The 57,671-nt window shown below is 55.7% G+C and carries 53 protein-coding genes and 3 pseudogenes (1 of these 56 running past the window's edge); 24 read left to right on the top strand and 32 right to left on the bottom strand.

What is annotated here, in order from left to right; genetic code table 11:
- The 3 genes and pseudogenes from AC2TAD_RS17720 to AC2TAD_RS17730 all read right to left on the bottom strand — a co-directional run.
- Window positions 1–620 (bottom strand): annotated as a pseudogene (locus AC2TAD_RS17720) (IS6 family transposase); the annotation flags it as partial.
- A gap of 199 nt (window positions 621–819) precedes the next feature.
- Window positions 820–1,626 (bottom strand): phytanoyl-CoA dioxygenase family protein, encoded by an 807-nt coding sequence (locus AC2TAD_RS17725; protein WP_480869218.1) that lies wholly within the window; start codon window positions 1,624–1,626, stop codon window positions 820–822.
- Between the two features lie 4 nt (window positions 1,627–1,630).
- Entirely contained in the window at window positions 1,631–2,689 is a 1,059-nt protein-coding gene (locus tag AC2TAD_RS17730; RefSeq protein WP_480869220.1) for an L-idonate 5-dehydrogenase, read from the bottom strand.
- Between the two features lie 69 nt (window positions 2,690–2,758).
- Here AC2TAD_RS17730 and AC2TAD_RS17735 point away from each other — a divergent pair, with 69 nt between their 5' ends.
- Window positions 2,759–3,526: an SDR family oxidoreductase gene (locus AC2TAD_RS17735; RefSeq protein ID WP_170750467.1), complete on the top strand. Its 768-nt coding sequence runs from the start codon at window positions 2,759–2,761 to the stop codon at window positions 3,524–3,526.
- Window positions 3,527–3,573: 47 nt separating this feature from the next.
- Here AC2TAD_RS17735 and AC2TAD_RS17740 read toward each other — a convergent pair whose 3' ends face one another.
- From AC2TAD_RS17740 to AC2TAD_RS17760, 5 genes are read right to left on the bottom strand one after another with little or no spacing between them, the layout of a single operon-like run.
- A complete protein-coding gene (locus tag AC2TAD_RS17740) occupies window positions 3,574–4,164 on the bottom strand; it encodes a LysE family translocator (RefSeq protein ID WP_170558336.1) in 591 nt (196 codons plus the stop codon).
- A gap of 16 nt (window positions 4,165–4,180) precedes the next feature.
- Window positions 4,181–5,104, bottom strand: a complete 924-nt coding sequence (locus tag AC2TAD_RS17745) for a 2-hydroxyacid dehydrogenase (RefSeq protein ID WP_170750465.1) — start codon at window positions 5,102–5,104, stop codon at window positions 4,181–4,183.
- Complete coding sequence (locus AC2TAD_RS17750; protein WP_058277425.1) at window positions 5,097–5,945, bottom strand: fumarylacetoacetate hydrolase family protein; 849 nt, start codon at window positions 5,943–5,945, stop codon at window positions 5,097–5,099. Before AC2TAD_RS17750 ends, AC2TAD_RS17745 begins: the two co-directional genes overlap by 8 nt.
- 11 nt (window positions 5,946–5,956) lie before the next feature.
- Window positions 5,957–7,753, bottom strand: a complete 1,797-nt coding sequence (locus AC2TAD_RS17755) for an IlvD/Edd family dehydratase (RefSeq protein ID WP_480869223.1) — start codon at window positions 7,751–7,753, stop codon at window positions 5,957–5,959.
- Complete coding sequence (locus tag AC2TAD_RS17760; protein ID WP_480869225.1) at window positions 7,750–8,508, bottom strand: SDR family oxidoreductase; 759 nt, start codon at window positions 8,506–8,508, stop codon at window positions 7,750–7,752. Before AC2TAD_RS17760 ends, AC2TAD_RS17755 begins: the two co-directional genes overlap by 4 nt.
- A gap of 190 nt (window positions 8,509–8,698) precedes the next feature.
- On the opposite strand from AC2TAD_RS17760, the gene AC2TAD_RS17765 reads away from it, so the two are divergent.
- Window positions 8,699–9,583: an NAD(P)-dependent oxidoreductase gene (locus tag AC2TAD_RS17765; RefSeq protein ID WP_480869227.1), complete on the top strand. Its 885-nt coding sequence runs from the start codon at window positions 8,699–8,701 to the stop codon at window positions 9,581–9,583.
- Complete coding sequence (gene denD / locus AC2TAD_RS17770; RefSeq protein ID WP_480869229.1) at window positions 9,580–10,548, top strand: D-erythronate dehydrogenase; 969 nt, start codon at window positions 9,580–9,582, stop codon at window positions 10,546–10,548. Before AC2TAD_RS17765 ends, denD begins: the two co-directional genes overlap by 4 nt.
- Here the strand turns inward: denD and AC2TAD_RS17775 are convergent.
- Window positions 10,545–11,195: a GntR family transcriptional regulator gene (locus tag AC2TAD_RS17775; RefSeq protein WP_170558351.1), complete on the bottom strand. Its 651-nt coding sequence runs from the start codon at window positions 11,193–11,195 to the stop codon at window positions 10,545–10,547. The genes denD and AC2TAD_RS17775 overlap by 4 nt on opposite strands.
- Window positions 11,196–11,392: 197 nt before the next feature.
- Here AC2TAD_RS17775 and AC2TAD_RS17780 point away from each other — a divergent pair, with 197 nt between their 5' ends.
- The 10 genes and pseudogenes from AC2TAD_RS17780 (at window position 11,393) to AC2TAD_RS17825 (ending at window position 22,397) form a co-directional block, all read left to right on the top strand.
- Complete coding sequence (locus AC2TAD_RS17780; protein ID WP_170558353.1) at window positions 11,393–12,406, top strand: TRAP transporter substrate-binding protein; 1,014 nt, start codon at window positions 11,393–11,395, stop codon at window positions 12,404–12,406.
- A 79-nt stretch (window positions 12,407–12,485) separates the two neighbouring features.
- On the top strand, window positions 12,486–13,655 hold the full coding sequence (locus AC2TAD_RS17785) for a mandelate racemase/muconate lactonizing enzyme family protein (RefSeq protein ID WP_170558355.1): 1,170 nt from the start codon (window positions 12,486–12,488) through the stop codon (window positions 13,653–13,655).
- Between the two features lie 16 nt (window positions 13,656–13,671).
- Window positions 13,672–14,514 (top strand): TRAP transporter small permease subunit, encoded by an 843-nt coding sequence (locus tag AC2TAD_RS17790; RefSeq protein WP_170558357.1) that lies wholly within the window; start codon window positions 13,672–13,674, stop codon window positions 14,512–14,514.
- Window positions 14,514–16,136, top strand: coding sequence for a TRAP transporter large permease (locus AC2TAD_RS17795; RefSeq protein ID WP_170558359.1), 1,623 nt, complete (start codon window positions 14,514–14,516; stop codon window positions 16,134–16,136). Before AC2TAD_RS17790 ends, AC2TAD_RS17795 begins: the two co-directional genes overlap by 1 nt.
- Window positions 16,137–16,146: 10 nt before the next feature.
- Window positions 16,147–17,097 (top strand): phytanoyl-CoA dioxygenase family protein, encoded by a 951-nt coding sequence (locus tag AC2TAD_RS17800; RefSeq protein ID WP_170750458.1) that lies wholly within the window; start codon window positions 16,147–16,149, stop codon window positions 17,095–17,097.
- Window positions 17,098–17,121: 24 nt separating this feature from the next.
- Entirely contained in the window at window positions 17,122–18,624 is a 1,503-nt protein-coding gene (locus AC2TAD_RS17805) for a UxaA family hydrolase (RefSeq protein ID WP_058277416.1), read from the top strand.
- On the top strand, window positions 18,621–19,625 hold the full coding sequence (locus AC2TAD_RS17810; protein ID WP_480869233.1) for a Gfo/Idh/MocA family protein: 1,005 nt from the start codon (window positions 18,621–18,623) through the stop codon (window positions 19,623–19,625). The genes AC2TAD_RS17805 and AC2TAD_RS17810 overlap by 4 nt, the downstream gene beginning before the upstream one ends.
- A 100-nt stretch (window positions 19,626–19,725) precedes the next feature.
- Window positions 19,726–20,652 (top strand): annotated as a pseudogene (locus AC2TAD_RS17815) (NAD(P)-dependent oxidoreductase); the annotation flags it as partial.
- Window positions 20,653–20,655: 3 nt separating this feature from the next.
- A complete protein-coding gene (locus AC2TAD_RS17820) occupies window positions 20,656–21,537 on the top strand; it encodes a DMT family transporter (protein WP_170750452.1) in 882 nt (293 codons plus the stop codon).
- Entirely contained in the window at window positions 21,534–22,397 is an 864-nt protein-coding gene (locus AC2TAD_RS17825) for a sugar kinase (RefSeq protein WP_170558369.1), read from the top strand. The genes AC2TAD_RS17820 and AC2TAD_RS17825 overlap by 4 nt, the downstream gene beginning before the upstream one ends.
- Here the strand turns inward: AC2TAD_RS17825 and AC2TAD_RS17830 are convergent.
- Both AC2TAD_RS17830 and uxaC read right to left on the bottom strand, forming a co-directional pair.
- The gene (locus AC2TAD_RS17830) at window positions 22,384–23,580 is read right to left on the bottom strand and encodes a mannitol dehydrogenase family protein (protein ID WP_480869235.1); all 1,197 of its coding nucleotides are present in this window, start codon (window positions 23,578–23,580) and stop codon (window positions 22,384–22,386) included. The two genes, AC2TAD_RS17825 and AC2TAD_RS17830, sit on opposite strands and share 14 nt — an antisense overlap.
- A complete protein-coding gene (gene uxaC, locus AC2TAD_RS17835; protein WP_170751354.1) occupies window positions 23,581–24,924 on the bottom strand; it encodes a glucuronate isomerase in 1,344 nt (447 codons plus the stop codon). It abuts the gene before it with no gap.
- 123 nt (window positions 24,925–25,047) lie between these two features.
- Between uxaC and AC2TAD_RS17840 the strand changes: the two genes are divergently transcribed.
- The 7 genes from AC2TAD_RS17840 to AC2TAD_RS17870 all read left to right on the top strand — a co-directional run bounded on the left by AC2TAD_RS17840 (window position 25,048) and on the right by AC2TAD_RS17870 (window position 31,810).
- Window positions 25,048–26,064 (top strand): Gfo/Idh/MocA family protein, encoded by a 1,017-nt coding sequence (locus AC2TAD_RS17840; protein WP_480869237.1) that lies wholly within the window; start codon window positions 25,048–25,050, stop codon window positions 26,062–26,064.
- Window positions 26,061–27,062: a Gfo/Idh/MocA family protein gene (locus AC2TAD_RS17845; RefSeq protein WP_170558375.1), complete on the top strand. Its 1,002-nt coding sequence runs from the start codon at window positions 26,061–26,063 to the stop codon at window positions 27,060–27,062. Before AC2TAD_RS17840 ends, AC2TAD_RS17845 begins: the two co-directional genes overlap by 4 nt.
- A complete protein-coding gene (locus tag AC2TAD_RS17850; protein WP_480869239.1) occupies window positions 27,059–28,111 on the top strand; it encodes a Gfo/Idh/MocA family protein in 1,053 nt (350 codons plus the stop codon). The genes AC2TAD_RS17845 and AC2TAD_RS17850 overlap by 4 nt, the downstream gene beginning before the upstream one ends.
- Window positions 28,108–29,289 (top strand): mannonate dehydratase, encoded by a 1,182-nt coding sequence (uxuA, locus tag AC2TAD_RS17855; protein WP_058277440.1) that lies wholly within the window; start codon window positions 28,108–28,110, stop codon window positions 29,287–29,289. Before AC2TAD_RS17850 ends, uxuA begins: the two co-directional genes overlap by 4 nt.
- A 223-nt stretch (window positions 29,290–29,512) precedes the next feature.
- Window positions 29,513–30,403: an NAD(P)-dependent oxidoreductase gene (locus tag AC2TAD_RS17860; RefSeq protein WP_058277406.1), complete on the top strand. Its 891-nt coding sequence runs from the start codon at window positions 29,513–29,515 to the stop codon at window positions 30,401–30,403.
- A gap of 11 nt (window positions 30,404–30,414) precedes the next feature.
- Window positions 30,415–31,278, top strand: a complete 864-nt coding sequence (locus AC2TAD_RS17865) for a sugar phosphate isomerase/epimerase family protein (protein ID WP_480869241.1) — start codon at window positions 30,415–30,417, stop codon at window positions 31,276–31,278.
- A gap of 112 nt (window positions 31,279–31,390) precedes the next feature.
- The gene (locus AC2TAD_RS17870; protein WP_058277404.1) at window positions 31,391–31,810 is read left to right on the top strand and encodes a secondary thiamine-phosphate synthase enzyme YjbQ; all 420 of its coding nucleotides are present in this window, start codon (window positions 31,391–31,393) and stop codon (window positions 31,808–31,810) included.
- A gap of 30 nt (window positions 31,811–31,840) precedes the next feature.
- Here AC2TAD_RS17870 and AC2TAD_RS17875 read toward each other — a convergent pair whose 3' ends face one another.
- The 8 genes from AC2TAD_RS17875 to AC2TAD_RS17910 form a co-directional block, all read right to left on the bottom strand.
- Complete coding sequence (locus tag AC2TAD_RS17875; RefSeq protein ID WP_058277403.1) at window positions 31,841–32,611, bottom strand: SDR family oxidoreductase; 771 nt, start codon at window positions 32,609–32,611, stop codon at window positions 31,841–31,843.
- Entirely contained in the window at window positions 32,608–33,648 is a 1,041-nt protein-coding gene (locus AC2TAD_RS17880) for a zinc-dependent alcohol dehydrogenase (RefSeq protein WP_480869244.1), read from the bottom strand. The genes AC2TAD_RS17875 and AC2TAD_RS17880 overlap by 4 nt, the downstream gene beginning before the upstream one ends.
- Window positions 33,648–34,745, bottom strand: coding sequence for a mandelate racemase/muconate lactonizing enzyme family protein (locus AC2TAD_RS17885; RefSeq protein WP_170750438.1), 1,098 nt, complete (start codon window positions 34,743–34,745; stop codon window positions 33,648–33,650). Before AC2TAD_RS17885 ends, AC2TAD_RS17880 begins: the two co-directional genes overlap by 1 nt.
- The gene (locus AC2TAD_RS17890; RefSeq protein WP_170403549.1) at window positions 34,745–35,740 is read right to left on the bottom strand and encodes an ABC transporter permease; all 996 of its coding nucleotides are present in this window, start codon (window positions 35,738–35,740) and stop codon (window positions 34,745–34,747) included. Before AC2TAD_RS17890 ends, AC2TAD_RS17885 begins: the two co-directional genes overlap by 1 nt.
- 3 nt (window positions 35,741–35,743) lie before the next feature.
- A complete protein-coding gene (locus tag AC2TAD_RS17895; RefSeq protein WP_170750436.1) occupies window positions 35,744–36,721 on the bottom strand; it encodes an ABC transporter permease in 978 nt (325 codons plus the stop codon).
- Window positions 36,706–38,241 (bottom strand): sugar ABC transporter ATP-binding protein, encoded by a 1,536-nt coding sequence (locus tag AC2TAD_RS17900; protein ID WP_480869247.1) that lies wholly within the window; start codon window positions 38,239–38,241, stop codon window positions 36,706–36,708. Before AC2TAD_RS17900 ends, AC2TAD_RS17895 begins: the two co-directional genes overlap by 16 nt.
- Before the next feature lie 67 nt (window positions 38,242–38,308).
- Window positions 38,309–39,283: an ABC transporter substrate-binding protein gene (locus AC2TAD_RS17905; protein WP_170558391.1), complete on the bottom strand. Its 975-nt coding sequence runs from the start codon at window positions 39,281–39,283 to the stop codon at window positions 38,309–38,311.
- 54 nt (window positions 39,284–39,337) lie between these two features.
- On the bottom strand, window positions 39,338–40,804 hold the full coding sequence (locus AC2TAD_RS17910; protein WP_480869250.1) for an aldehyde dehydrogenase family protein: 1,467 nt from the start codon (window positions 40,802–40,804) through the stop codon (window positions 39,338–39,340).
- A gap of 166 nt (window positions 40,805–40,970) precedes the next feature.
- On the opposite strand from AC2TAD_RS17910, the gene AC2TAD_RS17915 reads away from it, so the two are divergent.
- Together AC2TAD_RS17915 and AC2TAD_RS17920 are read left to right on the top strand one after the other, a co-directional pair.
- Entirely contained in the window at window positions 40,971–42,071 is a 1,101-nt protein-coding gene (locus AC2TAD_RS17915) for a LacI family DNA-binding transcriptional regulator (protein WP_234899403.1), read from the top strand.
- Window positions 42,072–42,081: 10 nt separating this feature from the next.
- On the top strand, window positions 42,082–43,719 hold the full coding sequence (locus tag AC2TAD_RS17920) for a GMC family oxidoreductase (protein WP_170750432.1): 1,638 nt from the start codon (window positions 42,082–42,084) through the stop codon (window positions 43,717–43,719).
- Window positions 43,720–43,862: 143 nt separating this feature from the next.
- Here AC2TAD_RS17920 and AC2TAD_RS17925 read toward each other — a convergent pair.
- The 9 genes and pseudogenes from AC2TAD_RS17925 to AC2TAD_RS17965 form a co-directional block, all read right to left on the bottom strand.
- Window positions 43,863–44,567: pseudogene (locus AC2TAD_RS17925) on the bottom strand (IS6 family transposase).
- Window positions 44,568–44,646: 79 nt separating this feature from the next.
- Window positions 44,647–45,390: a ribonuclease activity regulator RraA gene (locus tag AC2TAD_RS17930; RefSeq protein ID WP_170750430.1), complete on the bottom strand. Its 744-nt coding sequence runs from the start codon at window positions 45,388–45,390 to the stop codon at window positions 44,647–44,649.
- 16 nt (window positions 45,391–45,406) lie between these two features.
- The gene (locus AC2TAD_RS17935) at window positions 45,407–46,330 is read right to left on the bottom strand and encodes a sugar kinase (RefSeq protein WP_480720339.1); all 924 of its coding nucleotides are present in this window, start codon (window positions 46,328–46,330) and stop codon (window positions 45,407–45,409) included.
- Between the two features lie 72 nt (window positions 46,331–46,402).
- Entirely contained in the window at window positions 46,403–47,146 is a 744-nt protein-coding gene (locus AC2TAD_RS17940) for an SDR family NAD(P)-dependent oxidoreductase (protein ID WP_170750426.1), read from the bottom strand.
- A 54-nt stretch (window positions 47,147–47,200) separates the two neighbouring features.
- Window positions 47,201–48,073, bottom strand: a complete 873-nt coding sequence (locus tag AC2TAD_RS17945; RefSeq protein WP_170750424.1) for an NAD(P)-dependent oxidoreductase — start codon at window positions 48,071–48,073, stop codon at window positions 47,201–47,203.
- 10 nt (window positions 48,074–48,083) lie between these two features.
- Entirely contained in the window at window positions 48,084–48,518 is a 435-nt protein-coding gene (locus AC2TAD_RS17950; protein ID WP_480869254.1) for a GlcG/HbpS family heme-binding protein, read from the bottom strand.
- 19 nt (window positions 48,519–48,537) lie between these two features.
- Window positions 48,538–49,824 carry a TRAP transporter large permease gene (locus AC2TAD_RS17955; protein ID WP_170750422.1) on the bottom strand — a complete coding sequence of 429 codons (1,287 nt, stop codon included), beginning with the start codon at window positions 49,822–49,824 and terminating at the stop codon, window positions 48,538–48,540.
- A 2-nt stretch (window positions 49,825–49,826) separates the two neighbouring features.
- Window positions 49,827–50,360 carry a TRAP transporter small permease gene (locus AC2TAD_RS17960; RefSeq protein ID WP_170558405.1) on the bottom strand — a complete coding sequence of 178 codons (534 nt, stop codon included), beginning with the start codon at window positions 50,358–50,360 and terminating at the stop codon, window positions 49,827–49,829.
- Between the two features lie 76 nt (window positions 50,361–50,436).
- Window positions 50,437–51,372, bottom strand: a complete 936-nt coding sequence (locus AC2TAD_RS17965) for a TRAP transporter substrate-binding protein (protein ID WP_331251779.1) — start codon at window positions 51,370–51,372, stop codon at window positions 50,437–50,439.
- Between the two features lie 361 nt (window positions 51,373–51,733).
- Here AC2TAD_RS17965 and AC2TAD_RS17970 point away from each other — a divergent pair, with 361 nt between their 5' ends.
- Window positions 51,734–52,402: a GntR family transcriptional regulator gene (locus tag AC2TAD_RS17970; protein ID WP_480869257.1), complete on the top strand. Its 669-nt coding sequence runs from the start codon at window positions 51,734–51,736 to the stop codon at window positions 52,400–52,402.
- Between the two features lie 24 nt (window positions 52,403–52,426).
- Here AC2TAD_RS17970 and AC2TAD_RS17975 read toward each other — a convergent pair whose 3' ends face one another.
- Entirely contained in the window at window positions 52,427–52,945 is a 519-nt protein-coding gene (locus AC2TAD_RS17975; protein ID WP_480869259.1) for a redoxin domain-containing protein, read from the bottom strand.
- A gap of 804 nt (window positions 52,946–53,749) precedes the next feature.
- Here AC2TAD_RS17975 and AC2TAD_RS17980 point away from each other — a divergent pair.
- A complete protein-coding gene (locus AC2TAD_RS17980; RefSeq protein ID WP_480869261.1) occupies window positions 53,750–55,954 on the top strand; it encodes an adenylate/guanylate cyclase domain-containing protein in 2,205 nt (734 codons plus the stop codon).
- Window positions 55,955–55,973: 19 nt separating this feature from the next.
- Here AC2TAD_RS17980 and AC2TAD_RS17985 read toward each other — a convergent pair whose 3' ends face one another.
- The 3 genes from AC2TAD_RS17985 to terL form a co-directional block, all read right to left on the bottom strand.
- Window positions 55,974–56,453: a YHS domain-containing (seleno)protein gene (locus AC2TAD_RS17985; RefSeq protein WP_170752043.1), complete on the bottom strand. Its 480-nt coding sequence runs from the start codon at window positions 56,451–56,453 to the stop codon at window positions 55,974–55,976.
- A 14-nt stretch (window positions 56,454–56,467) separates the two neighbouring features.
- Window positions 56,468–57,061, bottom strand: a complete 594-nt coding sequence (locus AC2TAD_RS17990; RefSeq protein ID WP_170752041.1) for an ankyrin repeat domain-containing protein — start codon at window positions 57,059–57,061, stop codon at window positions 56,468–56,470.
- Between the two features lie 416 nt (window positions 57,062–57,477).
- Window positions 57,478–57,671, bottom strand: the 3' end of a protein-coding gene (terL, locus tag AC2TAD_RS17995) for a phage terminase large subunit (RefSeq protein ID WP_480869264.1). It continues 1,285 nt past the right edge of the window; the window shows 194 of its 1,479 coding nt (coding positions 1,286–1,479); its start codon lies off the right edge, out of view; its stop codon occupies window positions 57,478–57,480.

Below are 57,671 nucleotides of genomic sequence, written 5' to 3' on the forward strand. Positions count from 1 at the left end.
TTGAAGTGATTGTAGACGGAGGAATGGACGGAGGCGAATTTCTGTAAACTTCGCATGCGCCTGAAACGCTGCATCGCGCGCTCTCTTCGTCGGAAAGGCAGGTGCGAGTTCTCGACGCGGTTGTTGAGCCACCTGCCCGTCCTTTGTTTTTCGGTAGCGCCAAGCTCTCTGAGAGCGGCCCATTACGATGCGAAGCGATCCGTGAAAACGGTTCCCGCTTTACCGTATCGCTTCATCAATTTCTTGAGGAATTTCAGTGCTGCAGCTTTGTTTCGGCGCTTCGTGACAACGGCTTCCAGCACCTCGCCTTCGTGATCAACAGCCCGCCAGAGATAGTGGCGTTTGCCATTTACCTTCACGAAAACCTCGTCAACGTGCCACTTCCATTTTGAAAAGGCTCGGAGTTGCTGAACACGCTTTCGTCTGATCTCGGCAGCAAACATTGGGCCAAACCTGTTCCACCAATATCGGACAGTTTCGTGACTCACGTCGATGCCTCGCTCATGCAGCAGATCTTCGACATTCCGAAGCGAGAGTGGAAACCGAATATACAGCATCACCGCCAGGCGGATGATCTCAGGACTGGTTTTGAAGTACTTGAAGGTGGCAGGTTTGGTCATTCCTAACTGCTATGCACCCGCCCTGCCCCGCTCAAGCAAAGTTAATCTGACAAGACCCCGTAGACTTCCTCTGCAACTTTTCGCCCAGTGGAAGAAAAGCTTAGCGACTATGTTAACTTTTAATTGTCTACTAGTTTTCGCGATTCAGGGCGGTTTCCCGGTCGATATAGCAATGGGTCTGAGCTCGAGAAGGGAGTCATTACACTCCGGCGAAGAGTATTTGTTTCTTGCGATCTGCATCCCTTTGACACAAAACGAAATCGTTCTCATGCAAAAAGCCCTGAGGAGAGGACGCAACTAAAAAATGCCCAAAATCATCTCGCCCTGCGACTAGCGCAACCAAAGTTTTCAATCCGTTTTGCTGTTTCATTGAGGGCTTTATGAAACGCAACGCCACACCAATGCGTCTATCGTCCGTGTTATTGGGCCCTGATGCGTGAAAGAGATGCCCGTGATGCATGGATGCCTGCCCTGCACGCAATTCGGCAGCAACTGCATCTTTTTCGTTCACATCGACTGCGATTTCCTGCCCACGTGACAAAAGATTGTTTTCGCTGAAGGTGTCCACGTGAGGCACGATCCGGCTTTTATGGCTGCCAGGAACAAACCTCATACACCCGCTTTGCTCAGACGCTTCTGAAATCGCAACCCAACAGGTTACCTCTTCAGCATCATCCAAACCCCAATAGGTCAAGTCTTGGTGCCACGAGACTATCTTCGATGATCGCGCTTCTTTTACGAAAAGTGCACCGCTCCAAACCATGAGGTCCGGCCCCAACACTGTTGAAGCAGCCTCAATCAGCTTCGGATGGCGAAGAAGTGCATCGAATGATGGTATCAGCCTGTCTGGATAAGAATATAGAAGCTTGAGTTTCTCTGGGTCGTCTCTGAGAATGAGCTCTGCTTTCTCAAAATCATCGCGCAGCGTTTGGACCTCGGAAGCTGTCAGGATATCCAGCGGAGCTACGAAACCGTCTCTTTCATAAGTCTTTGCAATATCACGCATTCGCCTATCCATCGTCATTTTCCGGAAACGTTAACTGCACTTTCATTGATTGGCTTCGATCAGACGCGACCTCAAAGGCAGTAACAGCCTCGCCAACTTCGAAGGAATGCGTCACCAACTGGTCGACGTTTATTAGTCCGCTTCGCATCATCTCGACCGCGACTGAGAACTCGGAATGGAAACGGAAAGACCCGCGAAGCACTATCTCTTTTGCAGTCAACGCCTGCATTGGCACAGTCATATCTCCACCCAGACCAAGCTGAACCAATGTTCCACCCGGTCGCAAGCATGCGACGCCAGAAGCCAGAGCCGATTGAGCCCCAGAACACTCCAGTTGGACATCAACCTGGCCCTTGTCGTTTTCAAACTGCTCCAGTTTTTGCGGATCGGCGTAGGTGTTGATGACATCGTCTGCCCCGCATTCACGCGCCAGAGCGAGGGTCTGGTCCGAGATATCCGTCGCCACTATTCTGGCCGCTCCAGAACGGCGTACCGCCAAGATCGTGAGGCAGCCAATCGGGCCGCATCCCGTTAAAAGTACCGTTTTGCCTAAGAGGTTCCCGGCTTGTTTAATCGCGTGCAAACAGACAGCCAGAGGTTCGGCCATAGCGGCCTGCGCAGGGCTCAACCCATCTGCCGGAACACATTGACTGGCTTTCGCCACGAGTTTGCTTTGAAAAGCGCCTTGGATATGCGGGAACGGCATCGCGCTGCCATAGAACTTCATATCAAGACAGTGGTTTTGCTGCCCGTTCAGACAATAAATGCAGGCTTGGCAAGGGCGGGATGGAGAAACTGCAACCAGTTGGCCTAAGTGCAGCCCCTGCACACTTGACCCGACTTTCACGATTTCTCCGGCGACTTCATGTCCTAGCACCATCGGCTGACGCAACTTGATCGCACCGAAACCACCGTGGTTATAATAATGCAGGTCAGAGCCGCAAATCCCACCCGCGCGCATGGCAATCAAGACTTCGTCTGGCCCCACGTCGTGTACGTCCCGGTTTTCCAACCTCAGATCTTTTGCGGCATGGATAACAACAGCAACATTGGCCGAAGACATTGCACAGACTCCCTATACATATTGCCAAAAGATACGGATAGTCGGTGCTGACAACCAAGGGGTTTTTGCATGATGCTTGAAATGTTCAACCTAGAGGGAAAACGCGCACTAGTAACAGGCTCTAGCCAAGGCATTGGATTTGCGTTGGCCCGTGGCTTGGCTGCCGCCGGTTCGCAAGTCGTTTTGAACGGGCGCGACACCGCGAAACTAGCGGCAGCGGCATCCGAGTTGAGCGAAACAGGCGCCTCGGTACGTCAACTTTCGTTCGATGCAACCGATCATGAAGGTGTCCGATCTGCCGTGGACAACTTTGAAGACAATGTCGGCCCCATAGACATCCTGATAAACAACGCCGGAATGCAATACAGGACGGAGCTACAGGATTTCCCCGCTGATGCCTTCGAGCACCTACTACAGACAAATGTAGCGTCCGTCTTTCATGTCGGTCAGGCTGTGGCACGGCACATGATTGAAAGAAAATCAGGCAAGATCATTAACATTGCGTCGGTTCAATCCGCATTGGCAAGACCGGGTATTGCGCCTTACACGGCGACAAAAGGTGCCGTGACCAACCTTACAAAGGGAATGGCGACTGATTGGGCTAAGTATGGCCTAAACTGCAATGCCATTGCGCCTGGATATTTCGATACACCTTTGAACGCCGCATTGGTTGCTGACCCTGAGTTTAGTGCATGGCTCGAGAAACGCACCCCGGCCGGTCGCTGGGGCAATGTGGAAGAACTTGTCGGCGCCGCTATATTCCTTGCCTCCCCTGCATCCAGTTTCGTTAATGGACATACTCTCTACGTTGATGGCGGAATAACGGCGTCACTTTGATTTGTGTCTTTCAACCGTCTGCTAGGTACGACTGACGCAGGCTTTGTTTAAAGCGCCGACGCCAAAGCAGTCACCACAACAACCATCAATGAAGCCGCCATCGCAAAGTTGATCCTTTGATGTGATCTCTCACTTAAATCAAGGCTGCCTAGCTTTGCGCCAGCACCCAGCCAGATCATGTGCACTGGCACCCAAACCATATTGAATATTACGATTTTTATGACGACCTCCCAAACGGGCGCATCGGGCAAAAAGGCAAACCCTGAAAACAATGCAGTGCCAACCACGTAAGCCTTGGGATTAATGAACTGAAGTGTCAGCCCGTTCGCAAAACCAAGTGGCGAGACCGCGGGGGAAAACCCGACCTTTGAGCCAGCTCTTGCAATACGCCAGGCAAGAAATCCCAAATACCCAACAGAGGCAAATAGCAGCAAAGTTCTAAGTACCGGTATAGCCAAAGCTACTGCAGCGACTCCAGAGACAACAAACATCATGTTGATGAACCCGCCCAGCATCAAACCGGCCACAAAAGCGAGCCCAGCTCGAAAACCAAATGCTGATCCAATACCCGCAGTTGTCAAAACACCTGGGCCAGGCGTAATCAGCAGAAAGAAAACCGCAACGGCAAACTCAAACACTATTCAGATTGGCCTTCTACAGATCTCTGCATTCCGGCACAGCTGTGATCACCGATCCGTCCTTAAGGTGTTGCAGTAGATTGTCGACAGTTAGTTCACCCATAGCTGCACGTGTCTCAATAGTCGCGCTACCAGCGTGAGGGAGAAGAACGACATTGGACAACTCGCGCAATGCTTTTGGAACGCGCGGTTCGTCTTCAAAAACATCAAGCCCTGCCCACCCGAGCTCACCGTTTTGCAATGCATTGATTAGGGCAGTTTCGTCGACAACCGAACCTCGACTAACGTTTATAAGAGTGCCCCCTGCCCCCAACGCGCGCAACACCTCAGCGTTGACCAGCCTATTGGTCGACGGGCCGCCGGGCGTGATGCATATGAGGACATCCACATGTTCTGCCATTTCAACCAAACTGTCGAAATATCGGTACGGGACATCCTTTTGATTGCGGGTATTATAAGAGATTTCGGGGGCCCACGGCTCCAACTTATCAACGATCGCCTGACCAATGCGACCAAGACCAAGAATGCCTATTCTTTGATTGTCCGCTGATCGTGTCAAAGGGGCATTACCTTCAACTTCCCACCGTCCGGACCGAACGTAATCGTCGTCACGTACGAGCTCTCGATAACATGACAGCAACAGCAAAACGGCGGTGGTTGCGACTTCTTTGTTCAAAACATTCGGTGTGTGCGTCACGACAATCCCGCGCTCAGCCGCGGCATTTGCGTCGACGGCGTCGTAACCGACTCCATAGACGCTGATCATCTTCAAACTGCTGAGTGATGTCATCAGGTCATGCGGAACGCCATCATGCCCATTTGTAACGATATGTGTTATACTATCCGCGCTGAAATCGTCCAATTGATGAATATTGAACACTGTGGCCAGGCGTTCTCGCATCCGTTCAGTGATCCCTCCGATTTGCAATAAGTCAGTCATCTTGGCCGACCTCTTGCCGCTGAACGCCAAGCCCATCGATACGAAGCTCCATGACGTCGCCTTTTTTCAGGTAAACTGGGTCCGGTTTGATCCCCATTCCAACACCGGGCGGTGTTCCAGTTGAAATGACGTCGCCGGGATGCAGTGTGAAAAGTTGGCTTAGATGTTCAATGATCTCGGCAACGGAAAAGATCATCGTAGCAGTATTCCCGGTTTGCATGCGCTGACCGTTTACATCCAGTGACATACCAAGACTTTGAGGATCCGGCACCTCATCCCGGGTCACTAGCCAAGGGCCAGTAGGGCCAAATGTGTCGCAAGACTTGCCTTTGGTCCATTGACCGGTCAGTTGAGTTTGAAAATGCCTTTCCGACACGTCGTTTACGATGCAATAGCCGGCAACGTATTCGAGCGCGTCGGCCTTGGAAACGTATTTGACTGTTTTGCCTATGACTACGCCCAGTTCGCATTCCCAGTCGGTGTGTGTAGATCCCCGCGGCATGACAACTTCGTCATATGCCCCAATGACCGCTGAGTTAGCCTTGAAAAAAAGTATCGGATGCTCGGGAATATCTGCGCCGGTTTCTGCTGCATGGTCCGAGTAGTTCAAACCGATGCAAAGAAATTTACCGATGTCACCGACACACGGTGCGATACGAGGGTCACCCTCTACAATTGGCAGGTTGTTCGGATCCAATGAGCGCAGGTTATCAAGCGTTCCGTCATCCAACATATCACCCGTAATATCAATGATATGAGCGGACAGATCCCGCAATTGGCCCTCAGCGTCGACCAACGCAGGCTTTTCCGAGCCCTCTACTCCGTAACGAACAAGTTTCATTTCTGTTCCTTTTAGTGATTGTCGCGTGGCATGAATCCTCGCGCGATATCGTGGTAGTTTTCTGCCCCCTTGAGCGTCATACCGCGATCCAACCGATCTACTTTTTCGCGGAAAATTTCCTGCCACGGGGATTGGTTGGGCGGCATTAAATACCCACCCTTTGCCTCCAGATCGCGGGCGCGTTCATGCAGTTCTTCGAGCGAAACCAGCATATCTGCTGTGCCTTTGCCAAGATCGATTCGCAGTCGGTCACCATTTCGCACTAAGGCCAACCCACCACCCTCTGCAGCTTCGGGTGAAGCATTCAGGATAGACGGGCTTCCTGATGTTCCGGATTGCCGTCCATCACCGATGCAAGGAAGGGCTTCGATGCCTTGTTTCAACAAATATGCGGGCGGACGCATGTTCACGACCTCTGCGGCACCTGGGTAACCTTTTGGTCCTGCTCCGCGCATAATCAGAATACAGTTTGCGTCGATGTATTCTTCGGGATCATCGATCCGATGGTGAAAATCCTCAGGCCCATCAAACACAACCGCCCTGCCCTCAAATGCATTAGGATCATCCGGGTTCGACAGGTAGGTCTGTCGAAATGACTGTGAGATCACAGATGTCTTCATAATCGCACTCTCGAACAGGTTACCCGAGAGATTGATGAACCCCGCCTGTTGCTTAACCGGGCTATCAACAGTCTTGATTACTTTGCTATTCTGAGACCGGCGCGCCGAGCAATTATTGCCCATCGTCTTGCCGTTCACCGTTATCGCATCGGGATGCGGCAGCAATCCAGCGTCAAGAAGCTCTCCGACAACGGCGGGTACACCTCCGGCCTGTAGGTAATCTTCGCCCAGGTACTCACCCGCAGGCTGCATGTTAACCAACAGTGGAACGTCGTGGCCAAGTTTCTGCCAGTCATCGTTGGTCAACGGAACACCAAGATGTCGGGCGATTGCATTCAGGTGGATCGGCGCGTTCGTCGATCCGCCAATCGCAGAGTTGATAACAATCGCATTCTCAAAAGCCTGACGTGTCATCACATCGCTCGGGCGTAGATCCTCCCAGACCATGTCCACAATGCGTTTACCCGTTTCATAACTGATTTGACCGCGCTCTCTATACGGGGCTGGAATGGCTGCTGATCCGGGCAATTGCATACCCAAGGCCTCAGCAAGCGAATTCATGGTCGTTGCTGTTCCCATCGTATTGCAATAACCCACCGAAGGTGCTGCGGCGGCTGCGATCTCCATGAACTCATCGGTGTCTATTTCGTCAGCCGCAAGGTCTTCGCGCGCTTTCCAAATAACCGTTCCCGATCCGGCGCGCTCACCTTTCAACCAGCCGTTGAGCATGGGACCGACCGACAGGGCAATCGCCGGGATGTTGACGGTCGCAGCGGCCATAAGAAGCGCGGGCGTGGTCTTGTCGCAACCAATGTTCAGAACAACGCCATCAATCGGATACCCGAATAGACTCTCAACCAAGGACAGATAAGCCAGGTTGCGGTCGAGTGACGCCGTTGGCCGTTTACCTGTCTCTTGTATCGGGTGGACCGGTATTTCGATGCACGTTCCCCCGGCGGCGATGATTCCATCGCGAACACGTTTTGACAATTCGATATGATGCCGATTACAGGGGCTCAAATCACTGCCGGTCTGAGCAATGCCAATGATCGGTTTGCCTGATTGCAGTTCCTCACGGGTCAATCCGTAATTCAGGTATCTTTCCAGATACAATGCCGTCATCTCAAGGTTCTCAGAATTCATGAACCACTTGCGAGATCGCAAATCTTTTTTTGATACTTTTGTCATTGGCCTGACCAACCCCCGTCAATTATGTGCGTGTGTCCAGTGGTGAATGCACTTTCATCGCTCGCCAGATAGACGACCAATGCAGCAATCTCTTCTGCTTTCGCTACACGCCCCATAGGCTGTCGCGCCACAAATTGTGCAAGGGCCTCTTCTCTGCTGCCCAGTTGCTCGCCCAACGCATCTACGCGGTCACGCCAACTGGGACTGTCGACTGTTCCCGGACAAATGCAATTGCACCGGATTCCTTTTGTTATGAAGTCCACGGCTACCGATTTCGTCAGCCCAACAACAGCGGCTTTTGTCGTTCCATATACAAAACGATTTGGCGCACCGATTATGGAACCCAGTGCGGAAGACATATTGATTATCGAGCCTCCTCCGCGCTCTAGCATTCCCGGCAATACAGCCTTTGTCGTGCGCACCATTGAGCGCACATTAAGGTCCATGGCGAAATCCCACTCTTCATCGGTTGCATCCAGAATAGTTCCGTGATGCACGAACCCTGCGCAGTTGAACAAAACGTCCGGCTTCGCTCGCGCGACCCCATGATGAATGCTCTCATTATTCGTCACATCCATCTCGAAAATTTCGAGATTTTCGAGATTCTGACCGCGAATCAAATTTAGTTTTTTGGGGCTAATATCCGTCGCATAGACTTTTGCACCCTCTCTTGCCATTGCAATTGCGCTTGCAAGTCCGATCCCCTGTGCGGCGGCTGTGACCAGGACGCTTTTTCCCTTAAGTCTTTCTGACATATAAATATTCCGACCTCAAAAGTGGCGACTGGACAAGTGTTACGTCGTCCCACAGATCAACCGAGAAGCAAAGAAACCTTGGCGGATTTGCAACGACTTCTGGCATGTGGGCACAGAGCCGTTAGCGTATGACAGAGATTTTGGTTTGGCCATAACCATGCGTGGCGCACCTTCGGAAGGACAGTAGATGATGAGCAAGCAGTTCAAAGTGGCTCTGTTGGGAACCGGCCTGATGGGAGCTCCTATGGCGCGGAATATTTTGCGCGCCGAGTTTCCGCTCACTGTATGGAACCGCAGCTTGAAAAAGGCAAACCCGTTGGCAGCAGAAGGCGCGACATTGGTGGAAACTGCCCCGCTGGCGGTTTCGGGTGCAGACGTAATAATAACCATGCTCTCGGATGGATACGCGACCGGCGCGCTACTTGCTAACGAGGCTTTCCGCGAGCAACTCAAACCGGGGATGATCTGGATTGATATGTCGAGCGCCAAACCCGAACACGCAAGAGAGCAATCCGCGCAGCTTTCCTCGATGGGGGTGCTGCATCTGGACGCCCCGGTTTCCGGTGGCATCAAAGGTGCCGAAGCTGGCACCCTTGCGATCATGGTCGGTGGCGGTCAGGACGTTATGGAGCGCGTGCGACCGGTTCTGACAGCAATGGGCCGGCCTGTGCATGTTGGCCCAAGTGGTTCTGGTCAATTGTGCAAATTGGCCAATCAAACAATTGTCGCTGTAACAATATCGGCAGTCGCCGAGGCGACTCTACTGGCTCAGCAAGGCGGTGCGGACCCCACCGCGTTGAGGGCCGCACTAAAGGGGGGCTTTGCGGATAGTATTATCTTGCAACAACATGGCGAACGCATGTCTGATGGAAATTTTACACCCGGGGGTTTGTCTAAGTTTCAACTAAAGGATTTGGACAATACGCTAGAGGAAGCGGGAAGCCTTGGCGTTGAGCTACCTAGCACCCGATCTGTGCGCGACCGTTTCGAATATCTGATAGACGAAATGGATGGGGCCGAACTGGATCATTCGGCTTTGTATCTAGAACTCAAAAAACGGAACGGAATGCTGTGACGCGGATCCTGATTATAGGCGGCGGAGGAATGCTGGGCCAGAAACTGGCCCATCGCGTGTCGATCCAAGAAACCTTTGGAGCCGATGCCCAAGTCTCACTGTTCGATCTCTCGTTCCCGCCCGACAGTGCGGCAGGTAATCAAATTGTGGGGAACTTGACTGCGACAGGCATAGCTAAGTCTTTTGCTATGCAGCGGCCAGACGTCATTTTTCATCTTGCAGCTATCGTTTCAGGCCAAGCTGAAACAGACTTTGCGTTGGGTTGGGATGTAAACCTTATGGCAACGTGGGCACTGCTGAACGCACTTAAGGATGAACACGAAGCTTCAGAAAGCGAGTACACACCTCGCCTGGTTTTTGCCTCGTCCATAGCAGTTTTCGGGTCACCATTCCCCGAAAAGATAAGCGATGAATTCCTCTCGGCACCTTTGACAAGTTACGGAGCGCAGAAAGCGGCGGCTGAATTGATGATCACGGATTTCAGCAGGAAAGGATATATCGACGGTATTTCCTTGCGCTTGCCCACTTTGTGTGTGCGCCCGGGCAAAGCCAACGCTGCCGCTTCGTCCTTCTTTTCAGGTATAATACGAGAGCCATTGAATGGGGATGAGGCTGTCTTGCCAGTTGCCGACACCGTTCGCCACTGGCACGCCAGCCCCCGCGCCGCTGCGACTTTTTTGACCCACGCAGCAACAATGGACACGCAGCTTTTGAATGACAGACGCGCATTGAACATGCCTGGCGTAAGTTGCACCGTCGCCGAACAAATCGAAGCTCTGCGCAAAGTGGCCGGCCAAGAAGCGGTTGGCCTAATCAGGCAAGAACCCGACGAGACAATCGAACGAATAGTCAAGAATTGGCCGCGAGACTTTCAAACAGATCGCGCTCTGTATTTGGGGTTCAAGGCGGAATCAAGCTTCGACGAAATCATTCGCGTGTATTTGGAAGACGATTTTCGGCTTTAGTCGCCCATCGTCTTTCCAGTTAGATGGCGTTCCAGATGGTCGTGAATTTTCTCTCGTGTTAACTGCTCATCCCCTGACAATGCTGCTTCAAGTATATCGGCATGGTGTCTTATGTTCTGAGAAATGAATTCAAAGTTCCGGTCTGCCACCATCAACTGCTGTCTGAATTGCGCGTAAACTCGGCTATGCATTTGTTTTAAAGTTTCCGAGCCACAGGCAGAAATAAGTGTTTCGTGAAATTCCTTTTCCGAGGCAAACCATATCTCGATAAGGCCGCTCGGGTCGTCTGTGGCGTGAATGCGTTTTTCGATATGGCTAAGTTTGTGATGTGCGGCCGTCAATCTTGCTTCCCAATCCACCCCGCCATTACGGATCGACATTGCGGTGCCTTCGGCCTCCAACAGAACACGGACGTGCGTCAATTCGATAAGCTTCTGCGGCGAACGCATTGGCACGCGGAAACCTTTTTGTTCCTGAAAGTCCACCAAACCAACAGCGGCCAAACGAAAGAGGACTTCACGAACGGCGCTCGCAGAACAGCCATACACTTTACGAAGTTCTTCAGCCCGCACCTTGGCTCCATGCTCGAATCCATTAGAGATCAGGCGCATCTTAAGATCTTGATAAATATCTATTTCGTCGTTCATTCCAGTATGCACCTTCAAGTTTTGTCCAAGTAGCGTCCTAACCTTATTTTCGAATTATCGCAAGAATCTCGAATTTTTTTAAAATTTCAATTTTTTCTTGTTGCATTCGATTCGTCGGCTTAACGTTTACCTGCGCGACAGCAAAGGAGGCGGCAAGATCTTCCACACCGCGCACGCTCAACGTCTGGGAGGACAATATGAAAATAGTCAAGACAGCGGCCCTGGCGGCCGTAGCCACGACAATGGCAGCCGGTTTCGCGATGGCTGAAACAACGAAGCTTAGAATTCAAACCCATTTTTCGCCCGAAACTCTGTCAGGCCAGATGGCTGCAAAATTCGTTGAAGACATTCAGGAAATGTCGAACGGCGAAATCGAAGTTGAAATGTTCTATTCCTCTTCGGTGGTCAAATCAGTTGAAACCTTCGATGCCGCAGCTACCGGAATTCTGGATTGCGACATGACGGGCGGCGGCTATCAGACCGGTAAAAACCCGGCCTTCCAGTTTGCGGGCGACCTGCTCGGCGGATATCAGAACCCATATCAGCAAATGGCTTGGCTTCTTCATGGCGGCGGAAGAGAAGCTGTAAATGATTTATACAACGGCTACGACATGGAATTCATCGGATGGTGGATTCCCGGGCCGGAGTCGCTTTCTTCGACCAAGCCGATTGCAAAAGTGGACGACTTCAAAGATTGGAAATTCCGCTCCCCTCCAGGCCTTGCGACCAAAGTGTTCGCGGAACTTGGTGCTTCTCCGATCGTTATGGACTTCAACGAAATCTTCACAGCTTTGGAAACCGGCATCATTGATGGTGCGGATGCTGCGAACCTGACGAACAATGTGGGCCTGGGCCTGTACGAGATCGCAGGTCACACAAACTATCCCGGTTTCCACTCGATGCCCGCGGACCACCTTGCCTGTCGCAAAGACGTTTGGGAAGCAATGCCCGCGCACCATAAGAAGATTATGGAAGTCGCAATGGATAGCCTGGCATTGCACAATGCGACCATCAACGAAGTGCAGAACGCTCAGACTGCAAAAGACCTGAAAGCAAAAGGCGTTCAGTTGTACGAATGGTCGCCTGAAGATCTGGCAGCCTATCGCGCGGCCGTTCAAGTCGGGTGGACTGAGTTCGCAACGACCCCTGAAGCACAGGCGCTGCTGGAAAGCCATATCAACTTCCTGCGTGACCTGGGCGCGATGCAGTAGTCAGGCTGCGACCGACTTACGACACACGGAAAGGCCGCACTAGCGGCCTCTCCGGTTCGGCGCCGGGATCCAGAGCTTCATGAAAATCACCAGAATAATAAGTCACGTACTGCAGTACGACATGCCGGAAGTTCTGGGCTACTCGCAACAGTATTATGACAAGCGAACAACTCATCTGGTCGAGGTTCAGACAGATGAACGGGTAACTGGTTGGGGGGAGTGCTTTGGTCCCGGAAACGTAGCCATTGCCAACAAATCCATCGTGGAAAAGGTCATCCAACCAATGGTTCTTGGCATGGACCCTTTGGACAAAGACGTGATCTGGCACAAGGTGTACAACCTTTTGCGAGACCATGGCCAAAGCGGAATGCCAATACAGGCTTTGTCCGGTGTGGACATCGCACTTTGGGACATCACCGGCAAAATCTCTGGCCTCCCCCTCCATAAGCTTGTCGGCGGCGCACATCGCGCAAGCGTTCCTTGCTACGGCTACGGCATGATGCTCAGGGATGAACCGATTTCCAATCTGGCCAGCCGTTTTGAGGATGAAGCCTCAAAGATCAAGGAGATGGGATTCACCGCCACCAAAATGAAAACGGGCTTTGGCCCGAAGCCTGATGTGAAGCTGTGCGAAGCCGTTCGACGCGGGGTTGGTGACGACTTTCCCTTTATGGTCGATGCAAACCATGCCTATACGACTTCGGACGCATTCTACGTCGGTCGGTCGCTGGAAGAACTGGACGCATATTGGTTCGAAGAACCCGTCGCGCCAGAAGACATTGACGGATACCGCGAATTGCGCACTTCGCTGAAAGTCAACATTTCGGGCGGTGAGACGGTATTCAATCGCTGGGCCTGGCGCAGTCTTCTTGAAAATCGCGGCATCGATATAGCGCAGCCAGAAGTTTGCGCTTTGGGCGGTGTTTCAGAGTATCTCAGGGTACTGGCCCTATGCCACGCACATTTCACTCCGGTCGTAAATCACGTCTGGGGTAGCGCCATCGCTGTCGCAACTAATCTGCAGTTACTGGCGGCCATGCCAGCGATTCCAGGCGGCTTGCATCCGTGGGAGCCGATGCTGGAGTTCGACACAACGGACAACAAGTTTCGGGACGATCTGCTGACCGTACCGCTGGGAATTCAAAATCAGGTCAAGGCCAACAACGGTCGTGTCATGATACCGACTGGGCCCGGACTGGGTGTCGAGCCGGATCGAGACTTTATCGATCACTACAGGATCGAAGGATAGGGACGAGGGTTACGCGATGCACAAGAATTCAGGCGGACCAATTGAATGGCTCATACCGTTGGCCTTCGTAGCGACGGCCAGTTGGCTTGTTTGGCATCTCCCTGCATTCCTATTGGATTGGCTGCCCTACACCTCTGAATCCCTCAAAAGTCAGGTAACAGAAATATATCTGCGCAGCGACATCACGCCCGAATTGTCTGGCGTGTTCGGGGGTTATGTCGACATCATCGACGTCGCCGCGCTCGTCCTTCTACCGTTTCTTGCAGTGATTGGCACCAAGACAGTGCGCCCAGCGACGATGGAGTTCGAAGGCACGACGGTTATGGATCGTTTCGCCCTGTTCATAGGACGAGTTACGATGATGATGATCGCAATCATGACTGTCGTCATGCTCTACGAAGTCTTCATGCGCTATATCCTGGAAAAGCCGACCGAGTGGGCCAACGAAATGACACTTTGGTTCGCCAGCTTTGTGTTTTTGATGTCCGGCTACTACGCCATGCAGCAACGCAGTCACATTCGAATATTCCTGCTCTACGACGCAGTTCCACGTTGGCTTCAACGCGTTTTTGATACGGTTTCGACAATACTGATCGTGCTGTTTGCCTTCTTTTTGGTCTACGGCAGCTACAAACAGGTGTTCGTCAACAAGCTCTATAAATGGGAGCTTTATGGCTCAGCCTTCAATCCTCCGATCCCGGCGACGTTGCAGCCGATGGTGCTGATCGTGATTACGCTCGTCGCAATGCAAGCAATTTTGAACTTGATCGCTGATTGGAACAAAGAACCGGAAATCCACACAGATGAACCGGACGAAGACGAAATTGAAATGATCAAACGAGCGGTGGGACAAGACTGATGGATATTGGAACAATCTCACTCATTCTGATGGTCGCCCTGATCGTGCTTCTGGCGATCGGAATGCCCTTGGGTCTGGCCTCGGCTTCGCTTGCGGTTCTGGTTCTTGTCCTGAAGTTCGAACCGACACTGCTTTTGAACCCGTTTTCATTCGGCGACGGGGTTCTCACCGGTCGGCCAGGGACTGGGCCGCTCTATATCCTGGCACAGAAAATATACGGGCTCTTAACGGACTACGTGCTCATATCAGTGCCATTGTTTATCTTCATGGCGTCGCTGCTAGAGCGGTCCGGGATCGCGCGTGACATGTATTCGTCGCTGAATGTCTGGCTGTCCAGAACACGCGGCGGCATCGCGATCGTGACCTCGATCATGGCGGTGATCATGGCAGCCATGTCCGGCATAATCGGTGGTGAGGTTGTCCTGCTGGGACTTATCGCCCTGCCCCAGATGCTGCGCCTAGGGTACGATCAAAATCTCGCGATCGGCGTCATCTGCGCCTCGGGTTCGCTGGGCACCATGATCCCTCCCTCCATCGTTCTGATCATCTATGGGCTGATCACCGAAACCTCGATCAAGTCGCTGTTCACCGCGTCTTTCATTCCCGGCTTCATGCTGGCCTCGATGATCATCCTGTACATCATCATCCGCACGCAGTTGAATCCTCATCACGCTCCGCTGCCGGAACCGGATCCGAACGACCCCGAACCGGCCGAAAAACGCAAACTGTTTGGGGCCTTCATGAGCATCGTCGTCGCCGGATTTTCCACCGTTCTGTTTATCCGGGCCGCGTTTTTCGAGCTCTCAGGCTCGAACGCTGCCAGCCAGGGCGAGCCCGCGAGGCTGGGAACGGCTGACTACATGCCCTGGTTTGCCGGCATCACGATCGTTGCCCTTCTGCTGATCTTCTTCGTCTTTGGCAGAGAGCGCGCTAAAATCGGGTGGGAAATGGGCAAAGGCCTCGTCGCTCCGCTGGTCGTCATCGGCGTCGTGCTCGGCTCGATCTATGGCGGGATCACAGGCATCACCGAGGCTGCGGGCATGGGCGCCTTCGCCGTTCTGATTATCGCCATCCTGCGGGGCGAAGGATCGTTCGAGCTGGTTTGGGACAGCTTGATGCGAACCCTAAAATCCACAGGCACCATCATCTGGGTTACGATCGGGGCCGCCGCGCTGGCGGGTGCCTACACCATTGCTGGCGGGCCCCAATACGTGGCTGACCTAATCGTCGGCCAGGAGCTGCCAACCATGCTGGTCATTCTGGTGATGATGCTGATCTTGCTGTTCATGGGCGCATTCATGGATTGGGTCGGCATCGTGCTGTTAATTATTCCGGTCTTTCTGCCGATCGTCCTGCGCCTTCCTATCGAAGAAATCGGAGTCTTTGGCCAGTTGGAGCCGAGTCATGTCGCCATCTGGTTCGGCGTCGTGTTCTGTATGAACATGCAGGTCAGCTTCCTCTCGCCCCCATTTGGCCCGGCCGCGTTCTACCTGAAGTCGGTGGCCCCGCCACATATCAGTCTGACGGATATCTTCCGCGGCTTCCTGCCATTCATCGGGATCCAGTTGCTGGCGCTTTCCGTTCTTCTGATTTGGCCGGGCATAATCGCGCTGCTGTTGTGAGGTCGCACCCATGCTGACACAAGATCAGATTGGCAAGTTCCAGACGGACGGATACCTCGTGGTCGAGGATGTTATCCCTGCCGATGTCCTTGATCGTGTACAGACCGAATACTCGGATGTCCTGAGCCGGCTCTATGACGGTTGGTACGAAAAAGGGCTGGTCAAGGACGAACCGTCTGGAATGACCTTCTGGGACAAACTTCTGTCCGCTTATCAGGCCGGTTGCGACTATTTCCAGCCGCTGGACATCTCGTTGCCCGGCGATCGGATCATGGCGGACACACCGTTCCATATCGGGCCTGCAGTGTTCGACTTGCTAACGGCCCGGCCCATGCTTGACATTGTCGAGCAGTTGATCGGGCCAGAGTTGGTGAGCAATCCAATCCAGCACGTTCGGCTGAAGCCCCCCGCTCTCAAGCTGTCCAAGGATGAGGTGCGCGCGCACATCACAGCGACGGACTGGCATCAGGACCGGGCGGTTGCGTTGGAGGATGCAGATCAGACCGACATGGTCACGGTGTGGATTGCCGTCAACGATGCAACGCTCGAAAACGGCTGCCTGCAAGTGCTGCCAAAGGCACAGGACCAATCCATCCTACCGCATTGCGCGCGGACGCAGACTGGTATTGCCGACGGATTCATTGACGAAGGCCGGGCTGTGCCCCTTCCTGTCAAGGCGGGCGGGATCATCCTGTTTCACCCTCTGACGCCACATGCTTCGCTGGTCAATGAAACGGACCGGTTCCGCTGGTCGTTCGACGTTCGCTTCAGTGCGGCAGGCCAGCCCACCGGTCGAGACCATTTCCCCAGCTTCATCGCGAGGTCCAGATCGCACCCCGAAACCGAACTGCGAGATTGGCGTGTCTGCAATTCCAATTGGGAAGCGGCGCGAGCAAGGCTGTCCGGACAACCGCACATAGATATTCACCGATGGACATCGGACTCACCGTTCTGCGCCTAGCTGCTGCCGCCAGGAAAGCTGATTATGACTTTTGTACGTTTAGATCGAACGGATAGCGTGGTTGTTGCAACTCGGTCCCTGGAGGCCGGCAGTATGGTGGAGGATGTCATGACCAATACGCGCATCCCCTCGGGACACAAGGTCGCCACGCGGAATCTTGCACCCGGCGATCCTGTCAGAAAATACGCCCAGATTATCGGTTACGCCACCCAACCGATCGAACCTGGCGACCATGTGCACACCCACAATATCGAGTTCCGCAACACTAGTGTAGACTACGAGTTTGCGACGGATCACAGGCCCATGAAACCCGCCACCTCGGTCGATACGTTCATGGGCTACCACCGGGACAGTGGTCGGGTCGGCACGCGCAATTACATCGCGGTTCTGACAACAGTTAATTGTTCGGCGACTGCGGCCCGTATGATCGCCAACCACTTCACGCCGGACAAGTTGGCCGAGTTTCCGAACGTCGACGGCGTGGTGGCCTTTGTCCACGGAACGGGCTGCGGAATGGCCGATTCCGGCGACGGTTTCGAAGCACTTCAACGGGTCATGTGGGGGTTTGCGAAACATCCCAACCACGCTGCCGTTCTAATGGTCGGTCTGGGCTGCGAGATGAACCAGATCGACTGGCTGCTGGACGCATATGGTCTGAAGCAAAGTCCCACCTTCCAGACGATGAACATCCAGAACGTCGCCGGATTGCGCCGGACCGTGGAAGCGGGCATCGGCAAGATTAACAAGATGCTGCCCATTGCGAATGAGGTGAGGCGCAGCGAAGCCCCGGCGTCTGAATTGATAGTTGCGCTGCAATGCGGTGGATCGGACGCTTGGTCAGGCGTGACCGCAAACCCTGCGCTCGGACACGCCTGCGACCTGTTGGTTGCCCAAGGCGGCACCGGTGTCCTTGCGGAAACGCCCGAAATCTACGGAGCCGAACATCTTTTGACCCGCCGCGCCCTTGGTCGCGTAACTGGGCAAAAACTTATCGGACTGATCGATTGGTGGCAGGACTATACCGCTCGCAATCACGGCTCGATGGACAACAACCCAAGCCCCGGCAACAAGCACGGGGGGCTGACGACCATCCTTGAGAAATCGCTGGGGGCAGCGGCGAAGGGTGGAACCACCCCTTTGACCGGTGTATTCAAATACGCTGAACCCATCACCGCCAAAGGCTTCACCTTCATGGACAGCCCCGGATATGACCCGGCCTCGGTGACCGGGCAGATCGCGGCCGGGTGCAACCTAGTGTGCTTCACCACGGGGCGCGGCTCTGCCTTTGGGTCCAAACCAGCGCCCACGCTGAAAATCGCTACCAACTCTGAGTTGGCAGCGCGCATGCCTGAAGACATGGACGTGGATACGGGTGATATTCTGACCAAAGGTGCCAGCGTCGAAGAAAAAGGACAGGAAATATACCGGCGGCTGCTCCAAGTCGCCTCGGGCGCGCGAACCAAGTCCGAGGCGCAGGGCCTGGGTGACTACGAATTCGTTCCTTGGCAAATCGGAGCGGTGATGTGAAACGGATCCTTGTAGCTGGCGGCGGGTTGATCGGCATCCGCCACGTCCGCGCCGTGGTTGAGCATCCCGACTGCATGTTGGTCGGGTTGGCCGATCCAGATGGTTCGATCCAGATCGACGCGCCGCGTTTTGCCAGTATGGACGAGGTGCAGAGCCCCGTAGATGGCGTCATCATCGCGACGCCCACCCGCCTGCATGCCGAACATGGCATTCTAGCCGCATCCCGCGGTTGGCACATGCTGATCGAAAAGCCGGTTGCCGCATCGGTCGATGATGCCCTGCGCCTGAGAACGGCCGTTCGCCAGGCCGATGTCCGCAGCCTTGTGGGCCACCATCGGCGGTATCATACAACCTTGCAGCACCTGAAAGAGGTGATCGCGCAAGGTACGATCGGACAAGTCATCAACGTCTCGTTGCTGTGGGCCATGCGTAAACCCGAGAGCTATTTTGAACAGAACTGGCGGACTTCTGATGGCAGCCCAGTCATGATCAATCTGGTGCATGATATCGATGTCCTGCGGTTTGTGATCGGAGAAATCTCGGATGTCGTCGCCCTGCCCGGCGCGTCGATCCGCGGATCGGATCGGATAGAAAGTGGGGCTATCGCGACCGCGTTCGAAAACGGCGCGACGGGCACTATCAGCTTTGCCGACACAGCACCCAGCCCTTGGGGGTTTGAGGCTGGAACCGGCGAGAACCCGAACATCGGCACGACCCACCAGGACATGATGTGGATCACGGGAACCAGTGGTGCTGTGAGTTTTCCCTCCATGACTCTGTGGCGTGGAAAGGATTGGGGGACTGCGGCCCAAAAGGACCAGCTTACACGACCGGAACAGCAACGCGCACCATTGGAGGTGCAACTGGATCATTTCCTTGACGTGATCGACGGCGCCCCTCCACTGATCGACGTCGAGGATGCAGCCCGGACGCTCGAGGTCACATCATGGATAGAAGAGGGGCTAAAGGCGCGAACAACTCGAGCGCGGGCGCCGGCCTGATGGACATGCGGCCCGGCAAAATACCGGACCACTCAAAAATCAATGATATTCCACCGGGCAAAATGAGCAATTAAACTGAAAAGCCGCCCGCACCAGACACAAGAATGGAAACCTTACACATTCACGGAAAGGGAGACCTATGAGCAAACCATCAATCGGGTTTATCGGCTTGGGACTAATGGGCGGCGCCATGGTGAGCCGACTGTTGGACCAAGGATACTCGGTCGCTGTACTGGGAAACCGCGACCGCACGCACCTGGACGCCGCGATTGACCGAGGCGCCCGCGAGATGCAAAACGCCCAAGAACTGGCTGAAGCCAGCGACATCGTGATGCTGTGCATGGGCACCTCCGAACAGGTCGAGGGTCGTATGCGGGGTACAGATGGAGTGATTGCGGGATTGAAACCCGGGGCGGTCGTCATCGACTTTGGCACCTCTCTCCCAGGCAGTACACGCGCCTTGGCCGAAGAGGTTGCCGCAGCCGGTGGAAGCTATCTTGATGCGCCGCTTGGCCGGACGCCGGCGCACGCGCACGAAGGCAAGCTCAACATAATGACTTCCGGCAACAAGGTTGCCTTCGACAAAGCCGAGCCGACACTGAAGGATTTGGGCGAAAACGTCTTTTTCCTTGGCCCCGTTGGGTCCGGGCACACGGTAAAGCTGATCAACAACTTCTTCGGAATGACCGTCGCGAACGCGATGGCCGAAGCCTTTGCCATGGCAGATATCACCGGTGTTGACCGCAAGCAGCTGTATGACGTTATGGCCGCAGGGCCGCTGCATTCCGGAATGATGGATTTTGTCAAAGCCTACGGCCTTGAGAGCGACCCAAATCAGCTGGCCTTTGCCATCAAGAATGCGGCAAAAGACCTCGGGTATTATGACCGAATGGCGCGCGAGGCGGGCGTTGCCAGCGTGATGTCGCAGGGCGCGCTTTCGGCGCTGAATGACGCGCGCGACCACGGTCAGGCGGATGATATGGTCAGCCAGATGGTTGACTACTACGTCAAGCGTTTCAACACCTGATCGATGGCTGTCACCGCCAACCCCAATGCGGACCTGCCGCGCCTTGGCATCGTGCTGATGCTGACGGCGTGGCTATTCTTTTCGCTGGTGGACCTTGGGGCCAAGTGGTTGGCATTGGCCGGCGTGCCGGCATTTCAGTTGGCGTTCATGCGCTACGCGGGGCACTTCGTGATCTCTGTGGGCGTGATCGCCAAGGGCGGGATTGAGGCCAGCCGGTTCAAGACCGACCATCCATGGCAGGTCATTAGCCGGGCCTTGCTGCTGATCTCGGCGACCGTTTTCAATTTTTTTGCCCTGCGGTTTTTGCCTCTGACCGTCGTGTCGGCAATCATGTTCTCAAGCCCGGTCATCGTGTGCTTCCTGTCCGTTTTCGTTTTGAAGGAGAGAGTGGGACCATGGCGTTGGGCGGCTATCATCCTGGGTTTTCTGGGGGTGTTGGTTGTCGTGCGGCCCTTTGGTTCGGCCTTTCATCCGACCATGCTGCTGATCGTTTACAACGCCACCGCGTTGGCTTTTTACTCGATCATGACGCGCAGGCTGTCCGGGGTTGTTGCCGTGGACACCATGCAATTCTACCTCGGGCTTACCGGGACGGTGGTCCTGCTGCCCTTCGCCATCTGGTTTTGGGTTCGGCCGGAAAACATGTGGAGCCTGATAGTCCTGATCAGCCTAGGCGTCTTTGGCTGGTGCGGGCATCAACTGCTGACGAACGCGCATCGGTTCGGAACGGCGAACCAGTTGATGCCATTCACCTATTCGTTCCTGATCTACGTTGCGATCTGGGGCTATCTGTTCTTTGACACAGTACCGGACGCATTCACGTTGGCAGGGGCTGCGCTGATCATGGTCGCCGGGCTCATCATCTGGAAAAGAGAAAAGAAATGACGCGAATTGCCTGCATCGGTGAAGCAATGATCGAATTGTCCATGCTGGAGACCGGCGCGAAGGTGGGCGTCGCGGGGGATACGCTGAACACAGCCATCTACATGCACCGCGCGGCTCCTGATCTGCAGGTGGAGTATGTGACATGTCTGGGCGACGACCCGTTCTCAGGGCGCATCGCGGACTTTATCGCCAGCCATGGCATCGGGACATCCGGCATCCGCATCATTCCCAACGCTTCTCCGGGACTATACGCGATCACGACCTCTGCGGACGGTGAACGCAGCTTCACCTATTGGCGCAGCGAGGCGGCCGCCCGCCAGCTTTTTGCCGATCATGACTTCAGCTCGCTGAAAGGTTACGACGTGCTGTACTTGTCAGGGATTTCCGTGGCCATTCTTCCGCATTCAGTAAGGCTTGCGCTTCTGGACTGGCTCGAAGGCTCTTCAGTCCGGTTGGTCTATGACAGCAATTTTCGTCCGCGTCTTTGGGACAGCGCCGAACACGCCCGGCAGATCAACCAACGGCTTTGGCAGCGTGCAGATATTGCCCTACCATCTATCGACGACGAGATGGCACTGTTCGGGGAATGCGCGGATCAAGTGGCGGCACGCTTTACCGATCATCACGGTGTCGGTGCATTGAAACGCGGAGAGGATGGCCCTCTGTCCATTGGTCAGAACATTGACCAAACCTATGAGCCTGCCAAAAACGTGCTGGATACCACAGCGGCGGGCGACAGTTTCAACGGTGGGTACCTCGCAGCCTTGCTGACAGGAAAATCGCAGGCCAAGGCCCTGATGGCCGGACACAATCTGGCGTCCACCGTTGTTCAGTTCCGCGGCGCGATCACTCCCGGATAAGTGACGCGAGATCCTCAGCGCCAACAAGGTCCAAAAGCGGCACTACCGGATCTGGCTGTGTGACAGCCGAGGCGATTTCCAACGCGCAAGGATCGTTCAGCGTCCTGCCCTTGGCGATCTCGGACATGCAAAAGGAGATCCAGGCCCGCATCCCTGCGATCACCGCCTGAGAGCCGGTCTCACGGAGTGTGGGAACAAACCGATACGGCAGCTTCTGGCTGCCATCCATCGCGATTTGGTCCAGACGGTGCGCCAGCTCGAGGTTTTCAAAGCGGCGCAACAAAGCCTCGGCATAGTCCGGAACCTGTACTTGCAGTGCTGCGGGCAGCGTTGCGCCCGCATCCTTCATCAACTCGGTAACCAGCGGGCGCAAAACCGGGTCTTGAACCGCTTCGTGAACGTAGGTCAGGCCTCGCTCCAACCCGGCATAAGCCAAGAGGGAATGAGCACCGTTCAACATGCGTAGCTTTCGCATCTCGTGCGGGGCCACGTCATCGACCAGTTGCACGCCCGGCCAATCCGGATGTGGCCCGACGAAATTGTCCTCGACCACCCACTCCGAGAACGCCTCGGTTGGAACAGCCATAGGATCGCCGCTGATTGCGCGAACGGCGTCCGTGGTAGCCGGGGTGATCCGGTCGACCATCGCGTTGGGAAAGCGAACTGCGTCCCAATTCACGTCCAGACCGGCTGCATTTGCAAAATCGGCAACTGCCGTTTCAAGCGTTTTGCCGTTTTCCATGCGATTGTCGCAGCTTAGCACCGTCACTGGCTTGCGCCGTTCCGCGAGGCCAAAAGCGAGAAACCCGATCAGCGTTGCGGGCCCCTGCCCCGCCAGATCGGCAGCAATCGCTGGGTCCTGAAGGTTCAGATTGCCCGCTGCGTCCAAGTGATAACCTTTTTCGGTGACGGTCGCCGAGATGATCTCGGCATCCGCCATCACATTGAGAATCTCGGCGCGATCCTCGGGCACGACCAGAACGTCCCGCAGAGCTTTTATGCGCCGGACGCCCTGCCCCTGTACGCACAAATCGTACTCGAAACCCTGGCCGGCCAATCCATCCCGAACCGAGGATGAACGCAGGCTAACGCCGACAACGTCCCATCCGCCCGCTTGATCGGTGTAGTCCAGCAAATGCGCCCGGGCGAAGTTTCCAAGACCGAAGTGAAGAATGGTACCCATCTAGCTTTGCAACCCGTAAACCTGTTTCGCCAGATCGACCGCCAGCAATCGCGCCAGATGCTCGGCACTGTCCCGGTCGAAATAGCCGCGCGCAACCTGCTCGGCCAAATGAATAGAAACACCTCGTCGCCACAGGTCGTGACGAGCTGGAATGGACAGAAAAGCCCGCGTGTCGTCATTGAATCCGGCCAGATTGTAGTATCCGGCCGTTTCAACGACCTGATCGAAATACCGCGCAATCCCGGCTGGGCTGTCGTGGAACCACCAAGGCGGCCCGATCCGAAGGCACGGCCAATGCCCCGCCATTGGCGCCAGTTCACGGGCATAGGTGCTTTCGTCCAATGTGAAGAGAATGATCCGCAGTTCCGGCGAGTTTCCGACCCGGTTCAACAGCGCCTCAAGGCCCGTGACCCAATCCATCGCGATTGGAATGTCAGCCCCCTTGTCCCGTCCGAAGTCCCGCATTACAGCGTCGTTCGTGTTGCGCTTGCTGCCCGCATGTATCTGCATGATTAGACCATCATCGACAGACATCTGCGCCATTTCGATCAGCATATGCCCGTAGAAACGGCGAGCATCCTGTTCGGCCCCTTCCCGCCGTCTCAGCCGTTGGTACAGCGCATCCGGGTCTTCCAGCCACTCGGTCTGCACACGTTCGATACCGTGGTCGGTAGCCGTACAGCCCAGCCGGATGAAATAAGCCCGCCGCATTCGCAGCGCATTGAGGTAGCCATCATAGCTGCCCAGATCGCAGCCTGTCAGCTCGGCCAACTTGTTCAGGTTCTGTACGAACTCCGGGTCTGCCCCATCCAAAACCCCGTCTGGGCGGAACGTCGGAATAACTCGCCCGCCCCAACCGCTTGCACGGATATCCCGATGCTCCGCGAGGCCGTCGAGAGCGGAATCCGTGGTGGCCAGAACCTCGATCCCAAACTTGTCGAACAAAGCCCTCGGGCGAAATTCGGGTCGCGCCAGCTTTTCGGCGATCTTATCATAGATCAGGTCTGCTGTGCGTGAAGACAACTCCTCAGACACGCCCAGCGTTTCATGCAGCACGTAGTTCACCCAGATCCGGGATGGCGTTCCCAGAAACAGATGCCAGTGCTCGGCAAAGGTGCGAAACACGTCGCGAGGATCATTCTTTCGCCCCTCTTCCCCAACGCCAAGTTCGGACAAGGGAACACCCTGCGAATAGAGCATTCGGAACACGTAATGGTCGGGAACCACCAGCAGCTCTGCCGGATTGGGAAACGGCGCATCGGTTGCGAACCACCCCGGATCGCAGTGACCATGCGGAGACACGATCGGGAGGTCCTTGATGCCAAGGTACAGGCCTTCTGCCATCCCATTCAAATTACCAGTCAATTCTGCCTCCGATACTGCTGCCCGCAATTGTTAACACAGTTTTTAATGGTTGCATCTTTCCCGTTCGAACCCGCAGACTGACCGGGTGATCCGGGGGAATGAATGAATATTGCGCTGATTGGTTTGGGGATGGTTTCGGGAACGCATGTTGCTGCCATTCAGGCATCGGAGCGAGGTCTCAATCTTGCTGGCGTCCTAGGGCGCAATCCTGAAAAAGCAGCTGAGTTCGCGCAGCGAAACGACACCCGCGCGTTCAGCTCGGTTGAGGAAATCGCAAACGACTCAAACGTCGACTTTGCGATCATCGCAACCCCGCCTGATCAGCGCACAGAGTTGGTGCGGGTTCTTTCGACCGCTTCGAAACCGATCCTAATGGAAAAGCCTATCGAAAGAACGCTGGGCGCCGCGACAGCCATAGTCGAGCAGTGCGAGGTGTCCGGCGTGCTGCTGGGCATCGTTTTTCAGCACCGCGCTCGCACCGCCTCGCAGGCGCTGAAATCAGCCATTGTACAGGGTGAGTTGGGCGCGATCGCCACGGTGGAAATCCGTGTCCCCTGGTGGCGCAATCAGAGCTACTATGACGAGCCAGGTCGCGGCACTTATGCACGCGACGGAGGCGGTGTCATGATTTCGCAGGCAATCCACACGCTTGACCTCGCGATGTGGCTGCTGGGGCCGATCTCGGACATTCAAACCATGATGAGAAAAACTCCGTTGCACGATCTCGAGGCCGAGGATTGGGCAGGTGCAATCTTTGAAATGGATAACGGCGCGGTGGGAACGTTGATGGCAACCACCGCCGTATTTCCCGGGGCCGCTGAATCTATCACGATCCAGGGCACGCACGCTAAAGCGCATCTGGAATCAGGTGTTCTGACCTTGACCACTTTCGACGGTCAGAAATCCACGGTTGGCGAAACGTCCGCCACAGGCGGCGGGGCCGATCCCATGGCGTTCACCCATGAATGGCACCAGGCGGTCATAGAGGATTTTGCCAACGCACTCGCCGGTGGAACGCGACCCATGGCCACCGGACGCAGTGCCCTTTTGACCCACGCCGTCATAGACGCGATGCAGATCGCCAATCGAACCGGCCAGAAAACACGAGTCATCTCATGAGCCTAACCTGCGTCGCCCTTGGCCTGGACCACCGCCATATCTATGGCATGACGGAAAACATGCGCAAAATCGGCGTGGACTGCGTTGGCTATTGGACACAAGGCGAACCCGAAACGCTGGCGGGCTACGTCAAAAGGTTTCCCGATATTCCACGATTGGCCCGACTGGAAGACGCTTTAGCCTGCGGGGCGGATTTGGCGCTGATTTCCGCAATTCCGGCAGATAGGGCCGCGTTGACGATCCGTGCCATGCAGAACGGTATGGATGTCATGAGCGACAAGCCGGGCTGCACGTCGTTCGAGCAACTCGACCAGATCAAACGGGCGGTTGCGGACACCAGTCGAATCTGGTCGGTGGATTTTTCCGAAAGGTTTGAAACGCCGGTCAGCACCCGGGCGACCGAGTTGATCGAGGCCGGTGCCATCGGGCGCGTGATCCAGACGGTCGGACTTGGCCCGCACCGATTGAACCGGGCAACCCGGCCGGAATGGTTTTTTCAGCGTGACCGCTATGGCGGCATTCTGACCGATATAGCCTCGCATCAGATCGATCAGTTCTTGCACTACACAGGTTCGAAAACCGCAGAAATCACAAACGCCTATGTAGCGAACTACGCAAACCCCAATGATCCCGGATTGCAGGATTTCGGAGAGCTCAATCTTCGAAGCGAGAATGGCACCGGGTACATCCGGGTTGACTGGTTCACTCCGGATGCCTTGCCAAACTGGGGGGATGGTCGCCTGACGATCCTAGGCACCGAAGGCTATATCGAGTTGCGGAAATACGTCGATGTGGGTGGTGCCTCGGGAACAGACCATCTGATCCTCGTCAATGGTGAAACCTGCCAAAAGATCGACGCAACCAACGCCGACCTTCCCTACTTTTCGCGCCTCGCCGATGACGTCCGTAACCGGACCGAAACCGCAATGGCGCAGACCCACTGCTTTACGGTCATGGAACTGGCGCTGCGTGCACAGGAAATGGCGGAACGAAGATGATCAACGTTGCGATCCTTGGCGCAGGTATCGGTGCGCAACATCTGAGCGCACTGGAACGGCTTGACCGCACCTTCCGCGTAGCCGCCGTCGTCGACCAGAATACGGACCGGATCGAGCAGATTCGACAAAACTCGGATTTTCAAGCACTGAACAACATTCAAGACGCTCTGGATGATCCGGCGATTGATGTCATCGACATCTGCCTGCCACCCCATCTGCATGTACCGACCACCCTTGCGGCACTGGCCGCAGGAAAACACGTTATATGCGAAAAGCCCCTTGCGACCTCTATGCAGGATGTAGATCGGATCACGGAAACCGCCCGCAGCACGGGCAAGCATGTGTTTCCGGTCTTTCAATACCGGTGGGGCCCGTCACTGGCCCAATTGCGCCAGTTGCAACGTTCAGGCCTCACCGGAGCGGTCCAAACTGCCGCGCTTGAAACTCATTGGTCCCGGGGGGCAGACTATTACGCGGTGCCGTGGCGGGGAACATGGGCCGGTGAACGCGGCGGCGCAGTGCTGGGCCATGCCATCCACAACCATGATCTGCTGACTCATATTGCGGGTGATATCGCCTGGGTGTCCGCAATGGCCACAACGCGAGTTAACCCGATCGAGACGGAAGACTGCGCTGCGATCTGCTTTGGCATGACTTCTGGAGCTTTGTGCACAAGCAACATCACACTAGGCGCCGCTAAGGACGAAACCCGCCTGCGGTTCGTCTTTGAAAAAGTGACCGCCACCTCTGGCACGGAACCCTATGCCCCGGGTCAAATGCCTTGGACATTCGTCGCGCGGGACCCGTTGGATCAAGCCACTATCGACGACGCTCTTGCCGCCTCCGCTATGGAGCCAACAGGTTTCGAAGGGTTCTTTACCCAAGTCGGCAAGGCGCTACGGTCCGAGGCAAATTCAGGCGTTACACTGCAGGACGGTGCTGCGTCCATCGGCCTTGTGACGGCGATTTATCACGCGGCGCGCACCGGGCAGCGTGTTGCCCTTCCCATCGAGCCCGATCACCCTCTGTATGAAGGATGGCTGCCATGAAACAATGCTGGCGTTGGTTCGGACCCGAAGATCCGATCGCCCTGGTCGATCTCCATCAAGTCGGGGTTCAGGGCATTGTCACCGCGCTGCATCACATCCCACCGGGACAGCCCTGGGACGAACAGAGCATCGCCGACCGGCAGGCCGTTCTGACCGCTGACGGGTACAGTTGGGACGTTGTCGAAAGCCTGCCCGTCTCCGAGGCGATCAAGACGCAATCCACAGACATGGCCGAACATCTCCAGGCTTACAAGTCCAGCCTCAGAGCCCTGTCCGCCCGTGGAGTCAAAGTCGTTTGCTACAACTTCATGCCAATCCTGGATTGGACACGCACCGCCCTTCGCGCCCCGCAGCCGCATGGTGGAACGGCCATGCTGTTCGACCTGACCGATTTTGCTGCATTCGACATATATATTCTCGAACGTCCAGGTGCGTCGGAAGACTATTCCAGCGACGTCCAGCAAACGGCCAAGGATCGTTTCTTGCGCATGTCGGATGAATCCAAAGCTCAGTTGCAGCACAATGTCACTGCGGGGCTGCCCGGCGCCAACGATCAGTGGAGCGTGCAGGACGTACGCTCTTTGTTGCGGACATATGCGCACATAGGCCGTGACCAGCTTCGCGCAAACCTCATAGACTTCCTTTCCGAGGTCGCCCCAGAGGCCCAAGAACTAGATCTACGCTTGTGCTGTCATCCGGATGATCCGCCGTTCTCGTTGCTCGGTCTGCCGCGGGTCATGTCCAGCACCGATGACTACGGCGCCGTTCTGAATGCGGTTGATTTGCAGGCGAACGGCGCAACGTTGTGTACCGGCTCGCTGGGAGTGTCCCCCGAATTCGATGGGCCGGACTTCGTGCGTAGACATGGCGGCCGGATTCACTTTGTTCACTTGCGGAACACCAGACGCATCGCGGGGTCATACAGCCAGAAGCCAGACTTCTTTGAGGCCCCGCATCTGGAGGGCGACACCGACATGGTCGGCACCATTCGCGAGTTGATGAACGAACAGCGCCGCCGCAAATCCCAAGGGCGTGGCGACTGGCAAATTCCGATGCGGCCTGACCACGGACAAGAACTGCTGAGCGATCTGGGCGGACACAGTACTCCCGGTTATCCGCTGATCGGACGAATGCGCGGGCTGGCGGAACTGCGCGGCATCATGGCGGCGTTTTCCTAACGCGTCGGATCAGACAGTTTCTTTCCACCCGCAACACTTCTTTGCTTGCCTGCGCGCCGCATTCTTCGTTTACTTACATTACGTATACGGGCAGCGGGGTGTCTTCCGGACTCGCCCGACGTCTGTTCAAGACGCGTGAAACTCCCGCGAAAACCGATGCGATTGGGCATCATTTTTCGAAACGTCTGCCATACGGAAATGGCGGAAAACGGGAGGATTATTTATGAAAACTGCAGGCGTAATCGGTCTTGGCGACATGGGCAGCGGCCTTGCCAAGAACCTGATCAAGAATGGCTTTGAAACATCAGGTTTCGACCTGAGCGAGACGCGCATGAAGGCATTTACCGACATGGGCGGCTTGGCCAAGGACAGCGTGGGACAGGTCGGCCGTCACGCCGCCGCTGTGTTTGTCATGGTGATGAACGGAGATCAGGCCCGCGATGTCATTCTGGGTGAAAATGGCTTGGTTGCGAACATGGCCAAAGGCGGAACTGTCATCCTATCGGCGACCATTACCCCGGCCGAAGCAAGCGCTATCGGGCAAGACATGGAGGGCGCAGGCATCCACCTGATCGACACTCCGGTCTCGGGTGGATTTCCCGGCGCGCAGACCGGCACATTGACGATGATGGCTGCCGGCGCTGCGGATGTGCTGGACCAAAATGCCGAAGTCATGCAGGCAGTGTCGGCAACCATTCATCGGGTTGGAGAAAACGCCGGCGACGGGCAAACCGTGAAAGCCTGCCTGCAATCCCTTATCGGATCGATCTTTTCCGCCACATTCGAGGCTGCGGCCCTGGCGGCCAAAGCCGGTGTCAGCGGTCAGGCATTGCTTGATGTGTTCTCCTCATCCAGCGCGGGGTGCGGCGTCGTGAATACCGCCCTTGAAAACATCATTGATCGCAAGTTCGAAGCCACCGGTAGTCATATCGCAACCATGCATAAGGACCTGACGATCTCTCTAGCACTGGCCGGTGCATTGGGCGTTCCCATGCACACAGCGTCATCCGCAATGCAGATCTTTCACGCCGGAAAAACCAAGTACCCGAATGGCGACAACTGGGTGTGTACTCGCGTCATCGAAGAGATCGTTGGCGCAGAATTGCATCGCTGAGGGGACCGGACATGAAATTAGGTGTAATTTGCGACGGCATTTCCCGCGATCTGCGGCATGCCGTGGACGTAATGGACGAATTCGGTCTGGACTATGCAGAGCTTCAATTCGTTGGCGATTCAGAGGTCGGAGACCATTCCCCGCAGGAAATTGCCGAGATCGACGCGCTTTTGCGCGACCGGGGCAAGCCTGTGTCGTGTCTGTCGCGCCATATCTTTGCGGGGATGACAGCTGCCAACAGGCCCGGCGACGACCTGCACACTCGGCATATGGACGCCTTGAAACGCGTGATCGACATGGCGCATGTTGTTGCGTCTCCGCTGGTTCGGATCATGACGCAACGAAAAGAGCAGATACTCTGGGGAAAAAACGGCGCCGAGAAGTGGAACGTGGCGCATGGGGTATGGGACTCGATGCCGCCGCTGATCGCGCCGGCGGTTGAACTGGCAAGAGCTGAGGGCGTGACGCTTGTCGTGGAAACCGGAAACGGCACGCTGGTCAATTCCAACTATACAGCCCGCAAGCTGATTGACGAGTTAGACGCAAAAGACTCTTTGAAAGTGCTGTGGGACCCCGGAAACAACTGCTGGTGCCATGAACTGGCATACCCAGAGGGTTATGAAGAACTGCGCGGCGGCTACCTGGGTCACATTCACATCAAGGACGTAAAGGTCGACACGCCGCGGGCAACGCTGGAAGTGCGCCGCATGGGGGAAGGTCAGCTTGCGCCTTTGTTCCAACCCATCGCGGACGCGCTCAGATCCGACGGCTATGATGGCGTCATTTCTTTCGAAAGCGTTTATCAACCCGGCAACGGGAACTTCGAAGATGGTTTTCGTCTGTGTGTGGACCAGTTTAAAAGCCTGTTTGCATGAAAATGCAGTCAATATGCGTTCAAAATCAAAAGTTTGACCCCCATTGCTGAATGCCAAGTGAGATGTAGAAAGCTGGGCGCGTTCGCGTGAAATCAAGGAAAGGGCCTGCTGGATGAAACAACAGTTTTTTGACCTGTCCATTGAAACGCCGGGCAAATCCCTCATCGACATCAGCGGGATCGTTCAGCGTGCGGTGTTCGAACACGAATTTGTCTCGGGCTTGCTGACCCTTTGGTGCGCCCACACCGGTGCCGCGCTGTTGGTGCAGGCCAATGCCGATCCCGAAGTGCTCAAGGATATCGAGACGTTCTTCGAGAAACTCGTACCCAAGTCACCAGGCAAGTATCACCACCGCCCGACCGAGGACGACAACGCTCCATCGCATCTGCGGGCGCTGTTGACGCAAACTCAGGTATCGATCCCGGTCGAACAGGGGCAGCTTCCGCTGGGTCGCGTACAAAGCCTGTACCTGTTCGAACATCGGGAAGCACCCAATGCACGCCGATTGAAGGTGCACTACATCGGGACGTGATGCCTTGGATGACATGGAGCGTTGGCAGTGCTAACGCCCCATCCAGCCCCCGTCGACTACAAGGATTTCACCGTTGACGAAGTCCGACGCAGCAGAGGCCAGAAAGACCACCGGTCCGGCAAAATCAACGGGCGTACCCCAACGGCCTTGGGGTGTTCGTTCCAGGATCGACTTCGACCGGACCGGATCATCCCGCAGGGCTTGGGTGTTGTCGGTCGCGATGTAGCCAGGCGCGATCGCATTCACGTTTACGCCCTGCCCGGCCCATTCGTTGGCCAAGGCTTTGGTCAGCTGTCCAATCCCGCCTTTCGAGGCCGCATAGCCCGGAACGGTGATGCCGCCCTGAAATGTCAGCAGCGATGCAGTGAAGATGATCTTCCCCGAGCCGCGCGCCAGCATGTCCTTGCCGATCTCGCGTGACAGAACGAACTGCGAGGACAGGTTCACCTCCATCACTTCGTCCCACCAGTCGTCCGGGTGTTCGGCGGCGGGTTTGCGTTTGATCGTGCCGGCATTGTTGACAAGTATATCAGGGATTTGTCCGTCGGCCCTCAACTGATCAATGAACCCATGCAGCGCGGCGCGATCCGAGAAGTCGCATTGGTAGGCCCGGAAATTGCGTCCCATCGCCGTCACGGCTTTTTCGACATCCGAGCCAGACAGCTCGAGCGAGGCGGACACTCCGATGATATTGGCTCCGGCCGATGCCAATGCTTCAGCCATACCGCGCCCGATACCGCGTTTGCACCCGGTCACAAGGGCCGTCTTTCCCGTCAGGTCGAAACTTTGCAAAACACTCATGAACGCGGTCCTACTTCGATCAGGCTTTTCATCGCGGTTGGGCTGCGATCCAGTGCTTCGAACGCGGCCTGGATGTCTGCCAGTGGGCTGACGTCCGTGATCACAACATCCGCGTCCACTCCGCCTGAGGCGACAACTGCAATGGCTCTCTCGTAATCCTCTGGCTCATAGACCCGAGCACCGATCAGTTGCAGCTCTCGCCAGAAGAACTGGAACAGGTCTATCTGAGGTTTTTGAGCATGAATCGCGACCATTACGATCCGGGCCCGAGTCGCGGCAACGGCGGTCATTGCATCGACACCGGGCTGCGTTCCTGACACCTCGAAAACCACATCTGCCCCTTTGTCGCCCGTGCGCGCATTGATTGTGGACACTAGGTCGGTTTCGGTTGGGTTGATCGTGTCAAAGCCAAGTTTTTCAGCTATCGCAAGACGGTTCGGATTCACTTCGGAAATTACGACATTTCCACCCGCGTCCCGCGCAACCATGGCAACCAGGATGCCAATCGGGCCGCCGCCGATAACGACAACGTCCTCTCCAGGTTGCAGGTCAGACAGCCGCACATCGTGGCAGGCAACGGCAACCGGCTCGATCAGCGCCGCGTGATCCATGCGCAAGTCATCCGGCAGAACGTGCAACGTGTGGGCCGGAACAGTCCAGATCTCTTGCATCGCGCCATCGGTGTCGAGGCCGAGAAACTTGAGATTCTGACAGATATGCTGATGCCCCCGCTTGCAAGCTGGGCATTCTCCGCAGTGATCAAGCGGTCGGACAACGACCTTCTGGCCGGGTTCGACCGTATCGACGCCCTCGCCCACCGCTTCGACGACACCTGACATCTCATGCCCAATCACCCGGTTCAGGCCGACGCGGGCATCCATGTTGCCGTGGTAGACGTGCATATCCGTCCCGCAAATCCCGCAATAGGCAACGCGAACGGCAACCTCGCCTGGGCCCGGAGCAGTCGCTTGGGCTTGCTCTACAGCAAAGCTCTTATCGCCCCTGTAGTATGCCGCAGAGATCGTCTGGGTCGTCATTATTGCATCTCCTTGTGTTCCGCATTCAATTTTTCCCAGTCGAACGCCACTCCGGTTCCCGGGGTATCCGGGGCTACGGCCAGACAGTCTTCCACAACCAGCGGACGGGTCGTGTACTGGTCTATCGGAAATGAGTGTACTTCCAGCCACCCTGCGTTGGGTTGCGCAGAAACAAGGCTGACGTGCAGTTCCTGCATCCCATGACTGCAAACCGGAATGCCGTGTTGTGCGCTTAGCGCGGCCACGCGCAGCCAGCCGGTGATTCCACCGCAGTTTGAGGCATCGGGCTGGATAAAACTCAGTTTCGCGTCATCAAAGGCGTATTCAAATTCGTGCATGGTGTGCAAGTTTTCACCCATGGCAAGGGGAACGCCCGTCGCTTCGACAATTCGGCCATAACCTTTGTAGTCGTCTGGAATTGTCGGTTCCTCGAACCACAGGATATCGCAGTCGGCGAACCCTCTGGCAGCGACGATGGCCTGTTCGACACTCATAGAGTAATTCGCATCGACCATGAAGAACCGGTCCGGCCCTAGCATCTCGCGCACCGCCCGGGCACGTGCAAGATCGTCGGCCAGGTCTGGTTGACCGACCTTGATCTTGACTGCGTTGAACCCACGCGCAAGGTACCCTTCGGTCTGACGCAGCAGTTTCTCCAACGAGAAATTCAGGTCGATCCCGCCGGCATAGGCCTTGCACCTTTTCGACGCTCCACCGGCCATCTGCCACAATGGCGCATTCTGCGTTCTGCCGCGAATATCCCACAGTGCAATATCCACGGCCGAGATGGCAAACGAGGCGATCCCGCCCCGTGCGACGTAGTGCACGTGCCACTGCATGGCATCGTACAGGCTTTCGATCTGTTCGGCGTCTTGTCCAACAAGGAACGGTGACAGGTCATGCTTGATCATCGCCAGAATGGCGTGACCACCCTTGCCCCCGGTATAGGTGTACCCGACCCCCTCGACCCCATCCGAGGTTTGAATGGTGACCGTGATCAATTGAAAAAACGTGTGATCCCCATGTTTGGCGTCGACCAGGACCTCTGCGAGCGGAACGTTGAACAGCCGCGCTGATACACTTTCTATGCGATTCATTAACCCAAGACCTTCTGCTGCCTGGCAATAACCCGAGACTGTAAAAGGATGACCGCAAATAGAAAGCCTCCACGTATGACCATTTGCCAATAGGCACTGAAACTGATGGTGCCCTGACCGTTTTCAAAGTTTAGAACGTTGAAAACCAGCCCCAGCAACAACGCGCCGGCGACCGTCGCAGGGATCGATCCCATCCCACCCGTCAACAAAGTGCCGCCTACAACCACGGAAGCGATAGCTGACAATTCCCATCCGATGCCTTCAAGGGGTTGCCCAGCTCCAAAACCCGAGGCCAGAAAGACTCCGGCCAGCCCCGCACAGCCACCCGACAGCAGGTAGACAAAAGCCTTGGCGCGATTGACCTTCAGGCCCATGAGGTTCGAGGCATCCTCGCTGCCACCGATCGCCAAGACGGTCCGCCCGATGGTGGTTCTTTCCAGCACCAGCCAAAGTGCCAGAGTCAGTCCGGCCACGATGACGATTGCCCATGGAAACAGGCCAAACGCCTGCCCCATGCCAAGCTTGGTGAAGTTCGACCCCCAATCGACCGAAATTGTCTGGGCGCCCGAAATCACCAATGCGCCGCCTTTTGCGGCCAGCATGGTGGCCAGCGTGGCGATGAAGGGCGGGATCCGAAGGATGATTATGCAAAAGGCGTTGATCGCCCCGAAACCAACCCCGGCAAGAACGGCCCCCGGCAACGCAACCTGAATCCCATACGGGCTGAGATAGGCCGCAACAACCGAGGTAAAGGCCGCCACTGATCCGACCGACAGATCAATCCCGCCGGTCATGATCACAAAACACATGCCCAGCGCAATCGCGATGAACATCGCGTTGTAATTCAGGAAAGACGAGAAATTGTAGGCGCTGCCAAAGTTGTCATAGCGCATCAGCCCGAACAGAATCAAAGCCAGCAGTGCGATCCAAACCGTCACCGAGGCCGAATTACGCCGAAGGTATTTTCGCAGGTCAAAAGCCGTTTCATCCAACATCGATTAAGCCCTCCGAAACTGCTGGACCCAAACGGCCAGGATAATGATGACGGCCTTGGCGATCAGTGCAACTTCGTCCTCTACCCCGTTGGCCAACAATGTATATTTGACCAACTGGATGATGACGGCACCCAGTATGGCACCAAAGATCGGCGCTCGCCCGCCTTGCAAAAGAGCCCCGCCAACAACAGCGGCCGCGATGGCATCAAGCTCCATCAGATTGCCGTTGCGCGCGGCGTCCGAGGCCGAGTTGATTGCAACCACGATCAAACCGGCTAGGCCCGCAAGCACCGCGCAGATGACATAGGCCCCGATCTTGACCCGTCGGACGGGACCACCCGACAGATAGGCCGCGCGTTCATTGCCCCCTATGGCCAGCAAGTAACGGCCCCATGTGGTTCTGGTGATCACCCAAAACAGCACACAGGCAATGGCCAGCGCCAGCCAGCCCTGGAACGGCAATCCAAGCACTTTACCAGTTCCAAGATAACTGAATGAAGGGTTTGAAAACGTCTGCAAGTTCCCGTTCGTCAGGACTTGGGCAATACCGCGACCAGAGATGAAGAGAATGAGCGTCGCAACGATGGGCTGCACGTTCAACACGGCAACCATCACGCCGTTGAATACCCCGCATAGCCCCGCAATGAACAGCGGCAGGACAATGGCCAAAGTGACGCCTAGCATCGGATTGGCAGAGCCCAGATCCGACAGAAAGATCAACGGAGCAAGCGCCCCCGCCAGCGCCATGACCGCCCCAACCGACAGATCGATCCCACCCGTGGCGATTACCAGCGTCATCCCCATGGCCACGATGGCGATCGTAGCGACCTGGCTGATATTTACGAACAGGGTTTGCAGTTGCAGGAAATTAGGTGTGAAAAACGCGTTGAACACCAGCAGGGCGACTAACGCGGCGATGCCGCCGTGAAAGCGGAAGGGCATTGATGCGACCCGTTGCGGCAACTTCATTGCGCGTTCCATGAACCAGTTCCTTCTTCATGATGCGCAAGCGCGCGCACCAGTATGTTCTCGGTGACCCCGGGGTTGGTCAGTTCCTTGACCGAGCGTCCCTCGTGCATGACCACGATGCGATCGGCGCCTTCCACCAGTTCTTCGAATTCCGAACTGATGAGAACGACGCCAAACCCCTTCTCGACATAAGACCGAATGAACGATTGGATCTCTCGCTTGGCGCCAACATCCACGCCTCGGGTCGGCTCGTCGAGTATCAGGATGTCGGGCTGCGTCGCCAGCCAACGGGCAAGCAGCACCTTCTGCTGGTTGCCGCCGGACAATTCGCGAATGGGTTGGTCCATATGCGCCGCCTTGATGCCCAGATCGTCGATAAAGGCCTGAACAATCTCGCGCTCGCGGGCAAAGTCGATTTGACCACGACTGGCCAGTTTCGGCAGCAGGGCCAGCGTCATGTTCTCGCGCACGGACATGTCTGGAATGATCCCTTCGGCCTTGCGATCTTCGGTCAGAAAGCCGACGCCGTTTACGATCGCGTCACCCGGTCCGGACGGTTGCCCGACCACGCCATGCAACTCGATTGCGCCGCTGCGTTTCCCGTCCACTCCGAACAAAGCGCGCGCCGCCTCGGTCCGGCCTGAGCCCAGCAATCCGCCCAGCCCAACGATTTCCCCGCGGTGGAGAGTGAGGTCGAAATGCGTCAGCCGCGGGCCTGTTGAAACAGAGTCCGCCCGCAAAACGATATCGCCTTTCTTAGCCTTGGCACCTGCGAAGTCCGTCAAACCGTCTGCCGCGATCTCATCCTTGTTGCGGCCCAGCATGTCCGCGATCATTTCCAGTTTGGTCGTATCCTGGACGTTACGCGTGTTGACGGTGCGCCCATCTCGCATCGTTGTGACTCGATCGCATATTTGGAACAGCTCATCGAGGAAATGCGAAACATAAAGAACAGACACGCCCTGTTTCTTCAACTCGCGCACAACACCGAACAGCACCTCGACTTCGCTGGCATCCAGCGACGACGTGGGTTCGTCCATGATGACAAGTTTCGCATCCAGCGAAACAGCCCGCGCAATCGCAACCAACTGCTGGATCGCTGTCGAGAAATTTCCTAGCGGCTCGGTCACGTCGATATCTATGCCAAAGCGCGTAAGAACCTCGCGTGCGCGCCTGTTGCCCTCGCGCCAGTCGACCAGAAAGCCGAGACGTTTGGGCTCGTACCCCATGATGATGTTTTCAGTCACTGACCGCAGCGGCACCAGGTTGAGCTCTTGATAGATGGTGGCAATTCCGGATTCCTGCGCTTCGCGCGGAGTGGAAATGCGGCTTGGCACACCCGCCAGATGAACGTCGCCGGCATCCCGATCGTAAACTCCGGTCAGAACCTTGATCATCGTCGATTTGCCCGCACCGTTCTGGCCGATCAGCGCATGAACCTCGCCGGGCACGATTTCCAGGTTGGCCTGGCTAAGTGCCGGCACGCCGGCAAAGGACTTTTCAATTCCCGACATCGAGACGAGCGCATTCATGAGATGTCTTCCTCCGATTGCTTGCAGGTGGCGCCGACCACAGGCCAGCACCACCCACCAGGGAGAATCAATAGGCTTCGTCGATGTGATCGGCCGCATTGTCCTTGGTAAAGATGCGATCTTCGACTTTCACCCATTCCGGGATCGCCTCGCCAGCCGCGTATTTATTCATGACTTCACAAGCCAGAGGGCCGAAGAAGGGTGAGCTTTCCACCGTCACCCCCATCTTGCCATCGATAATAGCCTGAAGTGCATCGCGTGTCCCGTCGATCGAAACGATGGTCACGTCCTCGCCAGGCTTGCGGCCGGCCAGTTCCAGAGCCTGGATCGCACCGATTGCCATCTCGTCATTGTGGGCGTAGACCACGTTCACATCGGGGTGCGCCTGCAGCAGGGTTTCCATCACCTGACGACCCAGGTCGCGCGCAAAGTCACCGGTCTGAGAAGCCACGATCTCAAAGCGGTCATCCGTTGCAATCGCGTCGTCGAAACCTTTTTTGCGGTCATTTGCAGGTGAAGAACCAGTCGTGCCTTCCAACTGGACGATGACGCCATTGTCGCCGTCGAAATTCTCCATCAGCCACTGTGCGGCACGGTTGCCCTGATCAATGAAATCCGACCCAAGGAACGCCACAAAATGCTCGCCCGGCTTGGCAACGGCCGGATCAACCGAGCGGTCCACCAAAAAAGTCGGGATTCCCGCGGCACGGGCCTTCATAACGGCTGGGATCAACGGCTTTTCTTCCCGCGGGGGCAGGAACAGAACGTCGATGCCTTGGGCGATCATGCTGTCCACATCCGCAACCTGCTTTGCTGCAGATCCGGCTGCATCCGTCGCGATAAGGTCCCAGCCGCAGGCCTCGGCCGTGTCATGGAACGATTTTGTCTCGGCAATGCGCCACGGATTGTTCGACTCCATCTGCGCAAAGCCGACCTTGTAGCGATCCTTCTGCTCAAGCGGTGGCAGATCCTGCGCTATCGCAGTCGTGCCCAACAGCGCACCCGCGACAACCGTCGAGATCAAAAGAGTTCTGCGTTTCATGGTTATTCCTCCTCCATTGGTGCGGTCGCCTCCGTTTTGACCGCGAGTTTTAGGTCATGCCCAATTCATGTAAGTCGTCTGTTTCCTCAGATAGCCATCGAAGCCATACGCGCCGTCTTCGCCCCCAACCCCGGACAAACCCCAACCGGTGTGAAATCCCTGTACGGCCTCACCATTGGAGCGGTTCAGGTACAATTCGCCGAACTTCAAACGGCTCGGGGCCTCCATCAATCGCCGGTGCGATGCCGTAAAGAGATAGGCGGACAGCCCGAATGACGTGTCATTCGCAAAACTTATCGCCTGATCAAAATCATCGACTCGCATGGCTGTCGCCACGGGTCCAAAGACCTCCTCCTGCATCGCGGCATTGCCGTTGTCGGAGACCTCGAGAACCGTTGGGGACATCCAGTGCCCTTCGCGGTGCGCGCCGTCCGTCAAAGGCCCGCCTTCCAGATGGACCGTGGCACCTTCGGCGATGCTGCGCTGGATGATTTCGGCGACCTTGGTCATTTCGACCTTGCTGACTTTGGGCCCCAGGTCGCAGTCCTCCATCGGATCTCCGATCGACAATGCGCGGGCTGCTGTCACGAATTTTTCCAAGAACTGATCCGCAATACCGCGATGCAGATACATACGCTCGTTGCAGGTGCAAATCTGGCCGCAATTGGCAAACCGGGCGGCAATGGCGGCCGAAACAGCAGCGTCAATATCCGCATCCTCCATCACGATGAACGGCGCCTTGCCGCCAAGCTCGAGCCGGACAACCTTGATCCGGTCGGCCGCGGCGCGAAAAATCTCTTTACCGGCTCGTGTGCTGCCGGTCATTGTGATCAGTGAGGTATCGGGGTGTTCGACCAACCGCTGCCCTACCACCGGCCCCTTGCCTGTCAGAACATTCAGAACACCGGGCGGAAACCCGACCTTTTCGGCAAGCTCGGCGATCGCGAGACCGGACAGCGGCGTGATTTCGTGTCCCAACAGAACAACAGTGTTGCCCGCGACCAGCGCAGGCCCGACTTTCCTGGCGGCCAATGCCAGCGGATAGTTCCAAGCCGTCAACGCAACAACAACGCCATAAGGATGACGCCGGATCTGGATTTCCTCGGACTTGTTGTCCGATGCCACTATGTCACCCGAAATCCTCCGGGCCTCTTCAGCCGCATGGCAAAGAAAGGTAACAGCGGCATCAACTTCACTTCGGGCCTGCGTGATGGGTTTGCCCTGCTCGACCGTGATCAGAGCGGCCAGACGCCCGGCGTCAATCCGGATGGCTTCGGCCAACCGCTGAACCAGTCGCGCCCGCTCGATCGCCGGGCGCGAGGACCACGAGCCAAAAGCACGATGGGCCGCCTCGACGGCCGCATCCGCATGAGCGGCACCGCCATCTGGAACTTGCGCAACGATCTCTTCATTTGCAGGGTTCTCGACACCAACCGTGTCCGCGTCAGAGTCGGCAAAGCGGCCATCGATGAACATCGAATGCCGAACCACCTGACCCGACTCCCCCACTACAGACCGCAATTTCGCCTCCCGCGCTTACTCGGTCAGACCACATTGGCGACCCCACCATCGATCAAAACACTAATAATATTATTTCGTCAACACTAATATTATTTACTATTCACTAATATTAGTTGCGCGTCCTCCGTATAGTCGATAAAAAGGAAGCGAACAAAAAGGTTGAGCGATGAACGATCAAGCGAACAAGGCCGGGCAGCACAGGGGCGTGGGACGAGTCGCGGGCCGGCAGCGCATAACGATGCATGATATTGCACGCGTCGCCGGGTGCTCACAGACGACAGTATCGCTGGTTCTAAACAAGAACGATTCCGTCAAAATCTCCGAGGACACAAAGCAAAGAGTCCTGGACGCCGCCAACACGCTTGGATACGCCATGCCCTCTCAACTCAGGAAACCACAGAACAGCGCGCCTCGGCCCTCGGCGTTAGACGGCACCATCGCTTTTGTCGTGGACGATCTGGCGTCGAGCCCCGAAATGGTAAACGCGTTTAATGGCGTGAAACAGGCCGTTCGGGACACGGGAAATCTTGTATTGCTGGCAGAAACCCAAAACGACCCCGAGGTCGAACCCAGAACGCTTAGGTATTTCCTCGACCAACAGGTTGCGGGCATCATTTACGCAACCGTTTTCACCCGGCGGGTGGTCGTTCCGGAAATCCTCAGGCAGACCGCGACCCCGGTTCTGCTGCTGAACTGCTTTTGCGACGACCTCTCTTTTCCTGCGGTGATCCCCGGTGAAGTCGCCGCTGGACATACGGCGACCAACGCCCTGATCAAGGCGGGGCACAAACGAATCGCCACCATCACCGGCGAGCCGTTCATGGAATGCGCCGCAGGGCGAACGACCGGGTACAGAAACGCCCTTGCTTCCGCCGACATCCCATTTGACGAGGATTTGGTCATCGAGGGCAACTGGCTGCCCAGCGCAGGCTATGCTGCCACGCGCGAATTGATGGACCTGCCCTCTCCGCCAACCGCCATTTTCTGTCAGAATGACCGAATGGCAATCGGCTGCTATGAGGCGCTCAAGGAACTTGGCCTATCCATCCCCGAGGACATCTCGGTCATCGGATTCGACGATGACGAAACCGCGCGACACCTGTCGCCACCCCTTACCTCGATGATCCTTCCAACTAGGGCGATGGGACGCTGGGTCATCGAACAGTTGTTCCACGGTCCGACGGATGGTCAGCGACACCCTCTCGTGAAGCTTGAATGCGAACTGGTGGAGCGCGACTCGATCAGCGAACCCAAACGCCGGGCCTGAAGGCGAACTCGTGACGGAAACCTTCGATCATATCGTCATCGGCGGCGGCTCTGCCGGCGCAGCCGCTGCAGCGCGACTGGTCAACCAGGGCAAGTGCAGGGTTCTGGTGCTGGAGGCCGGGCATTCGCACCGCCATCCGTTGCTGGACATGCCGCCGGGTATCTTCAAGATGATCAACGGGTCCAAGTTCATGACCTACCACCAGACCGAACCGCAGGACCACCTGGACGGTCGCGTGCATGACATTCCGCAGGCCAACGTGCTGGGTGGCGGGTCGTCTGTGAATGCCCAGGTCTATATGCGTGGCCGCCCTTCTGATTATGACGCGTGGGAAAACCTGCTCCGACAGACCAACGACAGAGTCGGCTGGGGATGGGATGATGTGCTGCCCTACTTCCGCAGGATGGAAGACAACAACAGGCTTCACAATGACCTGCATGGCAGCAACGGTCCGGTGCAGGTCTCGGATCCGGGGCACATCGACGACATGTCACGTTGGTTCGTTCAGTCGGTGCAGGCCCTTGGCGAACCATTCAACACGGACTTCAACGGCGCAACGCAGCGCGGTGTCGGGTTCTATCAGTTCACCAATCGCGCCGGTAAGCGCAGTTCGTCGGCTTATGCTTTTCTCGCCCCTCTCGAGACGAACCCGAACTTGACCATCCGGCTTGGCGCAACGGTCAGCAAAGTCATCATCGAAAACGATAAGGCCGTCGGCGTGCAGTATCGAGACAAACGCGGAGCCCACACGGTCCGGTGCGATGGTGAAGTTGTCGTTGCGGCGGGCGCTCTGGTGACGCCAAAAATCCTAATGCTATCAGGCATCGGACCTGATGCACATCTTGCCGATCACTGTATTCCCGTGATCTGCCCATTGCCGGGGGTTGGCCAGAACCTGATTGACCACCCCGAAGTTCCAATTACCGCCTTTGCCAACGGTCCCTACGGATACTTCAAACAAGGTGAGGGCTGGCGGATGCTTCGCAACGGCATCCAGTTCAAACTGTTCGGCAGCGGACCGGTGACTTCCGCCGGAGTCGAAGCCGGCGCGTTTGTCAATCCGTCGATTCCTGATGGAGAACCGACCATCCAAGCCTTTTGCGTGCCAATTGTTTATCTGGATCGCGACGCTCTGGACGAGGTGCAGGACGACTTTGGCCTGACCGTTACGACCGTCGTGGTCAAACCGAAATCACGCGGAGAGGTCCGACTTCGCTCGGCCGATCCTCACACCATGCCAGTGGTCTCGCCCAACCTTCTGAAGCATGAAGACGACATGCAAGAGATGATCCGGGGGCAGCGGTTCTTTCGCCGGGCATTCACGTCGGGCCCGCTTGCTCAAAGGGTTCGCGAAATCGTCATTCCGATAGCGGACGACGAACAGACGCTGCGAACACATTGTAAGAGATTCGTAAAAACCAACTATCACCCGGCGGGCACTGCCAAAATGGGTCGGGACGGCGACGGAATGGCAGTGCTGGACGCCAGAATGCGTGTGCGCGGGATCGAGCGCTTACGGGTTTGCGACATGTCCGCAGTGCCTGACATCAACGCCGGCAACACAAACGCACCTGCCATGATGCTTGGCGAACGATGCGCCGACCTGATCCTTGGCATCGGATCAGCACGCGAGGGACGCAATTCTTAACCTAAGCTGCGGCGTCGTCCGTCATTGATCCGATTTCTGGCGCAAAAAATGGCGTCGCGCTGCCCGCCCGACCGAAAACGGATTTCCCTAGATGTTTTCCGACTAATTCGAACTAGCCTCAGTTTGCCGCGGAAACCGCGAACCTATCCGGAACAAAGTTGACGCCACTCGCTAAGGGCGGCGGCGCGGGTCAGCTTGAATGTATCTCTGCTGGTGAGATCGCTCCTCGTTAAAGTGGTTGTAGACGGAGGAATGGACGGGGGCGAATGTCTGTAAACTTCGCACCCGTATGAACCGCTGCATTACGCGTTCGCGTCGTCGAAACGGCAGGTGCGAATTCTCGACGCGGTTGTTGAGCCACCTGCTCGTCCTTTGTTTTTCGGTAACGCCAAGCTCTCTGAGAGCGGCTCTGTATGAGGCAAAGAGATCCGTGACGATAGTTTCCGCTTTGCCGTGTCGCTTCATCAATTTCTCAAGGAATTTCAATGCTGCAGCATTGTTTTGGCGCTTGGTGACAACAGCTTCCAATACCTCGCCTTCCTGATAAACGGCCCGCCAAATATAATGCCGCTTGCCATTTACCTTCACGAAAACCTCGTCAACGTGCCACTTCCATTTGGAGAACGCGCGCAGCAGCTGAACACGCTTCCGCCTTATATCAGCAGCAAACATCGGGCCAAACCTGTGCCACCAAAATCGAACAGTTTCGTGGCGCACGTCGATGCCTCGCTCGTGCAGCAGATCTTCGACATTCCGAAGCGAGAGCGGGAAAGGATGTACAGCATCACCGCAAAGCGGATGATCTCGGGACTGGTTTTGAAGCATTTAAATGGTGATCGTCTTTCCATCCACAAAGGCTATGAATGCCCCCTTGCCCGCCTCAAGCCTAGTTCTTCTGACAAAACCTACATTGCAGCGATTCAGACATCAGTCAGAGAGCCGCGCGCGCCAGACCTCAAATCGTTCGAGAACGTCTGGGTCGGTTGCAGGATAAAGTCCAATTACGGGGGTGCTTTTTCGCACCTCTTCCAGAACGAAGCGTTCGAACAGCTCCATTGGGCCTGCCTCGATCGCAATGTCATCGGCGAGGTGGCGTGGGATAATCATGACACCATCGCCATCACCCAGAACGATGTCACCAGGATAGACCGCCACGCCGCCACACCCGATTGGCAAACCGATATCTACCGCATGATGTTTCGTAAGGTTGGTTGGGGCAGACGGTTTTGCAGCAAAGACTGGCATCTCAAGTGCTGCGGCACCGTCGGCGTCGCGAATTCCACCATCCGTGACAACGCCCGCTGCTCCGCGCATTTCCAGTCGCGTCAAAAGGATCGAACCTGCCGAGGCCGCCGATGCATCCTGCCGACAATCCATGACCAATACCGCGCGTTCAGGACATGTTTCCACGGCCACGCGCTGCGGGTGATCTGGCTCACGAAACGCCTCGATCGGGTCGGTGTCAGGCCGAGCAGGAATGTAGCGCAGTGTAAAAGCCGGGCCGACAAGGGAGGGCTTGCCCTTGCCCAATGGGGCAACGCCTTGAACATAGGCGTTTTGATAACCGCGTTTGTAAAGCAGCGTGGCCACAGTCGCTGTGCTGACCTTTGACAAGCGATCAAGCGTATCCGGATGCAGTTTGATCGTTTCGGCAGGCTGAGGGTTCGGCAAGGGCTGGATCCTTCTGCTAAGGCTGTTGGCAACTATCGAGCAGGCTTTGGTTGACGGGAACAAGTGCACCTTTGCCTTGCACGACATGCCCTGCCAGTTTGCAGGCCAGTGCTATGCTGTCAGGTAAGGATTTTTCCGTTGCCAGCCCCGCCAGAATGCCAGCGTTGAAACTGTCGCCTGCAGCAGTCGTATCCACAACCGAGGCCAGAGGCGGAACATGGACAGAGCCCTCTGCGCCGCGAGTACGAAAAATGACCGTTTCTGCGCCATTCTTGACAACGATCGTTTCTGCACCCGCCCTTGCATAGCGCTGCAAAGTGGCCGCGGGGTTCATGTCGCTGAACCAAAGTGCCTCGTCCTCGAATGATGGCAAGGCAATATCGCTAACGGCGGCCGCCTGCATGATGTTCTCGGTCATCTCAGAGGGGCTGTCCCAAAGATGCGGGCGCAGATTGGGGTCGAAGGCAATCCGTTTTCCGGCACGCCGCGCTGACCGAGCAACGTCAAGCAAGGCAGCGCGCCCTTCAGGGTTCAAGATTGCCAGAGTGATGCCCGAGAAATAAATGAGATCAGATTGCGTCATGGCGTGGGCAAGTGCTTGCTTGTCTTGGGCCAATAGGCGTGCGGCCGACTGGCCGCGCCAATAGGTAAAACTGCGTTCCCCGTTGTTTAGCGTGATAAGATACAACCCCACTGAACGGTTTGGCACGATCCGCACCTTCTGGGTGTTGACCCCGCTTTCGCGCATGACACTCAGCATCCGTGATGAGATGGCGTCATCTCCGACGGCTGTAAAATAGGACAAGGGCGTTTCGGGTGTGAGTTGGGCCAGATACCAAGCTGTATTGAACGTGTCTCCGGCGAACCCCATTTGATACGTGCTTGGCGCGTCAGTTGGGGCCATTTCGGCCATACATTCACCTATCGCGAGAATTCGCATATTCCGGTTTCCAGTACTTCGAAGTTTGGCAAACGGTAGCGTTCGACAATTAGGTAACCTGTTCTGCAGTGGTCACGAGAACAGCATCCCACCATTGATATCGACATTGGTCCCGGTCAGATAAGCCGAGTCCTCGCTTGCCAGAAACGCCACGAGGTTCGCAACGTCCTGAGACTGGCCTTGCCGCTTGAGCGGCGCAGCAGCTTCTAGCCCCCGACGGCCTGCATCGGGAGTATGGATGTTATGGAAATCCGTGTCGATCATGCCTGGGCAGATTGCGTTGACACGGATATCCGGACCCAGTTCTTTTGCAAGACTACGGGTGAGCGTCATGACCCCGCCTTTTGACGTTGCATAAGCCGACGCACCCGGGCCACCACCGTCGCGACCCGCCTGACTGGCGATGTTTACAATGGCCCCGGATTTCATATGCAGCAGTGCCGCTTTGACCATAAGAAACGTGCTGGTCAGGTTGAGATCCATGACAGCCTGCCAATGCTCAAGCGACATCTCGGCGATTTTCTTGCGCGCGATCAAACCTCCGGCATTGTTCACCAGAATATTCAGGCTGCCATAGGTATCGACCGTCTTGGCGATCAACGCATCGACCTCTTCGGGTTTGTTCAGGTCGCCTTGCATTGCAAACGCCTGTCCACCGATCTTTTTGATCTCGGCTACGGTTTCCTCGGCGCCGGCACTACTGGCGAAGTAGTTCACCGCGACATTTACCCCTTCGGAGGCGAGTTTGACAGCGCAGGCGCGCCCGATATCGCGGCCACCACCCGTGACAATTGCGGTCTTTCCCTGAAGTCTCATGGTTGCTCTTTCCCGTTCAATTGGTGCTGCTATGCGTGACTGATGGATCTGACGCTAAAGCTTGGCAAAATAGTCGAAGATTTCCGGCACGTTGCCGTCGCCCATGCCTGCGTCCGCTGCTGCCTGAAGGTTGTTCGCGGTTCCTTCAGCGATCTCGGCACGAGTGCCCACGTCCTCGGCCAGCTTCAGGAAGTATCCAAGATCCTTGTTGGCGTTGTTAATCGAAAACCCCAAATCGCTGACACCATCCACCGCGTAGTTCTTACAAAACTGCATAAAGGGGGAATTGGACGGTCCAGCTGACATGATGTCAAAAAGCTGCTGTTTGTTTACCCCTGAGCGTTCAGCCACAGCAAAGGCTTGGCTCATGGTGCAAGCTGTCGTCATGCCCATATAATTGTTGATGAGCTTGGTCACATGGCCCGCACCCAGTTCGCCGAGGTGAAAGACATTTTCCCCCAGTACATCCAGGACAGGTTTCACCTTCTCAAAGGTGGCTATATCGCCCGCTGCCATGATGTTCAGCAAACCGTCCTTGGCGTGCGCGGGTGTGCGTCCCAGCGGCGCATCAATCATACCAGCACCTTTTGCGGCCAAGTCTGTGCCGATTTTGCGTGTGGACGCTGGGATCGAGGTGCCAAAGTCAATGACCACAGCACTATCTTTGATGCCTGCCAGGATGCCGTCATCGCCGTAGATCAGGCTTTCGACGACATCCGATGTTGTTACACAAAGCATCACGATATCGCTGTTTTCAGCAAGCTCGCGTGGCGTTGTAACCTCTACAGCACCGCGGTTGACAGTGGCTGCGACGGCTTCCTTGTTCCGACCCATAACAACCAGATCAAAACTGTTGTTTTGCAGGCACTTTGCCATGTTACCGCCCATAAGACCGAGGCCGATGAAACCGATGACGGGCTTTGTCATATCTGACTCCTTAAACTCTTTCCAATTGGGCTTCGCAGAGCGCCGTGACCCCTGCCTGCGCAACTTCGAGATCCTGAGCTGGCGAGCCCGAGCTGACACCGATCCCGCCAACCACCTGTCCGTCGACCTTCACGGGAAGGCCACCTGCAACGGTCACCATTCGCCCACCCAGCGTTGAGGATATTCCGTGTGCGGCCATGCCTGGCTGATTTGCTTCACCAAGAGCATCGGTTCCTTTTTGGATGCCGGTTGCAGTGAAACTCTTGTCGATGGCCAAAATGATGCTGGTAATCTTGCCACCATCCATCCGCTCAAAGGCAATGAGGTTGCCGCTTTCGTCTGTGACGGCAATACACATCGGTACGCCGATTTCCTGCGCTTTGGCTCGCGCTCCTGCGATCAACTTGCCCGCGTCATCGATGTCCAGGCGTCTTATTGTCAGCATCGCCTCATTCTCCTTTGATTTAGGGGCCAATGATTAGGTTCGGCAGCGTCAGCGATATTGCCGGTACAAAAGTGATCAGCATGAGCGCGGCAAAGATGGCGAGGTAGAAAGGCCAAATCGTTTTGACCGCTTTCTCCATCGGTAGTTTTCCAACAGCACAACCCACAAAGAGACAGGTCCCGACAGGTGGGGTGCAAAGACCAAGACCGAGGTTCACCAAAAGGATCATGCCGAACTGTAGCGGATCGATGCCCAGCATGTTCATCACCGGCAGGAAAATCGGTGTGCAGATCAGGATCAACGCGGCCATATCCATGATCATCCCCAAGAGCAACAGCACAGCGTTGATCATCAACAAGATCAGGATCGGGTTTTCTGTGATACCCAACAGGAATTCGACTGTTTTTGTCGGCACCCGGTTGAACGTCAGCATATAGGCAAAGGCACCGGCGCAGGCGATCAGGATCATCACCATAGACGTTGTGCGCACCGAAGAGATAACGGCGGTTTTGAAGTTTTCCCAGGACAGGCTGCGATAGACAACAAGTGTCACCACAAATGCATACATTGCCCCGAACGCGCCGGATTCAGTGACCGTAAAGACGCCTGACAAGACCCCTCCAACAATGATCACGGCCGTCAACAAGCCAGGGATCGATCCAACAAAGGCGATGGCCAGTGCGGTCCAACCCGGAAACTGTTCGGCCTGATAGCCGCGCTTGACCGCCACGACATAGGCGGCAATCGCAAGGCAGCAACACATAAGGACACCGGGCACAACTCCGGCCAAGAACAGTTTTGAGATTGAAACTACACCGCCTGTTGCGAGGGCAAAGATGATCATGTTGTGGCTGGGTGGGATAATGATCCCGGCAATTGATGATGTCACTGTGACGTTCACCGCATAGTCGGCGTCATAACCTTTGTCTTTCATCACTGGGATCAGAATTGACCCAAGCGCCGAGATATCTGCAATTGCCGATCCGGAAATGCCACCAAACAACATGGACGAGAAGACATTGACGATACCAAGCCCACCGCGCACAGCGCCTACGGCGGCCTGCGCGAACCGAACCAACCGGATCGCGATTCCACCGTGAAACATCAGCTCGCCCGCAAAGATGAAAAACGGGATCGCCATTAGGGAAAAGACGTTGATCCCGGACACGATACGCTGGAACCCAACAAACATCGGCAATCCTTCAAACCAAAAGGAAGCCAATGCAGCGATACCAAGGGCGTATGCCACTGGAGCGCCGATGATGACACATAGGGCAAAAACCCCCAAAAGAATCATGAGTCCCATGACTATCCCTGATCTATGTTGTCTTGGCGTTCGTCTCGGCCCTGAAACAGGCGGATCAGATGGCCAGTGGAAAAAAGGAACACCAACGCGCCGCTGATTGTCAGTGGCAAGGAGCGCAAGCCCTCTGACCATTGGATGAGCGGGATCAGGGTGTTCCATTTGAATATTGTCAGCTCGATCCCGTACCAAAACATCATGCCACCGAAACCTGCCATCAGGACATCAGTGAGCACGACGAAAACCGTTCGCACAGAGGGTGGGACTAAATTGCGGAACACGACAACAGAGAGGTGCGTGTGATTGTGCACACCCGCAGCCGCTCCGAGAAACGCGATGACCATAACCAAAAGCAGTGAAACCTGCTCAACCCAAGTGGGCGTGTTGTTCAGAACGTAGCGACCGAACACCAGCCAGGCAAAGATCGCAGTCATAACGACAATGGCGATGCCAGACAGCAACATGCAAACTCGTGCGAGCAGATCAAGAATCCTGTCCATGTTGCGCATGGCGGCAGGGGCGGTATCGGGCTCTTGCATTGGATTTCCTCTGAGACAAAACGCCCGGCATCCAATTGGCGGAGCCGGGCGCTCAAAGTTGAACTGTTAAGACAACTTATTCAGTGGCTTGCGCCATTTCTACCAACGCTTTCATATCAGGATTTGCAGCCAAGTAGTCTGCATAAACCGAATCCATTGCGGACTGGAATGGGCCTTTGTCGGCGATTTCATTGACGGTGATGCCGGCCGCTTCAACATCTTTACGCGCTTGTTCAGAACCAATTGCCCAAAGCTCACGCTGGACCAATGCGGCTTCTTCTGCTGCACCGCGCACAGCGGCTTGCAATTCAGGAGACAGCGCATTGAATTTGGCCGTGTTAACGCAGATGCACTCCGGGATAATCAGGTGTTCGGACAAAGAATAATTTGTGGTCACTTCATAGTGACCGACATTCTTGAACGACGGGAAGTTGTTCTCCGCACCATCAACAACGCCGGTTTTCAGCGCTTGCTGAACTTCGGAGAATGCCATTGGAGACGGGTTACCGCCCATAGCTGAAATCATAGATGTATAAAGATCGTTGTTCATCACACGGATTTTCAGACCTTCGACATCTGCGGGCGTGTTGATCGGCTTTTGGCTGTAGAAAGAACGCGCACCGGCATCAAACCATGCCAGTGGCAGAACACCTGCTTCACCCATCGCAGCTGAAACAACCTCACCGGCGTCGCCGTCCAGCACGCGGAACATGTGCGGCACATCTTTGAAGATGAAAGGAAGCGATACAAGGTTAGCTTCTTTCACCATTGGGCCAATAGGACCGAGGTTGAAGTTACCAACCTCGATTGCGCCGATACGAACCTGTTCTAGGGCATCCGGTTGGGAACCAAGAACACCACCGTGGAACACATCGACGGTAACTTCGCCGTCTGTAGCGGCGTCAACCAGTTCGGCAAACTTGTCCATTGCAGCCGTGTTGGGATGGCCGTCGTTGTGGATATTCCAGGCTCGCCAGTTTTCGGCTGAAGCTGACGTTGCAATGAATGCCACAGCGGTCGCAGTTGCAAAGAACGATTTCGTGAAAGTCATGGGTTCTCCTCCCCGGTTATTTTTGGACAGGATTTGGCTTTCATGGAATTTCAGAGACCGTAAGCCACGTAGCTTTCGATTTCCCCCAAGAACCAGAATCGCTGCTGCCCTTAACGGGACACTAGTATCCAAGTTATGTCAACTGTAGGCTTTTAGTATGTCAGATTGCTTGACAGTCGAAAGCGCAGGGCATTTGATAGGTGACAGGCCTACATTGGTTCACTCAAGCAAAACAAAATAGAATATTCTATTTGTTTCAATACCATAACAGTGGATCTGTAATTTGAAACGTGACTAAGACAGAGGGCGCAAGCAACATACCGTGGAAGAAATTGTCAGACGAACCACAACCGATGCGGTCTATGAAGCGCTACACGACGAGATCGTTTCGCTTGAAATTCTTCCCGGTACAAAGCTATCCGAAACAGAGGTAGCCAGCCGATTCGGCGTATCACGCCAACCTGTTCGCAACGCATTCACAAGGCTCGGTAACGAAGATCTGCTCTTAATACGACCACAAAAGGCGACCGTAGTTCGAGGGTTTTCTATGGAGCGTGTGGCTCTCGCGCGATTGGTTCGAATGGCGGTGGAGCTAGAGATCGTCCATCGAGCAATGGAAGTTTGGGGCGCAGCAAGTGAAGCAAAACTTGAAGAAAATCTTGCCTTACAAGAGCAGGCGATCAGTGACGGTGATCTATCGGCGTTTCACTCGCTGGACTATGATTTTCACAAACTGATCTACGTGCTCAGCGGCAATCCGATGGCATTTGATGTAATGCTAGAATCCAAGCAAAAGGTTGACCGGCTTTGTATGCTCAGTCTTGAAAAGGGCAGTGCCGCAGACGCAATCCTCGCCGATCACCGAGAGATTGCACAGGCCATGGCGGCAGGAGACCATGACCAAGCGCAAGCCGCTGTCAGAAAACACCTGTCCCGCCTCGACGAAACCATCGACTTCATCCACAAGACGCACCCAGGCTATTTTGAGTAACCGAGGCCATGCGATCTGGTGGTCTCAGGCCGTTCCTCGTTCCGGACGATCATTATCAATATTGAATTTCATGCCGTCCAAAAGCTCTTCCAAATCGGGACGTGCCGCAGGGCCGTTAGAGATATCGGCCAGCATCAGTGTTCCATTCGGACGGATGGCAAACGCGCCAGGTTCGGCGAACAGACCCGTCGTTTCTGCATCAGATAGAGGCGATGACACGTAAAGACCAAGCGCGCGCATTTGCGCTTCAGTCATTCCATAGCAAAGATCAAAATCCCAGCCGAATTCTGCTTTGTCTGCCGCAGCTTTTTCTTTGGTGTCGGCAGAGACAACAATAACGTCCATAACGTCAGCCCATGCCGACAGCGCCGCATTCAACTTGTTCAAAAAGCGCTTGCAGCGTGGACAATGCTTACCTCGATAAACAAACAAAATGGTCCAGCGGTCTTTTTGTTGACCGATCGTAACCTGGTCATCAGACCCCAGCCTTAAAAAACTCATTTGCTCGATTTGCGCGCCGACATTTGGTTTGGCTGAGGTCATGAGTCGTTCCTTTCTTCTACAAACAAGGGCTTTGCGCGGATACCGTTAGCTTAGTTCATGTCACGTCAAGGCAATTATTGAAACCAAGATCGCGATATCATTTAGTGCTTGAAAGGCACGCTCGATCTAAGATTGCTGTCAGTTAACGAGGAATCACCGATACCTACCCGCCGTCACTCTACGCCCCTCATTGCAGCCGGGCTTCTAATGCCGTAACAGGTGTGAGCGCAACCAGCGTACTTGTGTCGAATTCAACGCGACCTGATCACCTGTGGCCCCCAAGAAAACTTTAGAATCGAGACCAGAACGTTCAAACGATCGGTCCGGTGAAACCCAAAACGTCACCGTTACTAGTTAACTGTAACTTTAGGCTCGAAGCCGTCGGTCGCTGCGCTTTGTACGAATGGCCGGTTTTGGTGAAAGCAACCATCAGCCGATTGCATCGTCAATGACCGCTATGCGGACAAAGCCGCCCGATGCTGGCGCAGCGGAAATCAAATCGATTGCTCGACAGTGTCACGGTATCGCCCGCGACGGGCAGCACGATTTCTCGATACCGGACGTTCAAATCATGCATATAGGCCAAAACTTTATCAGGCCGTTCGCTTCGCTCGGATACATTGTTTCAAATGCGGAGCAAGCTGCCTTATGCTGCTGCGGAGACAACTGGCTTGTTGCGCCACTGTACCTTTGAAAGACAAGCACCCGCCCAGCCAAATATTTTTAGCGAGCGCAGTTTCCGTAACGTTTTTTTTAGTGTTAACTTCGCAGTGCTGCCCGCATTTTGGAGGAGAGGGGCAAACCTTGGAACGCAGGCTTGCCGCCATATTCGCCGCAGACGTAGTCGGTTTCAGCCGTATGATGGCCGAGGATGAGGTGGGCACTTTCGAACGTTTGACCACGGTGCGCCAAGACATCCTCACCCGTTTGATAGATGAAAAGAACGGACGGATCGTCAAGCTTATCGGCGACGGACTGCTGGCCGAATTTGCAAGCGTTGTTGATGCAGTCGAGGCTGCGATCCAGATACAAGAGGCGGTTAAGGACAGAAACGACACCATTGATCCCCACCAGCGTATCGAATTGCGGATTGGTATCAACCTGGGAGATCTAATCATCGATGGCGACGACATTTACGGAGACGGTGTTAACATTGCGGCGCGCCTGGAACCCCTAGCTACGCCCGGAGGCATCTGCATCTCGCGCGAGGTTTACGAACACACGCGCGGCAAAGTCAGTAAGCCATTTGAATCTGCGGGAGTCCACCGGGTCAAAAACATACCTGAGCCTCTCACGGTATTTCGGATGGCGGACCCGAATGGCTCGAAATACACTTCACTGTCTCGCTTCAAAGTTCGAGGCGCTGTCACGGCGGTGGTGGTAATAGCGGTTCTTTCAGGTGCCGCTTTTATATTGCGTGATGGCATAGTTGCCCTTTTCGGCGGCGCTGAAAGTGAAATCATCGCGGCAGAGGACGGGTTGCCTTCTCTCGTCGTGTTGCCCTTTGAAAACCTCGGGCTGCCAGACGCGGAACGCTACATCGCAGATGGGCTCACGGACGATCTGATTACAGATTTCTCGAAAGTCGCCGGGCTGATGGTGATCGGCAGCAACACCGCGTTTTCCTATCGGGACCGGACAATCGACAGCAGGTCTATCGGTCGCGAGTTGGGGGTGGGCTATGTTCTCGAAGGCAGCGTGCGCAGAGCGGGAACTCGGCTTTTGGTCAACGCGCGGCTGACAGATGTGAGCAGCGGGCAGACAGTATGGGCCGAGCGGTTGGAGCGAGACGAAGCCGATATTTTCTCCATGGAGGCTGGCCTGATAAACGAGATCATTGATCAACTTGGTGTGGATGTGAGTGTGTCCGAAAAGGAGCGGATCGAACGCCTACCTACAACGGATCTGGAAGCATATGACTTCTTTCTCAGAGCCGAAGAAGCCGCTCGCAGCGGCTTTCGGCCCAAGCTGCGCGAAGCGTTGAGCCTCTATTCGGAAGCAACCGCAATCGACCCGACTTTTGCCAGGGCATTCGCGGCACAGGCCCGCACCGAGGCATTGATCATGCGCCGCAACTATGACGATGTGCTGCCCTTTCCTGTCGCCCGGAAACGCGCCTACGAACATGCCGGTCGTGCCTTAGAAATTGATCCCGATGCGGCGATGCCTTTTGCAGTATTAAGCGAGTTGCAGACTGTGGATCGAAGGTATGAGGAAGCGATGCGCTCGGCGCAGCTTTCTGTCGAGAAGGCCCCCGGTGAAGCATCTGCCTATCTTGCGCTGAGCTTTGCGCAAACATTCTACGGACGACATGAAGAGGCGATCGAGAATTTCGAAACGGCTCTGCGTCTCAACCCACTATTGCCGGGCTATGCACGTCAGATCGCAAGCTTGTCCTATATTCTGACAGGGCGTCCCCAACGTGCCGTCGAAATCCTTGAGGAGATAAAAGGCAATTCTCAAGGCATTGAAGACTACTTTAACATCCTCGCTGCCGCCTATGGAGAGGCTGGCCAGACGCAAAAGGCGCAAGCAACTGCAGACGAGGTGGCCGAATTTGCTCCACATACTTCGGCGCAACTCTACAAGGTCTTGTTTGCGCATTTTCGGAAGCAGAAAGAACTCGATCGGATCATTGATGCAATGTTGACTGCGGGCGTGCAGGAATGGCCCTTCGACTTTCAACCTGGCGCGCGCGAAAAGCTATCTGCCGACGCGATTACTGCTCTGATCGATGGCAACGTATGGCAGGGAAACTTCGAAGGCCGCGGACCCGGCTTGATGCAGATTTCAGAGAACGGAAGTATGGCCTTACGCGCATCCACATTGTTTGTCACTGGATCGGCATTTGTGAAAGATGACATATTGTGCTTGCAACAACCCGGTCTTTCGCTTGGTCGCCCGGCTTGTGGCATGGTCTACAAAAATGCCGAAGAAGAGGTCGGGGCGAGCGCGCCTTACAGCTACATCAACCCGCATATTCTGTTTCACTTTAGACCTGGCGGATGACCATCATCCGAGGTGCGCGTCAGTTGGAGTAATCCTTGGCTGCCAGCGGCTTGGTCTTCTCCCAATTCGCATCCGCCTTGGCGATCACCGCCTCCCCTTCTGGGTGGTCAAGCATTTCTGCTCCGGTCGGGTCCGATATAAAGTAAAGCTTCCCATCGATGATCCGCCAGGAATTTACTGGGTCGATATTTTCAGATGCGTTGGCCCCAAGGCCGACACCCAATGTGCAATACCCGCCGTATTGCGGAGCGTATTTGGTTGGGTCAGACTTAAACAGTTCGCGGTTCTCCGCGCTGTTGAAGTGCCACGGCGTGCCAAGCCAATCATATGCGAACTCACTTGACCCCTTTACCGCTCGGCTTTCGGTGAAATAGGCAACAGTATCATAACCTTTGATTGCAACATCGCCGAAAGGCCCAGTGTTGATGGGCTCATCCGCCAGCGCACTCGTGGTCATGCCTGCAATAACCAGCCCGCTCATCAGAAGTCGAATGTTCATTTTTTGACCTTACCTTATGTGCCTGCCTCCAAACACAGGCGGTGAAATTCCGGGCCGAAGGCGTCTGGCGGCGGGCATGTGGCTCCGTTCTGCTTCAGCAGCCCAACGATATCATAGTGTTTACGGAACATCGTTCGGATTAGAACCGAAAAGCCATCGTTATCGAGTGTCACAATATCCGCACCGTTGTCGAGTAGTAGCTCGATCATCTCGATATGACCCTCATCGGCCGCCATGAAGATGGGTGACTTTTCGGCCCTGTTGATGCGTCCATTCACGTCTGCGCCTTTAGCGAGAAGCAGCTGTGCTGTCTCAATCTTACCGCCGAAGGCAGCCGCGTGAAGTGGAGTGAAGCCGCTGTGGTTACGCGCCATCACGTCAGCCCCTGCTTCGATCAGAGCCGCAGCGGTTTCGGTGTTTCCCGCCAACGAAGCAGCGATCAAGGGCGTAGCCTTGTTCGGCCCCCGCTCATCAACCGAGATACCGCTTTCCAACAGAGCCTTAACGGTCGCTGTATCACCCTGCTTTGCTGCATCGAATAACTGACCTGCTTGAGCGGGCCCAAGTACAAAGAATGCCGTTGTAAAGATGGTAATAATCCAACGCATGGATCTACCTCCCCTGTTTGAAGTCTACAGTGAGCCGCTGTTTCGCGCAACGACGGCTTATTCGCTGCGGTGTTAAAGACGAATCCGATCGAGTGGGTTTAGTCCATGCAGCGGCCCCAGAGACAACGAGTGTTTTGTCCGCGATGGAGACGTAGTGCCTCCGAATTTCGCCGCAGCCGGCATGAGTGTTTGGTCTTTAATCTGCGCCGCGGCGCTCCGGTTAACGAGCAGTAATGCTGCAACGGCGTGGTCTACTGGTCGAGAAGGTCTGCTTCGGGCTCGAAGCAGTCATCCGACGGCATTAGCGATGAGACTGGTTTGTGGTTGCGAGCGGTCATTGGGGCCGCTCTCAGGATTGGTCCGACATCGGCCCTCCCTGCACTATTCAACGAGTTTTCAAGCTTGACGCTGAGGTTCTACCGCCGTCTGACCCTCTCTCGATTGCGCTCCCGACGTTCGATGTTGATCCGGTGGTCCCGGCCCAATGCCCGGTAGAATCCCAGTCCCTTGGACCAGTTCAGAAAATGGGCAAAGCTGTCGACCTGATCGTCGTTGCGCCCGCGTGGAAAGGACTGAAGCTCTCGTTTGAATACCGGCAGCCAGGGTGCGT

This window comes from Ruegeria sp. HKCCD7628 (assembly GCF_057221005.1).

Bases quoted from the DNA above. Each gene is read 5' to 3' on its own strand.
- AC2TAD_RS17985 (WP_170752043.1), bottom strand. From the start codon at position 56,453: ATGAACATTCGACTTCTGATGAGCGGGCTGGTTATTGCAGGCATGACC.
- AC2TAD_RS17785 (WP_170558355.1), top strand. From the start codon at position 12,486: ATGAAAATCACCAGAATAATAAGTCACGTACTGCAGTACGACATGCCG.
- AC2TAD_RS17955 (WP_170750422.1), bottom strand. From the start codon at position 49,824: ATGGGACTCATGATTCTTTTGGGGGTTTTTGCCCTATGTGTCATCATC.
- AC2TAD_RS17780 (WP_170558353.1), top strand. From the start codon at position 11,393: ATGAAAATAGTCAAGACAGCGGCCCTGGCGGCCGTAGCCACGACAATG.
- AC2TAD_RS17845 (WP_170558375.1), top strand. From the start codon at position 26,061: ATGAGCCTAACCTGCGTCGCCCTTGGCCTGGACCACCGCCATATCTAT.
- AC2TAD_RS17880 (WP_480869244.1), bottom strand. From the start codon at position 33,648: ATGACGACCCAGACGATCTCTGCGGCATACTACAGGGGCGATAAGAGC.
- AC2TAD_RS17860 (WP_058277406.1), top strand. From the start codon at position 29,513: ATGAAAACTGCAGGCGTAATCGGTCTTGGCGACATGGGCAGCGGCCTT.
- AC2TAD_RS17830 (WP_480869235.1), bottom strand. From the start codon at position 23,580: ATGGGTACCATTCTTCACTTCGGTCTTGGAAACTTCGCCCGGGCGCAT.
- AC2TAD_RS17960 (WP_170558405.1), bottom strand. From the start codon at position 50,360: ATGCAAGAGCCCGATACCGCCCCTGCCGCCATGCGCAACATGGACAGG.
- AC2TAD_RS17885 (WP_170750438.1), bottom strand. From the start codon at position 34,745: ATGAATCGCATAGAAAGTGTATCAGCGCGGCTGTTCAACGTTCCGCTC.
- AC2TAD_RS17730 (WP_480869220.1), bottom strand. From the start codon at position 2,689: ATGTCTTCGGCCAATGTTGCTGTTGTTATCCATGCCGCAAAAGATCTG.
- AC2TAD_RS17975 (WP_480869259.1), bottom strand. From the start codon at position 52,945: ATGACCTCAGCCAAACCAAATGTCGGCGCGCAAATCGAGCAAATGAGT.
- AC2TAD_RS17950 (WP_480869254.1), bottom strand. From the start codon at position 48,518: ATGCTGACAATAAGACGCCTGGACATCGATGACGCGGGCAAGTTGATC.
- AC2TAD_RS17840 (WP_480869237.1), top strand. From the start codon at position 25,048: ATGAATATTGCGCTGATTGGTTTGGGGATGGTTTCGGGAACGCATGTT.
- AC2TAD_RS17745 (WP_170750465.1), bottom strand. From the start codon at position 5,104: ATGACTGACTTATTGCAAATCGGAGGGATCACTGAACGGATGCGAGAA.
- AC2TAD_RS17945 (WP_170750424.1), bottom strand. From the start codon at position 48,073: ATGACAAAGCCCGTCATCGGTTTCATCGGCCTCGGTCTTATGGGCGGT.
- AC2TAD_RS17725 (WP_480869218.1), bottom strand. From the start codon at position 1,626: ATGCGTGATATTGCAAAGACTTATGAAAGAGACGGTTTCGTAGCTCCG.
- AC2TAD_RS17775 (WP_170558351.1), bottom strand. From the start codon at position 11,195: ATGAACGACGAAATAGATATTTATCAAGATCTTAAGATGCGCCTGATC.
- AC2TAD_RS17755 (WP_480869223.1), bottom strand. From the start codon at position 7,753: ATGACAAAAGTATCAAAAAAAGATTTGCGATCTCGCAAGTGGTTCATG.
- AC2TAD_RS17735 (WP_170750467.1), top strand. From the start codon at position 2,759: ATGATGCTTGAAATGTTCAACCTAGAGGGAAAACGCGCACTAGTAACA.
- AC2TAD_RS17825 (WP_170558369.1), top strand. From the start codon at position 21,534: ATGACGCGAATTGCCTGCATCGGTGAAGCAATGATCGAATTGTCCATG.
- uxuA (WP_058277440.1), top strand. From the start codon at position 28,108: ATGAAACAATGCTGGCGTTGGTTCGGACCCGAAGATCCGATCGCCCTG.
- AC2TAD_RS17850 (WP_480869239.1), top strand. From the start codon at position 27,059: ATGATCAACGTTGCGATCCTTGGCGCAGGTATCGGTGCGCAACATCTG.
- AC2TAD_RS17900 (WP_480869247.1), bottom strand. From the start codon at position 38,241: ATGAATGCGCTCGTCTCGATGTCGGGAATTGAAAAGTCCTTTGCCGGC.
- AC2TAD_RS17750 (WP_058277425.1), bottom strand. From the start codon at position 5,945: ATGAAACTTGTTCGTTACGGAGTAGAGGGCTCGGAAAAGCCTGCGTTG.
- AC2TAD_RS17760 (WP_480869225.1), bottom strand. From the start codon at position 8,508: ATGTCAGAAAGACTTAAGGGAAAAAGCGTCCTGGTCACAGCCGCCGCA.
- AC2TAD_RS17905 (WP_170558391.1), bottom strand. From the start codon at position 39,283: ATGAAACGCAGAACTCTTTTGATCTCGACGGTTGTCGCGGGTGCGCTG.
- AC2TAD_RS17870 (WP_058277404.1), top strand. From the start codon at position 31,391: ATGAAACAACAGTTTTTTGACCTGTCCATTGAAACGCCGGGCAAATCC.
- AC2TAD_RS17800 (WP_170750458.1), top strand. From the start codon at position 16,147: ATGCTGACACAAGATCAGATTGGCAAGTTCCAGACGGACGGATACCTC.
- AC2TAD_RS17895 (WP_170750436.1), bottom strand. From the start codon at position 36,721: ATGGAACGCGCAATGAAGTTGCCGCAACGGGTCGCATCAATGCCCTTC.
- AC2TAD_RS17890 (WP_170403549.1), bottom strand. From the start codon at position 35,740: ATGTTGGATGAAACGGCTTTTGACCTGCGAAAATACCTTCGGCGTAAT.
- AC2TAD_RS17935 (WP_480720339.1), bottom strand. From the start codon at position 46,330: ATGCGAATTCTCGCGATAGGTGAATGTATGGCCGAAATGGCCCCAACT.
- uxaC (WP_170751354.1), bottom strand. From the start codon at position 24,924: ATGGCAGAAGGCCTGTACCTTGGCATCAAGGACCTCCCGATCGTGTCT.
- AC2TAD_RS17820 (WP_170750452.1), top strand. From the start codon at position 20,656: ATGGCTGTCACCGCCAACCCCAATGCGGACCTGCCGCGCCTTGGCATC.
- AC2TAD_RS17915 (WP_234899403.1), top strand. From the start codon at position 40,971: ATGAACGATCAAGCGAACAAGGCCGGGCAGCACAGGGGCGTGGGACGA.
- AC2TAD_RS17790 (WP_170558357.1), top strand. From the start codon at position 13,672: ATGCACAAGAATTCAGGCGGACCAATTGAATGGCTCATACCGTTGGCC.
- AC2TAD_RS17805 (WP_058277416.1), top strand. From the start codon at position 17,122: ATGACTTTTGTACGTTTAGATCGAACGGATAGCGTGGTTGTTGCAACT.
- AC2TAD_RS17765 (WP_480869227.1), top strand. From the start codon at position 8,699: ATGAGCAAGCAGTTCAAAGTGGCTCTGTTGGGAACCGGCCTGATGGGA.
- AC2TAD_RS17940 (WP_170750426.1), bottom strand. From the start codon at position 47,146: ATGAGACTTCAGGGAAAGACCGCAATTGTCACGGGTGGTGGCCGCGAT.
- AC2TAD_RS17875 (WP_058277403.1), bottom strand. From the start codon at position 32,611: ATGAGTGTTTTGCAAAGTTTCGACCTGACGGGAAAGACGGCCCTTGTG.
- AC2TAD_RS17795 (WP_170558359.1), top strand. From the start codon at position 14,514: ATGGATATTGGAACAATCTCACTCATTCTGATGGTCGCCCTGATCGTG.
- AC2TAD_RS17990 (WP_170752041.1), bottom strand. From the start codon at position 57,061: ATGCGTTGGATTATTACCATCTTTACAACGGCATTCTTTGTACTTGGG.
- AC2TAD_RS17865 (WP_480869241.1), top strand. From the start codon at position 30,415: ATGAAATTAGGTGTAATTTGCGACGGCATTTCCCGCGATCTGCGGCAT.